The organism is Lentihominibacter sp., from assembly GCF_046951855.1.
Taxonomy (GTDB): Bacteria; Bacillota; Clostridia; order Peptostreptococcales; family Anaerovoracaceae; genus Lentihominibacter; species Lentihominibacter hominis.
The window spans coordinates 1-57,671 of the sequence record NZ_JBKTXS010000010.1 but is presented as its reverse complement, the minus strand read 5'-3'; the positions used below and the strand labels follow the sequence as shown (position 1 = coordinate 57,671).

The 57,671-nt window shown below is 40.2% G+C and carries 52 protein-coding genes, 1 tRNA gene, 1 pseudogene and 1 riboswitch (1 of these 55 running past the window's edge); of the genes and pseudogenes, 40 read left to right on the top strand and 14 right to left on the bottom strand.

Annotation, left to right across the window (positions count from 1 at the left end):
• From ACLR96_RS04415 to ACLR96_RS04400, 4 genes are all read left to right on the top strand, one after another.
• A protein-coding gene (locus ACLR96_RS04415; RefSeq protein ID WP_177267805.1) for a cupin domain-containing protein crosses the window boundary here: on the top strand, positions 1–260 show its 3' portion. The gene continues 172 nt to the left of window position 1, outside the view; 260 of the gene's 432 nt are visible here — the last part of the coding sequence; its start codon lies beyond the left edge, outside the window; the stop codon is at positions 258–260.
• Positions 261–280: 20 nt separating this feature from the next.
• Entirely contained in the window at positions 281–607 is a 327-nt protein-coding gene (locus ACLR96_RS04410; protein WP_177267804.1) for a carboxymuconolactone decarboxylase family protein, read from the top strand.
• 16 nt (positions 608–623) lie between these two features.
• Positions 624–1,760 (top strand): aldo/keto reductase, encoded by a 1,137-nt coding sequence (locus ACLR96_RS04405; protein WP_177267803.1) that lies wholly within the window; start codon positions 624–626, stop codon positions 1,758–1,760.
• 189 nt (positions 1,761–1,949) lie between these two features.
• Positions 1,950–2,861 carry an EamA family transporter gene (locus tag ACLR96_RS04400; protein WP_177267762.1) on the top strand — a complete coding sequence of 304 codons (912 nt, stop codon included), beginning with the start codon at positions 1,950–1,952 and terminating at the stop codon, positions 2,859–2,861.
• A 5-nt stretch (positions 2,862–2,866) separates the two neighbouring features.
• Here ACLR96_RS04400 and ACLR96_RS04395 read toward each other — a convergent pair whose 3' ends face one another.
• Positions 2,867–4,609 (bottom strand): helix-turn-helix domain-containing protein, encoded by a 1,743-nt coding sequence (locus tag ACLR96_RS04395; RefSeq protein WP_177267761.1) that lies wholly within the window; start codon positions 4,607–4,609, stop codon positions 2,867–2,869.
• 190 nt (positions 4,610–4,799) lie between these two features.
• Here ACLR96_RS04395 and ACLR96_RS04390 point away from each other — a divergent pair, with 190 nt between their 5' ends.
• Complete coding sequence (locus ACLR96_RS04390; protein WP_177267760.1) at positions 4,800–6,023, top strand: saccharopine dehydrogenase NADP-binding domain-containing protein; 1,224 nt, start codon at positions 4,800–4,802, stop codon at positions 6,021–6,023.
• A 16-nt stretch (positions 6,024–6,039) separates the two neighbouring features.
• Complete coding sequence (locus tag ACLR96_RS04385; protein WP_177267759.1) at positions 6,040–7,674, top strand: APC family permease; 1,635 nt, start codon at positions 6,040–6,042, stop codon at positions 7,672–7,674.
• 182 nt (positions 7,675–7,856) lie between these two features.
• On the opposite strand, the gene ACLR96_RS04380 is transcribed toward ACLR96_RS04385, so the two are convergent.
• From ACLR96_RS04380 to ACLR96_RS04370, 3 genes are all read right to left on the bottom strand, one after another.
• Positions 7,857–8,192 carry a sporulation initiation factor Spo0A C-terminal domain-containing protein gene (locus ACLR96_RS04380; RefSeq protein ID WP_177267758.1) on the bottom strand — a complete coding sequence of 112 codons (336 nt, stop codon included), beginning with the start codon at positions 8,190–8,192 and terminating at the stop codon, positions 7,857–7,859.
• Positions 8,189–8,533 carry a helix-turn-helix domain-containing protein gene (locus ACLR96_RS04375; protein ID WP_177267757.1) on the bottom strand — a complete coding sequence of 115 codons (345 nt, stop codon included), beginning with the start codon at positions 8,531–8,533 and terminating at the stop codon, positions 8,189–8,191. Before ACLR96_RS04375 ends, ACLR96_RS04380 begins: the two co-directional genes overlap by 4 nt.
• Before the next feature lie 413 nt (positions 8,534–8,946).
• A tRNA-Lys gene (locus ACLR96_RS04370) sits at positions 8,947–9,022 on the bottom strand.
• A gap of 135 nt (positions 9,023–9,157) precedes the next feature.
• Here ACLR96_RS04370 and ACLR96_RS04365 point away from each other — a divergent pair.
• The 11 genes from ACLR96_RS04365 (at position 9,158) to ACLR96_RS04315 (ending at position 25,011) form a co-directional block, all read left to right on the top strand.
• Complete coding sequence (locus tag ACLR96_RS04365; RefSeq protein WP_177267756.1) at positions 9,158–9,301, top strand: hypothetical protein; 144 nt, start codon at positions 9,158–9,160, stop codon at positions 9,299–9,301.
• Positions 9,302–9,501: 200 nt separating this feature from the next.
• Positions 9,502–10,224 (top strand): hypothetical protein, encoded by a 723-nt coding sequence (locus tag ACLR96_RS04360; RefSeq protein ID WP_177267755.1) that lies wholly within the window; start codon positions 9,502–9,504, stop codon positions 10,222–10,224.
• 19 nt (positions 10,225–10,243) lie between these two features.
• Positions 10,244–13,408, top strand: a complete 3,165-nt coding sequence (locus ACLR96_RS04355; protein WP_177267754.1) for a zinc-ribbon domain-containing protein — start codon at positions 10,244–10,246, stop codon at positions 13,406–13,408.
• Positions 13,409–13,421: 13 nt separating this feature from the next.
• Positions 13,422–16,295 carry a UPF0182 family protein gene (locus ACLR96_RS04350; RefSeq protein ID WP_412265250.1) on the top strand — a complete coding sequence of 958 codons (2,874 nt, stop codon included), beginning with the start codon at positions 13,422–13,424 and terminating at the stop codon, positions 16,293–16,295.
• A 105-nt stretch (positions 16,296–16,400) separates the two neighbouring features.
• A complete protein-coding gene (locus ACLR96_RS04345; protein WP_177267753.1) occupies positions 16,401–18,317 on the top strand; it encodes a glutamine synthetase in 1,917 nt (638 codons plus the stop codon).
• Between the two features lie 21 nt (positions 18,318–18,338).
• On the top strand, positions 18,339–19,616 hold the full coding sequence (gene serS, locus ACLR96_RS04340) for a serine--tRNA ligase (RefSeq protein ID WP_177267752.1): 1,278 nt from the start codon (positions 18,339–18,341) through the stop codon (positions 19,614–19,616).
• 33 nt (positions 19,617–19,649) lie between these two features.
• On the top strand, positions 19,650–20,744 hold the full coding sequence (locus tag ACLR96_RS04335; protein WP_177267751.1) for a hypothetical protein: 1,095 nt from the start codon (positions 19,650–19,652) through the stop codon (positions 20,742–20,744).
• A 27-nt stretch (positions 20,745–20,771) separates the two neighbouring features.
• A complete protein-coding gene (locus tag ACLR96_RS04330) occupies positions 20,772–21,962 on the top strand; it encodes a pyridoxal phosphate-dependent aminotransferase (RefSeq protein WP_177267750.1) in 1,191 nt (396 codons plus the stop codon).
• Positions 21,963–22,106: 144 nt separating this feature from the next.
• Positions 22,107–23,132, top strand: a complete 1,026-nt coding sequence (locus tag ACLR96_RS04325; RefSeq protein WP_177267749.1) for an NlpC/P60 family protein — start codon at positions 22,107–22,109, stop codon at positions 23,130–23,132.
• A 133-nt stretch (positions 23,133–23,265) separates the two neighbouring features.
• Positions 23,266–24,504, top strand: coding sequence for an iron-containing alcohol dehydrogenase (locus ACLR96_RS04320; protein WP_177267748.1), 1,239 nt, complete (start codon positions 23,266–23,268; stop codon positions 24,502–24,504).
• A 210-nt stretch (positions 24,505–24,714) separates the two neighbouring features.
• Entirely contained in the window at positions 24,715–25,011 is a 297-nt protein-coding gene (locus tag ACLR96_RS04315) for a DUF2325 domain-containing protein (RefSeq protein ID WP_177267747.1), read from the top strand.
• 91 nt (positions 25,012–25,102) lie between these two features.
• Here the strand turns inward: ACLR96_RS04315 and ACLR96_RS04310 are convergent, their stop codons facing one another.
• The 5 genes from ACLR96_RS04310 to ACLR96_RS04290 form a co-directional block, all read right to left on the bottom strand.
• A complete protein-coding gene (locus ACLR96_RS04310; RefSeq protein ID WP_177267746.1) occupies positions 25,103–26,122 on the bottom strand; it encodes a molybdopterin-binding protein in 1,020 nt (339 codons plus the stop codon).
• Complete coding sequence (locus ACLR96_RS04305) at positions 26,122–26,781, bottom strand: ATP-binding cassette domain-containing protein (protein WP_177267745.1); 660 nt, start codon at positions 26,779–26,781, stop codon at positions 26,122–26,124. The genes ACLR96_RS04310 and ACLR96_RS04305 overlap by 1 nt, the downstream gene beginning before the upstream one ends.
• Positions 26,782–26,783: 2 nt before the next feature.
• The gene (gene modB / locus ACLR96_RS04300; RefSeq protein WP_177267768.1) at positions 26,784–27,455 is read right to left on the bottom strand and encodes a molybdate ABC transporter permease subunit; all 672 of its coding nucleotides are present in this window, start codon (positions 27,453–27,455) and stop codon (positions 26,784–26,786) included.
• Positions 27,456–27,499: 44 nt separating this feature from the next.
• On the bottom strand, positions 27,500–28,285 hold the full coding sequence (gene modA / locus ACLR96_RS04295; protein WP_177267744.1) for a molybdate ABC transporter substrate-binding protein: 786 nt from the start codon (positions 28,283–28,285) through the stop codon (positions 27,500–27,502).
• Positions 28,286–28,464: 179 nt separating this feature from the next.
• Positions 28,465–29,274 carry a hypothetical protein gene (locus ACLR96_RS04290; protein WP_177267743.1) on the bottom strand — a complete coding sequence of 270 codons (810 nt, stop codon included), beginning with the start codon at positions 29,272–29,274 and terminating at the stop codon, positions 28,465–28,467.
• A 396-nt stretch (positions 29,275–29,670) separates the two neighbouring features.
• Here ACLR96_RS04290 and ACLR96_RS04285 point away from each other — a divergent pair, with 396 nt between their 5' ends.
• The 9 genes from ACLR96_RS04285 to ACLR96_RS04245 all read left to right on the top strand — a co-directional run bounded on the left by ACLR96_RS04285 (position 29,671) and on the right by ACLR96_RS04245 (position 37,675).
• On the top strand, positions 29,671–30,330 hold the full coding sequence (locus ACLR96_RS04285) for a class I SAM-dependent methyltransferase (protein WP_177267742.1): 660 nt from the start codon (positions 29,671–29,673) through the stop codon (positions 30,328–30,330).
• 78 nt (positions 30,331–30,408) lie between these two features.
• Positions 30,409–31,236: an XdhC family protein gene (locus tag ACLR96_RS04280; protein WP_177267741.1), complete on the top strand. Its 828-nt coding sequence runs from the start codon at positions 30,409–30,411 to the stop codon at positions 31,234–31,236.
• A 2-nt stretch (positions 31,237–31,238) separates the two neighbouring features.
• Positions 31,239–32,480: a histidine phosphatase family protein gene (locus ACLR96_RS04275; protein WP_177267740.1), complete on the top strand. Its 1,242-nt coding sequence runs from the start codon at positions 31,239–31,241 to the stop codon at positions 32,478–32,480.
• Between the two features lie 257 nt (positions 32,481–32,737).
• The gene (gene rsxC, locus ACLR96_RS04270; protein ID WP_177267739.1) at positions 32,738–34,063 is read left to right on the top strand and encodes an electron transport complex subunit RsxC; all 1,326 of its coding nucleotides are present in this window, start codon (positions 32,738–32,740) and stop codon (positions 34,061–34,063) included.
• A complete protein-coding gene (locus ACLR96_RS04265; protein ID WP_177267738.1) occupies positions 34,056–35,042 on the top strand; it encodes an RnfABCDGE type electron transport complex subunit D in 987 nt (328 codons plus the stop codon). The genes rsxC and ACLR96_RS04265 overlap by 8 nt, the downstream gene beginning before the upstream one ends.
• Positions 35,032–35,583 carry an RnfABCDGE type electron transport complex subunit G gene (locus tag ACLR96_RS04260; RefSeq protein WP_177267737.1) on the top strand — a complete coding sequence of 184 codons (552 nt, stop codon included), beginning with the start codon at positions 35,032–35,034 and terminating at the stop codon, positions 35,581–35,583. Before ACLR96_RS04265 ends, ACLR96_RS04260 begins: the two co-directional genes overlap by 11 nt.
• Positions 35,583–36,263, top strand: coding sequence for an electron transport complex subunit RsxE (rsxE, locus tag ACLR96_RS04255; protein WP_177267736.1), 681 nt, complete (start codon positions 35,583–35,585; stop codon positions 36,261–36,263). Before ACLR96_RS04260 ends, rsxE begins: the two co-directional genes overlap by 1 nt.
• A complete protein-coding gene (locus ACLR96_RS04250; RefSeq protein WP_177267735.1) occupies positions 36,263–36,856 on the top strand; it encodes an electron transport complex protein RnfA in 594 nt (197 codons plus the stop codon). Before rsxE ends, ACLR96_RS04250 begins: the two co-directional genes overlap by 1 nt.
• A 12-nt stretch (positions 36,857–36,868) precedes the next feature.
• Entirely contained in the window at positions 36,869–37,675 is an 807-nt protein-coding gene (locus tag ACLR96_RS04245) for an RnfABCDGE type electron transport complex subunit B (protein WP_346727727.1), read from the top strand.
• 102 nt (positions 37,676–37,777) lie between these two features.
• Here the strand turns inward: ACLR96_RS04245 and ACLR96_RS04240 are convergent, their stop codons facing one another.
• Together ACLR96_RS04240 and ACLR96_RS04235 are read right to left on the bottom strand one after the other, a co-directional pair.
• Entirely contained in the window at positions 37,778–38,284 is a 507-nt protein-coding gene (locus ACLR96_RS04240) for a Gx transporter family protein (RefSeq protein ID WP_243206877.1), read from the bottom strand.
• Positions 38,285–38,329: 45 nt separating this feature from the next.
• Positions 38,330–38,692, bottom strand: a complete 363-nt coding sequence (locus tag ACLR96_RS04235) for a NusG domain II-containing protein (RefSeq protein WP_177267733.1) — start codon at positions 38,690–38,692, stop codon at positions 38,330–38,332.
• A 21-nt stretch (positions 38,693–38,713) separates the two neighbouring features.
• On the opposite strand from ACLR96_RS04235, the gene ACLR96_RS04230 reads away from it, so the two are divergent.
• The 3 genes from ACLR96_RS04230 to ACLR96_RS04220 are packed head-to-tail and all read left to right on the top strand — an operon-like array spanning position 38,714 to position 43,388.
• On the top strand, positions 38,714–39,784 hold the full coding sequence (locus ACLR96_RS04230; protein ID WP_177267732.1) for an FAD:protein FMN transferase: 1,071 nt from the start codon (positions 38,714–38,716) through the stop codon (positions 39,782–39,784).
• A 3-nt stretch (positions 39,785–39,787) separates the two neighbouring features.
• Entirely contained in the window at positions 39,788–40,738 is a 951-nt protein-coding gene (locus ACLR96_RS04225) for a glycosyltransferase family 2 protein (RefSeq protein ID WP_412265238.1), read from the top strand.
• Positions 40,728–43,388, top strand: coding sequence for a YfhO family protein (locus tag ACLR96_RS04220; protein WP_177267731.1), 2,661 nt, complete (start codon positions 40,728–40,730; stop codon positions 43,386–43,388). The genes ACLR96_RS04225 and ACLR96_RS04220 overlap by 11 nt, the downstream gene beginning before the upstream one ends.
• Here the strand turns inward: ACLR96_RS04220 and ACLR96_RS04215 are convergent.
• On the bottom strand, positions 43,300–44,688 hold the full coding sequence (locus tag ACLR96_RS04215; RefSeq protein ID WP_177267730.1) for a PLP-dependent aminotransferase family protein: 1,389 nt from the start codon (positions 44,686–44,688) through the stop codon (positions 43,300–43,302). The two genes, ACLR96_RS04220 and ACLR96_RS04215, sit on opposite strands and share 89 nt — an antisense overlap.
• Positions 44,689–44,801: 113 nt before the next feature.
• Here ACLR96_RS04215 and ACLR96_RS04210 point away from each other — a divergent pair, with 113 nt between their 5' ends.
• The 6 genes from ACLR96_RS04210 to trmB all read left to right on the top strand — a co-directional run bounded on the left by ACLR96_RS04210 (position 44,802) and on the right by trmB (position 49,523).
• Complete coding sequence (locus ACLR96_RS04210; RefSeq protein ID WP_177267729.1) at positions 44,802–45,365, top strand: ECF transporter S component; 564 nt, start codon at positions 44,802–44,804, stop codon at positions 45,363–45,365.
• A gap of 229 nt (positions 45,366–45,594) precedes the next feature.
• Positions 45,595–46,407, top strand: coding sequence for a type I 3-dehydroquinate dehydratase (aroD, locus tag ACLR96_RS04205; protein ID WP_177267728.1), 813 nt, complete (start codon positions 45,595–45,597; stop codon positions 46,405–46,407).
• Positions 46,408–47,241 (top strand): energy-coupling factor transporter ATPase, encoded by an 834-nt coding sequence (locus ACLR96_RS04200; RefSeq protein WP_177267727.1) that lies wholly within the window; start codon positions 46,408–46,410, stop codon positions 47,239–47,241. It begins immediately after the preceding gene.
• On the top strand, positions 47,232–48,083 hold the full coding sequence (locus ACLR96_RS04195; RefSeq protein ID WP_177267726.1) for an energy-coupling factor transporter ATPase: 852 nt from the start codon (positions 47,232–47,234) through the stop codon (positions 48,081–48,083). Before ACLR96_RS04200 ends, ACLR96_RS04195 begins: the two co-directional genes overlap by 10 nt.
• Positions 48,080–48,880, top strand: coding sequence for an energy-coupling factor transporter transmembrane component T family protein (locus ACLR96_RS04190; protein ID WP_177267725.1), 801 nt, complete (start codon positions 48,080–48,082; stop codon positions 48,878–48,880). Before ACLR96_RS04195 ends, ACLR96_RS04190 begins: the two co-directional genes overlap by 4 nt.
• 10 nt (positions 48,881–48,890) lie before the next feature.
• On the top strand, positions 48,891–49,523 hold the full coding sequence (gene trmB, locus ACLR96_RS04185; protein WP_177267724.1) for a tRNA (guanosine(46)-N7)-methyltransferase TrmB: 633 nt from the start codon (positions 48,891–48,893) through the stop codon (positions 49,521–49,523).
• A 99-nt stretch (positions 49,524–49,622) separates the two neighbouring features.
• On the opposite strand, the pseudogene thiC reads toward trmB, so the two are convergent.
• Positions 49,623–50,929: pseudogene (gene thiC, locus ACLR96_RS04180) on the bottom strand (phosphomethylpyrimidine synthase ThiC).
• 83 nt (positions 50,930–51,012) lie between these two features.
• Positions 51,013–51,118, bottom strand: a riboswitch (TPP riboswitch).
• A 101-nt stretch (positions 51,119–51,219) separates the two neighbouring features.
• Positions 51,220–51,882, bottom strand: coding sequence for a M23 family metallopeptidase (locus tag ACLR96_RS04175; protein WP_187524944.1), 663 nt, complete (start codon positions 51,880–51,882; stop codon positions 51,220–51,222).
• Positions 51,883–52,035: 153 nt separating this feature from the next.
• Between ACLR96_RS04175 and ACLR96_RS04170 the strand changes: the two genes are divergently transcribed.
• The 5 genes from ACLR96_RS04170 (at position 52,036) to ACLR96_RS04150 (ending at position 56,966) form a co-directional block, all read left to right on the top strand.
• Positions 52,036–53,268, top strand: a complete 1,233-nt coding sequence (locus ACLR96_RS04170; protein WP_177267721.1) for an aminotransferase class I/II-fold pyridoxal phosphate-dependent enzyme — start codon at positions 52,036–52,038, stop codon at positions 53,266–53,268.
• Between the two features lie 218 nt (positions 53,269–53,486).
• Positions 53,487–53,762: a YdbC family protein gene (locus ACLR96_RS04165; protein WP_177267720.1), complete on the top strand. Its 276-nt coding sequence runs from the start codon at positions 53,487–53,489 to the stop codon at positions 53,760–53,762.
• A gap of 135 nt (positions 53,763–53,897) precedes the next feature.
• Positions 53,898–55,562, top strand: coding sequence for a nucleoside kinase (locus ACLR96_RS04160; protein WP_177267719.1), 1,665 nt, complete (start codon positions 53,898–53,900; stop codon positions 55,560–55,562).
• A 12-nt stretch (positions 55,563–55,574) separates the two neighbouring features.
• Complete coding sequence (locus ACLR96_RS04155) at positions 55,575–56,504, top strand: PfkB family carbohydrate kinase (RefSeq protein ID WP_177267718.1); 930 nt, start codon at positions 55,575–55,577, stop codon at positions 56,502–56,504.
• 45 nt (positions 56,505–56,549) lie between these two features.
• A complete protein-coding gene (locus ACLR96_RS04150; protein ID WP_177267717.1) occupies positions 56,550–56,966 on the top strand; it encodes a GNAT family N-acetyltransferase in 417 nt (138 codons plus the stop codon).
• Positions 56,967–57,671 lie beyond the last annotated feature (705 nt).

Genomic DNA, 57,671 nt, shown 5'->3' with positions numbered 1-57,671 from the left:
GGCATATACATAAAGCCTCTGAGGGAGGCGGTCAGATATTGCTTGTCACAGCCGGAAGGGGCTGGTATCAGGAATGGGGAAAAGAAGCAAGAAAATTGTGTGCAGGGGACACAGTGAACATTCCGCCGAATGTGAAACACTGGCATGGAGCTGCAAAAGACAGCTGGTTTCAGCATATTGCCATTGAAGTGCCGGCGGAAGGAGCTGTCAATGAATGGATGGAAGCAGTAGACAGAGACGATTATGATAAGTTAAAGTAAATATGTCAGGAGGCAAAAAAATGAAAAAACAGACGGCAGGCAGAGAGGCTCTCGGAGAATTCGCCCCTAAATTTGCGCAGCTTAATGATGATATATTATTCGGTCAGGTGTGGAGCCGTGAAGATGAACTGTCTCTAAGAGACAGGAGCCTTGTAACAGTAGTGGCGCTTATGTCCCAGGGACTTGTGGATTCTTCTTTCAGATATCATCTGAAATCTGCTAAAGATAATGGAATTACAGAAACGGAAATAGCGGAAATTTTGACACATGCGGCTTTTTATGCCGGGTGGCCTAAGGCTTGGGCGGCATTCCGCATGGCTATGGAAGTATGGTCAGATAAGGAATGAGTGTAGGAGGATAACCATGATATATAAAGATTTTAAAGATAAAAAATTATCAGCTCTTGGAATGGGAGCCATGAGGCTTCCGGTAGAAAAAGGTGATGATTCAAAAATTGATACTGATAAGACCAGAGAAATGGTAGCCTATGCTATGGAAAAGGGTATAAATTATTATGATACAGCATGGGGCTACCATGCAGGAAATTCTGAGCTGGTAATGGGGGAAGTTCTCAGTGAATACCCTAGGGAATCATTTTATTTGGCAGATAAATTTCCGGGGTATGATCTTTCGAATATGGATAAGGTAGAAAGTATATTTGAAAAACAGCTGGAAAAATGTCGTGTGGAGTATTTTGATTTTTACCTTTTTCATAATGTCTGCGAAATGAATATAGAGCAGTATTTGGACGAAAAATACGGTATTATGGATTACTTATGGCAACAGAAGCGCAATGGCAGGATAAAACACCTGGGCTTCTCTGTACATGGAAGTTTTGATGTAACTGAGAGATTCCTTGAAAAATACGGAGATAGAATGGAATTTTGTCAGGTACAGCTTAATTATCTGGATTTGACTTTTCAGAAAGCTGATGAGAAACTGGATTTGCTGGAGGAATATGGAATACCTGTATGGGTGATGGAGCCTTTGCGCGGAGGACGCCTTGCAAGGCTTACTGAAGAGCAGGAGAAAAAACTGAAAGATCTTAGGCCTGATGAGGCGATTCCCGCTTGGGCGTTTAGATTTCTTCAGTCTATTCCATCTGTGAAAGTAATTTTGTCGGGAATGTCAGATTTTCACCAGTTAAAAAGCAATATAGAAACCTTTGAAGCGGACAGACCTTTAAATGATAAGGAGATGGAGGAACTTCAGAAGATCGCAGAGGAAATGCTGGGTGAAAAAGTATTGCCTTGCACAGCATGTCATTACTGTACCAGTCATTGCCCTAAAGGACTTAATATTCCGGATCTTTTGAAGCTGTATAATGAGCATACTTTTACAGAAGGGGGCTTTCTGGCGCCTATGGCTCTCAGTGCTCTTCCTGATGATAAGAAACCGAATGCATGTATAGGATGCAGACAATGTGAGGCAGTCTGTCCGCAACAGATAAAGATCTCCGAGGCAATGTCGGATTTTACTCAGAAGCTGGCGGATAAGTAGCGTGATTTCTTGTTTCACCGGTATCTATTGCAGTGCAGTCAATGTATAGCGTTTTATCATTTATCATGACGGCGTTCCACTTATGGGGAACGCCGTTCATTTTCTTCAGGCTGATTTAAAATTTCCTTGACTGTACACATACAGTATACTGTAATATATAATAGATAAAATATGGAGAGGGTGAATAATTTGCTGGAGAAGATGGTACATAAGTACGGAGCTTCCGTGGGTGTGATAAGTTTGATAGTATCTGCATTCCTGTGGGGCGGAGAATATGTGGTGGCGAAAGATGTTCTGAATATTGTTGAACCTAACTGGTGTAATGCGATTAGATCGTTTTTTACTGCTGTATTTGCAGTCATAATTTGGAGAAAACATTTTAAGAAGGCTACACTTAAGGACTGGAAAAGAGGCGCTATATGCGGAGGGTTTTTCGGTATGGCTACAGCACTGCAGATAATGGGGCTTGAGCTTATAAATGCAGGTATAAATGCTTTTATATCGTCGGCATATGTCGTTCTTGTTCCTTTTATGGTTTGGGCTATAGATAAAAAACGTCCCGCAGGCAAGGTATTTGTGAGCGCTCTTGTGGGAATAATCGGTGTCAGCATAATGTCGGTGACAGGACTGTCCAGCGGAAAGTTATCTATAGGACCGGGAGAAATATTGACGTTGCTTAGTGCTATAGGATACGGCGGAGCTATAGTATCGGCTGATTATTTTACTGAGAAGTCCGGGGTTGAGTTTATTACAGGATGTCAATTTATATTTACATTTGTTATAGCTATAATATTTGCTTTTGCTATAGAATCACCTCCGAATATCACTGTGACAGCACCGATATTCTTTGAATTTATATATCTGATATTTTTCGGTACGTTTATTACTCAGTTGCTGTTTACTTTTGGAGTCAATCACGCTTCAGCAAATCAAGCGGGAGTTATCTTTCCTCTTGAGTCGGTTTCTGCTACAATATTAGGATGTGTTTTTCTGCATGAACAGCTTAAGGCGGTACAGGTGATCGGCGGTCTGTTGATAATAGCAGCGATAGTCATCAGCAATATTTCTTTGAAAAAAAACAAAAGTTCTGAAGTGCTGTAGATATATTATATGGAAAGTTCAATTATCATCAGTGCTCCCGGGTTTATGATGAGATCAAGCTTTGGATTTGTTTTAGGGTGTATACAGGAAAAATGAGTTTCGCCCATTGTGGCTCTGTATATATGATTCTTCAGGCGTGATGTTATTTCACAAGCAGATATCATATTATTCAGAGTTGTCGATGCAGCGTGGTCTTTCGAAAATATTCTTGAGATCATGAGAAGATCATTTGCCAGGTCTTGAAGGTGAAGGTGTACGTTTAATGATTGAGTGTCAGTTTTCTGATATAGTATTATAAAAATAGCTGAATCACTTTTTATAAGAACGTATTGATCTCGTATTTCTGATACATTGCCGCTGATTTCCGCAAGCAATGTATATAGATTGTATTGTGGGGTCGGAAGACCGTCGGGTGTAAAAACAGCTGAATTATTTCCGAATAATTTAAGGCATGAGCCGGGATCTTCCATGCAGTCGGAAAAAGCTTCTGCTGTATGGCGGGGGGATGATTTTCGAAGTTTGGGCATTTTGTATATTATCTCAGCAGGAAGCCCTAAAGCTGCCAGATCTCCCAGGATCTGTTTACTTTCGGGCAGGGCATTGAGAGCGGAGATGGATATTTTGATAGATGTGGGTTTAAGTTTTTTCAGTTGCTCTTTATAGTATCCCATGCGGAGAATATCTGAGGGAGAATCAAGTAAAATGTGAAGTGGAAAAACATCCTTTAGTTTTCTGCCGTCAGGATATTCTGTTTTCACAGGTATAAAAATATGGTGAGAAGCGCGAAGTTTCTCTTCTTTTTTATAGTCTAAATGACTTACATTTAGGTAGGTTTCCAGCAAAGACATAGCTGTTTTCTGGCAGATTTCACCATGATATTTTCTTTCTGACGGAGCAAGCTGTTTTTTATACTGGGCAGGTGTCATATTATGCCATGAGCTGAAACATTTATTAAAATATGAGGATGATGAAAATCCGCAGAATTCACTTATCTGAGTCAGTGTATACTTATTTTCTGCCAGGAATTTCTCTGCATATTCAATACGTACATAGTTTAAGAAATTCTGAAAGCTGAGGCCGGAGGTGTTTTTTATCAGATGCGACACATAGTAGGGGCTGAGATGTTCCAGATCTGCCAGATCATCTAAAGTGATTTTTCGGTCGTAATTGACATAGATATATTTTACTATTCGATATAGCCTGTCAAGATCAAGAGAATTTATTTGATCGCTGTTGGCGCGAAATTGATTATCTTCTATAAAGAATCCCTGAAATTGATTTACCATTATGAATATGAATTCTTTTAGCTTTTCCATCAGCAGAGAATGGTTATTTTCTTTGGTTGTCTTTATCATCATAATCTCTGCAAGATGATGTTTGAGAAAGGACAGTTTGTTTTGAAGAGCCTGCTGGCGTGATTTTGACTGACCTCCGCATTCTTCGCATGCAAAAATCATAAAGTCTATATTGGGATAGAGATCATTGAAGAACTCAAGATCTATATATATTGTAAGCATAAGGACATCTTTTGAAGAATCATATATATGATGAAGATCTTCTGTATCCACCACAAGAAGATCTCCGGACTTAAGATGGTAATTTTGATGATGTACTTTATAGCTGACGGTTCCCTGAAGAACCAAAACCATTTCCATTTCTTTATGATAATGAGGGCCTTCCTGTTTTATGTTGGTAAATGAAATGGAAAAAGGAAGGTTGTCGTAATAATCTACGTGTTCGGGAAGCATAGGTCGTCTCCTTTGGGTTACTTTATAAATATACTGATCTTGTTAAAATAATATGTGGAAATTGCGAAAATAAGAAAAAATAGACGAAATTTTCAAAATATTATATAGTTTAAAACAACAAATCTATAGTAACCTATCTTTTTTAACTTTACAATGTTTTTAAAGTAAATGACAGAAAAGGTGGGGAATTATGAAAAAGATATTGATATTAGGAGTAGGAGCACAGGGCTCCACAGTGGCGCAGCGTATGGATGAAGAAGAAAATGTATCTGAGATTATCTGTGCAGATGCGGATCCGGCAGCAGTGGATAATCTGGTAAAAATACTTAAGAAAGGAAAAGGAAAGTTTGTAGATGCTTCTGATATAGACAGTATCAAAGAAGCGGCAGAAGGTGTAGACCTGATAGTAAATGGACTCCCGCTTAAATTCGGGAAGAATGTATTAGAAGCAGCACTTGAGGTAAAATGTGATTATCAGGATTTTGCCGCTACAGAATCTATCCATAAAAACTGGGTGGAAGGCATAAAGATAATGTATGATGTTTATGGGAAGCGTTTCAGTGATATAGGAAAGACCGCAGTCATTGCTACAGGATCGGCTCCCGGACTTATATGCGTGGCGGCAAGGCATACCATGAAATACCTTGATACATGCGATACTATTTATACTATAGTCTATGAGGGTGTAGAAGCTAAACGCTTTCTTCCTTTCTGGTGGTCGCCGGTAACGGCTTTAAGTGATATGGCGGGCACTCCTATAGCGTACGAAAACGGAGAGCTTATTGAAGGAGAACCTTTCAGCAGACCTATTTACCGCAAATATGATTATCTGGACAAGGAAATCCGTTTTGTTGAACATGATCATGATGAACCGGTTCATATGGGACTCAATGCAAAAGAATTTTTTAAAGGAGCTAAAAATATTTATTTTAAATATGCCGGTGCAGGAGTGGCTTTTGCAGAACCGCTTTACCGGGCAGGACTTCTCTCGAAGGATACCGAGACAATAGACGGAAAAGAAATAAGTCCTTTTAATCTTGTTTTAAAACATATACCGCCTGCTCCTAAATATCATGATGAAATAAAAGAAATTATAGAAGAAGGGCTGGTTTCGGATACTGGCGTAATGGTAGTTGAGGCCACAGGGACAAAAGACGGAAAGCCTGTACGCGTGGAGACTCATGTTTTTGCTCCGGGTTTAGCTGAATCATTTAACAGGGCGGGGCTTACCGCTGAAATGTATCTGACAGGTCAGGGCGGAGCGTTGTTTACAAAAATGTTCGTTGAGGATAAATACACTCAAAAAGGCTTGATATCTTCAGATATGCTGACCTTTGATCAAGTTGATTATTATCGTCAGTGCGCAGAGGAATTGGATATCACTATGGATACAAAGGTTATAGATCTGAACTGAAAAAGGAGGATACAGCATGAAAGACATACAGCAACAGGGCGCCAGAAGCGGTGTAAAAGATGTGATGAAATCAAAAGTCAGCGTACTGTCTGTAGTAGGGATGTTTTACGCTATCTGCTGCGCAGGAGCATACGGAATAGAAGAAATGGTTCCTGAATGCGGGCCGGGATTGACAATAGTTATGTTGCTTGTCCTTCCGATAGTCTGGGCTTATCCATATGGTATGATATGTGCTGAGATGGGTGCTATAAGACCTGTAGAAGGTGGTTCGATGATCTGGGTCAAAGAAGCTCTTGGTGAATTCTGGTTCGCTATCATGGCATTCAGTAATGTGATATGGGGGTTAGTGTGTAATACGGTATACGTGGTACTGTCCATAAGTTATCTGGGCAGCTTCGTAGAGCTGACAGAACTGGAAGCCTATCTTCTGAAGCTTCTGCTGATCGTTATATTCTTTATTATAAACGTTCTCGGACTGAAAGAAGTAAGCGTAGTAAGTACTGTACTTTCTATCATAATCCTTATTGCATTTGCTGCCTGTGCGGCAGTTGGTTTTCTGAACTGGAATCAGAACCCTATGGATCCGTTTATACCTGATGATGTAGGTATTTTTGAAGGTATCGGAGCAGGTCTTGCGATAGGTATATGGATGTATTCGGGATTTGATGAATTGTCATTGTTTGGCGGAGAGATAAAAGATTCCAGCAGAGTTATTCCGAAAGCTCTCATGATAGTTATACCTCTTATCACATTGACGTATGTTCTTCCTACCCTGGCCGGTCTGGCATCGGTAGGACAGTGGGAATCATGGACTACAGAATCCGGAGGAATAGGATATTCGACGATCCTGACAGATAATCTGGGAGCGGTGTTTGGCGTAATATTCATGATTGTGGCAATAATAGGGCAGTGTTCTATATTTAATGTATGTCTGGCTACAGGATCAAGGTGTATACTTATACTTTCTGATGAACATCTGGGACCTCAGTTCTTTTCTAAGCTTACAAAGAAAAAGGGCAGTCCTTATGTAGGCCTTATTATCGTAGCTGCAGTAAGTGCTGTATTGATTCCTTTCAGCTTTGATTTTCTTGTGGTCATAGATGTGTTTTTCATGGTAATTGTAACTGCTTTGACGGTAATAGCCGCATTTATATTGAGAAAGTCTACGCCAAAGGATGAAATATCATTTAAGATACCGGGAGGGACTCCTATGCATACCTTGATGTGTGCATCAGTACTGATTATATGTATTCTTTCCACACTGCTTAACGGCACTGACTGGTTTCTGGGAGGTCTTCTATGGATACTGGTTGTTCCTATACTGTATATAATCTGCAAGAGAATATATGGAGGTTTGACGGTAAAAGATCCTGACAAATATCCTGTAAATCCCAAGACTAAACTTGGTCGCAATGACCTTTTTAAACTGGGCGGATTCTATATGGGAATGGGAGTTTTCGCTCTTCTGGCAAGATGGTTTCTTCAGTGGTATGAAGGCGACTGGGCTGAGGAATATTATATAGAAGAATGGGAAACGGGATTGTTCAGTGATTTCGAGATGATGCTTACGGTCATAACAGTTACGGGAATTATTACTTTTGCAGTAGGGATTATCTTCTGGATGGCCGGCAAGAAATTCGAGAAATTTTAGATATTAAATATGGGGAAATAAAAGAAGAAGACTGAAAAAAGGATGCCGTACGGCACCCTTTTTTCTCTGATGTACCAGACTGGGTCTGTTTTTTCATTTTGTGGTATGAAGTTCTCTTCGTTCAAACTTATATCTATACTATTTTTGAATCGCTGCCGGTAAATATGAGCATGCAAAAAACGCTACGCGCTTTCGGAATGTAATAATGAAATTGTTAGAATGGCTATAAATTCCGAAGGTGTCGGTTTACAGGGAAGTGGATTCTGAGCCAGATCTACAAGCAGCTGAGGATTGTTTTCCCAGGCAACATTTATAATAGTTCTTATGTTGCGTTCGACATTCTTGGCTGAAGTATTATATCGTTTGGCTATTTGAGGATAAAGCCGTTTTGTTACCAGCAACAGGTTCCCTGTATCGGAGAAAGCCATAGAAACAGCGTCTGCCACATAGAAAAAACCGGCATAATTTGCAGTTATGCCCAGACTGGACAGTAATCCGTATATTTTATTGGTCATCATTCATTTTCCTCCATCATAAGGATTAAGTCATGAAATAAAAAAGAAGCGTCTTTTTGTTTTTCCTTGGGAAGTCTTGAAAATGCATCGAGCGTGCGAAGTAAGAGCAAGGCAAACTCTTGCTGTGATTCAGTATAGGAAGGAAAGAGCATTGCTTCCGGATCTACATCCAAATTATCGGCAATGTATTTAACTGTGTCAATGCGGAGATTACAGGTTCCTTTCAAAATTTGCTGCATTTCAGATCTCGAGACGCCCACTTCTTCAGCGAATTCGGTAATAGATTGTTTTTTGCTTGAACGAACAGCGTTCATGAAATTCGACAAGTTCCGCTGTAAAGTCACAAAAATCCCTCCTTTCTTAAGAGCATAAAGCAATAATGAGAGGGAGAAAAGATTTATATAAAGGCTTAACAAACCATTATATCGGTATGCCTGCGGAATATATCTACCGATATACTTTACACCGCGCCGTTTATGCTTCATTGGTATTGAATGACGGCTTTAACGCTTATATAAAGCTGTTTCCATACAGACCCTCGTCTTTAATGATCCCTGCCTACTAAAAATATATATTTTAAATATAGCATAACAGAAAATTAATTAAAATAATTTTTTGTGAGGAATTACGAGCTGTTGTTATGAGAGAAAAATACAGTGATGTGTAATGAGAATGTTTATTTTTTAGAAAGAATGGTTGAACTGTGTGAAAAATTTATAAAAATAAAACCTCAGAATCATTGAAATTCTGAGGTTATTGGTACACCATCACGGGTTCGAACCGTGGACACCCTGATTAAGAGTCAGGTGCTCTGCCAGCTGAGCTAATGGTGCATATTATTATGTTTATTACTGTCAAGCAAAATAGATGATATCATTTTATAAAAAACTTGTCAACAAAAAAATCAATTTATTTCCTCACATACAGAAAATAAATAAGCGCAAAATAAAATTGAGGAGGGATATGATATGAAAAATAATAAAATGAACAATAAGTTCAACAATGAAAAGAGTGAAAGAAACGAGAAAAGTCAAAGACGTGAAAGAAGTGAGAGAAGCCAGAGAAACAGGGCTGAAGAATCCAACCGATCTGAACAGTCAAGCTGCAGATAAAACTTTTTTCACCAAAAAAGGCGAGGTTTTTTCTTACATTGACAATAAGAAAAAGGCTCTGCCTTTTTTGTATACACTTTTTTACAGATGTGTTTGAAATTATCTCCTATATATAGTATAATACAGGAGACTGTATAATTGTATAACTATACATTAGACCGATGTTTTGAAGTTAAACCATACTAATAGGAGAAGATCACATGACGACAATTATAGTTATAGTTGTTGTGGCCTTAGTTTTTTTTGTTGCGGTATGTGTCGTTTCTTTTATGATCTGGAAACGAGAGTCTGAAATGAGGACAGACAGTATCAGAGCTATAGAAGAAAATTTAGAAAAGCTTACATACGGGCTCTCCTCCGATTTACCTACGGATGATCGGGGCAATACTGCAAACGCAGGAAGAAAGCGTGACATTGGATATATGGAGCCTGTCACAGCTGAAAGCACATCAGCGAAGCCAAAAAGGAACAGAAACTGGGATCCTTTTGGATGGGTGAGAGAGACGGACTGTTCGGACTCAGATGAGAGTGAATACAAACGTATGACGAACAGAAAAGAAGAACAACGAAAAAAAGCGGAAAACAATGATATAGAAGATATAGAAGTCGCAGAATTCATAGAAGAACAAGAAGGCGACAGTCTTTTCGACAATGAGGAAAAGACAGAAATATATCGAGAGATGGTTCATGACGAACCCGAGAAAACGGAGCAACGGATCGAAACAAATGAAACAAACGCTGTCAATGATATAGATGAATCGTATGATAAAGAGTATGACGGCGAAATCGATTTGGATTTTATAGAAACAGCAAACGTGGACAATAATTCAGAGGCTGCGTCTAAAGGCGCTATAGGCTACGATATAGGAAGAAGCGGCAGGAAGTATACGGCAGCGGAATTAGAAACATTGATCAAAGAATAATACCCAGGAGGAGGAACATATGTATTGTAAGAATTGCGGAAATGAGATTGCAGATGGTTCGAAATTTTGCAGCCACTGCGGAAGCCCTGTAACGACAGAGGCTCCTCAACAGCATAGTGCTTCTGCAGCTATTACATCTGAAGAAACGGTACCGGTAAAATCACAGGTGCCTTCTGCAGAACCGGAAACTGATGTAACGGCTGATGATGCTCCCAGAAAGCCGGTGTTCGAAGAATTCCAGTGGAATGTTGAAGACTATCCGGCAAGAGCAGTGGAAAAAACAGAAGATATTGACTTTGACTGGAGTGCAGATCCTCGGGAGATTCCTGATACTATAGACAGATCTGTGGTATCGGAACCTGTATCAAATACTGCTGAATCTGATGACGGAAAAGCGCAGCAGATGTACAGCCAATCTGCGGTATCCGGACAGCAGAAAATTTCTTCTGACGCAAGGATTACAGAGGATGATAATAAACCTTTAAGTGCAGCAGACAGAATAGATAAATTTTATACATTTAACAGAAAGAATGAAGAGTTTCAACAGCTTCTCAACAAAGAATATGAGAAGGTAAAATCCGGAAACTCTATTAAGCATGAGCTTTCTAAAGCGGAAGAGCTGGCTAATCAGAAATTCGAGTCAATACCGGAAGATTCTTCAATGGAAGCCTTCCTTGAAAGAGAGGGAATAGTAAAGCCTTATCAGCCTAAAGCTTTTGAATCCGATGTGCTTCAGAGAATAGAAGCACAAGAGGCTGAGAAAGAAGCTAAGCGGCTTGAGGAAGAAGCCCGCCTTGCTGCGATAGAGGAAGCAAGGAAAGAAGCTGAAGCAGAGGCACAGAAAAAAGCTGCAGAAGAGGCTCGTATAGCTGCAGAAGAAGAGGCTAAAAAGAAAATTGAGGAAGAAGCCAGAGTTAGGGCAGAGGAAGCCAGAATAGCTGCCGAGCAGGAAGCTGCTCGAAAAGCACAAGAGGCAGCACGCCTTAAAGCCGAAGAAGAAGCTAAAATAGCTGCTGAGGCAGAAGCTAAAAAGAAGGCAGAAGAAGAGGCTGCCCGACTTCAGGAAATAGCAAGGCGAAAGGCAGAAGAAGAGGCCAAACTTGCGGAGGAAGCAAGAATAAAGGCGGAAGCAGAAGCTAAGCTTAAGGCTGAAGAAGAGGCACGCCTTAAAGCTGAAGAAGAAGCCAAGATGAAAGCTGAGGCAGAAGCAAAGGTTAAAGCTGCAGAAGAAGCCAGATTGAAGGCTGAAGCTGATCTCAAGGCGGCTCAGGAAGCTGCCAAAATCAGAGCTCAGCAGGAAGCTCGCTTAGCTGCTGAAGCAGAAGCGAAGTTTAAGGCCGAGCAGGAAAGAAAGCAGCTTGAGGCTATAGAAGCACAGAAACGTCTTGAAGAGCAGCGTAGAAAGATTGCTGAGGAAGCTAACCAGGCAGTGGCTCAGGAAGAAGTAAGAAAGGTGATAGAGCAGACAGCCAGAATGAGGGATGAAGAAGCTGCCAAAATCAGAGCTACGGTAGCTGCTATGAGAGACGGTATCGATAATATAAGAGAAAGTTCTGTAAGCCGTGAGGTAGAAGAAGCTCATCAGGCTACAAAAAATCAGATAAACGAAATGGCTAATGCCAGACATACATTTTTTGCTGAACTGGAAGCTGATGATATCAAAGCAGCGGCGGAAGCAGAAATAAAAGATGCAAAGACTGTTACGGGAAGAGAGACAATGCTTTCCGATAAAGATCTTGTACATACGAGAACAGTAGATAAAGCTGCTATTATGGCAGGCCTCAGCGATGATACAATAGTTGCGTCGAAAAAAGCAAATCCTGCTCCTGAAAGTGATGAGGAATTTTTTGACAGTTTAGATAATGCGGCGGGCGAAGTGGAGGAACTTCAAACTATAGATGTCATAGAAAATGAGAATCCTGCACATGAGCCTGAAGAAATTTCACAGTCTTCAGATCCACAGCCTATAGATTTCAAAAAAGAAACTGACGCAGAGACAGTTGAAGATAATGTGGATGATTTGCTTTTACAATTTGAAAGTGTGAACCATCTTGAAAATCCTCAGTCTTCTGAGACAGAAGAATTTAAGATGAGCGATACCATCCAGGCCGGAAATCTGGGAGAAACTTTTAAAACTGAAGAGAAGCCCGGGTTGAATGAAACTGTTGTCATGCCTCGAGATGAGGAGTTTAGTAAAGCGGCATCAACTAATGATTTTGACAATTATGGTAATGAAGAGGCTGCTGATTACATAAAGAAACATGGCAAGAACAGCATGGATGATTTTTATGGCGATGGCTTCTACGGAGAAGAAGATGATTCTCAGCTTTCTAAGAAGGAGTTGAGAAGGAGAGAGAAGGAGCAGAAGCGACTTGAAAAAGAAAAGGCTAAAGAAGCTAAAATCTTAGCTAAAAGAGATGCTGATTTTGATAATGTTTCCTCAGAAGATGCTGATGATGAGCGTGAGCATAGAGGAGGAAAAGGCCGGCTTGCTCTTAAAATCGTACTTGTAATTCTGATTGTAATTTTAGCGGTTGAAGTGGTGGGAATGGGTGTCAGATTCATTGCACCTCAGAGTAAGGCTGCTGAGTTTATTGACAATCAGCTTAACAAAGTAATTCATCTTATAACCGGAGATGATACTGAATACAGTGTAATAGCTGCTCAGGTCAGGACCGAGCCTATGGAGGATAAAACTGATCTTATAAATTCTCAGAAAGATAAAAATACAGATAAGAATATAAAGAGTATTGTGTACAGTTCGGATCTGGGATATGACGATGAAAGGGACGGTAAGGTGTCGGACCTGGTCCTATCACAGCCTATGACTCAAGTCGAATGGGGTAAAGACGAGGATAATTACCCTGTTTATTATGACGAACAGGTCATAGGCGAGATAATAGCCTTTGAGTCAAATAAAGTAAATCTTATGAACAAAGGCGATGAAAAAGTTTTGGATATGATAAAATCTGATACGAAGTTTTATACGGAAGTGGCTGCTCTTAAAGACAAGAAGACGTCAGGAACTTTTGAAGAGCTGGAGATCGGAGAAATAAGACAGGCAGGCAAAAACTATTATGTATGGGTGAGAGAAACCATAGGAGGAAGTACCGAAGAAAAGGTATATGTGATATATCCTGAAAAGGAATTTGTCATGAAAATATCGGCCTGTTATGTTGTTTAAAAGGAGGTAAATTTTGGCGAAGGAGAAGAAAAAGAGAAGACCTGTGTTATGGGTTGTTATCGCAGTTGTTATTATTTTAATGTTGTTTTTAAGCCTTATAGGGTTTATCACTGATTTTCTTTGGTTTAAAGAACTGGATTATGTATCAGTGTTTTTTACAAAGCTTTTTACACAGCTGAAGATAGGTGTGCCTACTTTTGTGGTGGTGACCTTTCTTGCTTATGTATATCTTAAGTTTCTCAAAAGAGGATATTTTAAAAAGATATCTTCTGATGAGCCTGTAAATCACGGAAGGCTGAATTTAATTTCATGGGGACTTGCAGCGGTTTACGGAGCTATAACTACTTTTTTTGCTGTTACGAAATTGTGGTTTGATTTTCTGCAGTTTACTAATAGTACGGATTTTGATATAAAAGATCCGTTATATAATATGGATATATCTTTCTATGTTTTCAGACTGGATTTTATAGAAGAGATAAATCAGATCGTCCTTGTATTATTGATAGCCTTTGCAGTTTTGACAGTTATATATTATTCTGTCCTGTTGTCTATGAGAACCCCGAAAATATTTGAGGAGAATGGGCGGGAATCTAATGATACAGATGATAGATCATCGGCAGGTTCCGGATTCGACAGTATAAACGGTGTGTTTGGAAAATTTGCTGAATCTTTCACCGGAAAAACAGCAGGCGGAGGTTTTAAAAAGCCTTCCGGAAGAAACAGAGCTTTGGATAATAAGAATCTGAAGATGTTGGTTTCCATTGCAGAAAAACAGCTTATAATAGTAGGCGTTCTGTTTTTTATAATGGTAGGCGTAAACTTTTTTCTGAAACAGTATAATTTGTTGTTCGGGAGTACCGGTGCCGTATACGGAGCAGGATTTACTGATGTTAATATAACGCTGTGGATCTACAGAGTGATTATGGTACTGTCAATATTGGCGGCTATTGGTTTTGCGGTGGGAATAAAAAAGAAACAGGTAAAGCCTGCAGTAACTGTTCCGGTGATCATGATAGCAGTGGGCCTTCTGGGAACAGGAGCATCGCTGGTGGTTCAGAATCTTATTGTTACTCCGGATGAAATAGATAAGGAAAGCAAATATCTTGAGAGAAATATAGAATTTACACAGTCGGCATACGGGTTGAATGATGTTAATCTGAAAGCTTTTGAGGCCAGCAATGATCTGACGGGAGAAGATATCAGCAATAATGAAGAGACCATTTCCAATATCAGAATCAACGATTACACACCTGCCAATACTTTCTACAATCAGACACAGAGTATTAAGCAATACTACTCATTTAATGATGTAGATGTAGACAGATATATGATAAATGGAGACTATACACAGACATTCCTCTCTGCCAGAGAAATTGATGAAAGTGCCATAAAAGATACATGGCTTAATAAACATCTTAAATATACTCACGGATATGGTATAACTCTTTCGAGGGTCGATAAGATAACTGCCAGCGGTCAGCCTGACATGCTCATAGGGGGCATTCCTCCTGTATCTGATGTAGAAGAGATCAGTGTGACAAGGCCTGAGATATATTATGGAGAACTTACAAACAATTATGTTCTTGTGAATACATCAGAAGATGAATTTGATTATCCTGACGGAAACGAAAATAAATATACTAAATATGAAGGCGATGCAGGCATAAAGCTGAATCCTTTAAACAGATTTATGTTTGCTTTAAAAGAACGCAGCCTTAAAATGCTGGTATCCGGAAATATTAAAAATGATTCAAAGATATTGATAAACCGTAATATTAAGGAAAGAGTACAGGATATAATGCCATATCTGCAGTACGATAAGGAACCTTATATGGTGGTAGTGGAAGGTAGACTTTTCTGGATAATTGATGCTTATACTTATACGGATAAATATCCTTATTCAGAACCGTTTAGCGAGACTTCGGCTACAAATTATATAAGAAATTCAGTAAAAGTGGTTATAGATGCTTATAATGGGACGACTGATTATTATATCGTAGATGACACTGATCCTATTGCTCAGAATTTTAAGAAGATATTCCCGGATCTGTTTAAAGATTTGGAAGATATGCCGGAAGGTATACGCGCTCACATCAGATATCCGAGTACACTTTTGGATATTCAGGCACAGGTATATCAGAGATATCACATGAATGATGTGAAAGTGTTCTATCAAAATGAGGACCTCTGGCAAATATCCAGTGAAATATACGGTACGGAAGAGCAGGCAATGACTCCGAACTATTATATAATGAAGCTTCCTGGAGAGGAAAAGGCTGAATTTGTTAATTCTATACCGTTTACTCCTAAGGATAAGAAAAATCTCATGGGCCTTTTGGTAGCGAGAAATGACGGTGAGAATTACGGAGAGTTGGTATTGTACCAGATGCCGAAGAGCAAGACTGTATATGGTCCTATGCAGGTAGAGGCGCAAATAGACCAGAATACTGAGATTTCAAAAGAATTCTCTCTTTGGAATTCGTCAGGATCTAAATACAGCAGAGGAAATATGTTCGTTGTTCCTATTGAAGATTCACTGCTCTATATAGAACCGGTTTATCTGGAAGCTACGAATTCCAGCATTCCGGAGGTAAAGAGAGTTATAGTTGCTTACGGGGACAGGATTGCTTACGAACCTACATTGGCTGAAGCTCTCAATTCTCTGTTTGGAGAAGGCAGTGCGCATGAGAGTCCGGACAGCGGCAGTGCGGCAGGAGGAACAAGCGAAGATAAAAACAGCAGTGAACAGCTGAGTCAGACTGAAATAATAGCCAATGCCCAAGAAGCCTTTGATAATGCACAGAAGGCACAGCAAGACGGTGACTGGGCAAAATACGGCGAATATCTTAATGAACTGGATAAGTATCTAACTATGTTAAGTGAATAAGATAAGACTATCGTTCAGGACATTCCCTTTACTCCGATTAGGTTTGACGGGAATGTTCTGTCGTATTTCAGGAAGGAAACAATAATTTGTAAAGGAGATAGATCTATGTTATCGTACGACTTGAATAAGATGCTCTATATTATTCCGGCTGATAAACACAGTCCGGGGGATGTCAGCAGTATACTCAACGCTCATCCCGAAGTAAAATTTGTGTCGCTTGTGGGGATTGATATAGGTGGACATGATACCGATGAAAAGATACCGGTGGAAGAATTCTTAGCAGATATGGAAAAATTTCTTAAAAATGGAGTTCAGACAGACGGCTCCAGTGTAGTTCTTCCCAAAATAGCCAAATTGAATAATGCCAAGGTTGATATTATTCCCGATACAACGGTAAACTGGTTCGTTGATCATAATTTCAACTACCCTGATCCGATGACGGGGCTGCCTGTGGGGACTTTAAGAATACCGTCGTCTCTCATACATAATGATTCAGAAAGAGTTGGATCCAGAGTCATACTGAGAGATGCAATAAAAAATTTCAAGGAAGACCTCATGGATCTTTTGAGAGAAAATCCATATGTATTCGAATATCTCGATATAAACAGTGTAGATGATATAGAAAAGCTGGTGATAACAGCAGCTACAGAGCTGGAATTTTGGGTGAAGACGCCTGACGATGATGCCGACAGAGAACAGCTTTCAACAGCGCAAATGTTAAAAGAGCAATATTGGAAAAGGACTACGGGACCTGTTAGAACAGCATTGGAAGAAGTAATGCTTGTGCTTCAGAAATATGGCTTTAATATGGAGATGGGGCATAAGGAAGTCGGAGGAGTAAAGGCAAAGCTGGGGAATTCAGGTAATTATGATCATGTTATGGAGCAGCTCGAGATAGACTGGAAATATTCTTCTGCTATACAGGCAGCTGATAATGAGAATCAGGTTAAATATGTTGTAAGAGATATATTCAGAACATATGGTTTGGAAGTGACTTTCATGGCAAAACCGGTAGAAGGTGTCGCCGGAAACGGAGAACATACTCATATGGGAGTTGCGGCTAAATTAAAAGACGGAAGAATGGTAAACCTTTTTTCGCCTGCAGATCTTGAAAATGAGTTTCTGAGCCCGGTGGGCTTTGGAGCCTTAATGGGGCTGCTGAAAAATTACGATGTGATAAATCCGTTTGTAAGCTCAACAAATGATTCTCTCAATAGATTAAAACCGGGGTATGAAGCTCCGGTCTGCACTGTGACATCACTGGGGCACAGTGCTAAGATGCCGTCAAGAAACAGAACAGTATTGGTGGGATTGGTCAGAGAGATAGGCAATACTATGGCTACAAGATTTGAGTTGAGATCACCTAATCCGAAAAGTAACACATATCTGGTGCTCGCTGCGTCATATATGGCGATGCTGGATGGGATTAAGGAGGCTCTTGAGCATAGCAAAACACCTGCTGACCTTGAGAAGTCCATTTCTAAGGCTTATGGTGAGAAGGACTTTTACCTTGATACAGACAGGATATACAGAAGCGAAAAAGATGTGTTCGACGAATACACTGAGAAAGAAAGAGATGAATTTTTCGGAAAAGCTCCAAGAACTGTATGGGAAAATATCAAAGCTTTTGATGAGAATCCTGAGAAGCTTGATATATTCAAAAGAGATGATGTGATGACAGACATAACGCTGGACTCATACAGAGAAGCTATAAGAGCGCAATGGGCTACGGAACTTCATGATAGAATAATTCCCGATACCATGGATTTTGTCAGAGCCTGCAGTAAAGCCCATGATGATATGGATTGTGTGGATTATGACAGACATTATTGGGAGAAGATACAGAGACTGAGAAATCAGCTGGGCAGAGATACCTTGGATGAAATGTGTCTCCTCACAAGGATTAAGAAAGCTCTTGACCGAGGGGATTATGATCAGGCATCTGATATGCAGATCGAAATGCAGGCAAAGGTTGAAGAGCTAATGAATCTGTATATAATATACAAGAAAAACTTGTTTTAATTTTTGACGGAGGAAGAGAATATGTTGGATATCAAGCGAATAAGAGAAGATTTTGAGAACGTCAAAAAGGCTGTTGAATCCAGAGGGCAAGGGGATTTCGGCATTGACGATGTAGTGGCATATGATAAGAAAAGAAGAGCGCTGCTTGCAGAAGTGGAACAAATGAAAAACAGGCAGAGTGTATCTTCAAAGCAGATTCCGGTAATGAAGAAAGAGGGCAGAGACACTGCTGAACTAATGGCGGAGATGAAAAAGCTCTCTGAGGAGATCAAAGTTCTTGATGCTGAGGTGAGTCAGGTTGAAGCAGATCTTAAAGATGCGCTCCTTAACATCCCCAACACACCTCATAAAGATGTGCAGGTGGGAGCAGATGACAGTGATAACGTAGAGTTGAGAAAATGGGGAGAACCAAGGGAATTTGATTTTGAACAGAAAGCTCACTGGGATGTGGGAGCTGATTTGGATATATTGGATTTTGAAAGAGCGGCCAAGATTTCCGGGACAAGATTTACTGTATACAAAGGTTTAGGCGCCAGATTGGAAAGATCAGTAATAAACTTTATGCTTAATCTTCATACAGAAGAACATGGATTTACGGAAATATTGCCACCTTTTATGGTTAATAGAGATGCGATGACAGGAACAGGGCAGCTTCCTAAATTTGAAGATGATATGTTTCATGTGCCGGCAAAGGATTTCTTCCTTATACCTACTGCCGAAGTCCCTGTTACTAATCTCAGAGCAAACGAGATAATGAGTGAGTCAGAGCTGCCTGTATATTATACAGCTTATACTCCATGTTTCAGGAAAGAAGCAGGTTCTGCCGGAAGAGATACAAGAGGACTCATAAGGCAGCACCAGTTTAACAAGGTGGAACTTGTGAAGTTCGTTAAGCCGGAAACTTCGTATGATGAGCTTGAGTCGTTGACAAATGCGGCGGAGACAGTTCTTCAGAAACTGGATATACCTTACAGAGTAGTACGTCTTTCGACGGGGGATTTGGGATTTTCTTCTGCAATGACTTATGATATTGAAGTGTGGATGCCAAGCTACGGAAGGTATGTGGAGATATCTTCCTGTAGCAATTTTGAAGGTTTTCAGGCAAGAAGAGCCAATATAAGATTCAGACCTGAGGAAAAGGGAAAACCTGAATTTGTGCATACTCTTAACGGTTCAGGTCTTGCAGTGGGAAGAACTGTGGCCGCAATATTAGAGAATTATCAGCAGGCCGACGGATCAGTAATCATCCCGGAAGCTCTCAGAACATATATGGGTATAGATAAGATTGAGAAAAAATAGGAGTTATTTCAGGCAGAAAGGGATACAAAAACAATGACATTTAAACTTGGTCAGTATATAGAGCCGGACTTTTCACAGGATATATTTAAAAATGCTCCGGAGGCTGAACTTAAAGCAGCGCCTAAAGACATGACAGCTCCGGAAGGATTTCATGCAACATCTATTTATCCCGAATATTTTAAGGTAGGGAATAAGTGGATACTTCCCGAAGACTCACGTATGGACTGTGTCGCTATATATGAAGAAGGGAAAATATATATACGCGAGTTCAGAAATATAAAAAAGGGTGATATGATTTTTCTGGGAAGAACTGAAAAATGTGAAGATGGAATTTATGTTAATGAAAACAGTTTTTTATTCCATGATCAGGATGAGGATGAACGCACTACGTTTTCTTTCAGACAGGGAAGAAGTAGGGAAACTGCTTTTTCTCACGATTACAGCAGCCTTTATGAGCTTTTGAAATATGAAAAACAATATGGACATATTACATGGGTGCTGGGTCCTGCGTGTGCTTTTGATGCCGAAGCCAGAGATGCTTTTTCAAAGCTTATAGAGCGCGGATATGTCCATTCTTTGCTGGCGGGAAATGCTCTGGCTACACATGATCTTGAGGCGGGGTATCTGGAAACTGCGCTGGGACAGAATATCAGGAATCAAAAACCGCATTTTAACGGTCATTACAATCATATAGATACCATAAACAAAGTAAATTTGTACGGCTCTATACCTGAATTTATAAAAAGAGAGAATATAGCAGATGGCATTATGTACAGTTGTGTAAAAAATGATGTACCTTTTGTGCTCAATGGTTCTATAAGGGATGATGGCCCTCTTCCCGAGGTATACGAACATACATATATAGGACAGGATGCTATAAGAAGCCACATAAGGAAAACTACGACGGTGATAGGCATGGCTACAGTGCTTCACACCATAGCGGCAGGAAACATGACTCCAAGTTACAGGGTTCTTGAAGATGGAACAGTACGTCCTGTATATTTTTATGCAGTAGATACATCTGAGTTTGCGGTGAATAAATTGTCGGATAGGGGTAGCTTATCGGCAAAGGGGATTGTCACTAATGTTCAGGATTTTGTATGTAATCTGGCAAAAAATCTGAAATAAATTTTATAAGGAAAGGAATCGTTAATTATGATAGCAGAAAAGATGAAACCTCTTATGGCCAATAATTCAGCTATAAGGACTATGTTTGAAGAAGGCGATAAGATGAGAGCTGAGCATGGAGCAGAAAACGTATATGACTTCAGTCTGGGGAATCCTGACGCGCCTGTTCCTTCAGAGATAAAACAGGCTATTATTGATATACTGAATGAGGAAGATCCTGTAACACTTCATGGTTATATGAGCAACGCAGGTTTTGAAGATGTGAGAGAGTCTATAGCGCAGTCACTTAACAGACGGTTTGGAACATCATTTGGAAGCGGCAATATTCTTATGACTGTCGGAGCTGCCAGTGGGCTCAATGTAGCTCTTAAAACTATACTGAATCCGGGAGAAGAAGTAATAATTTTTGCTCCGTATTTTCTGGAATACAATTGGTATGTAGATAATTATGACGGGAAAGTGGTGCAGGCTCCTACGGATAAAAATACATTCTACCCTGATCTTGAAAGCTTTGAGAAACTCATAACAGATAAGACGAGAGTAGTGCTTCTGAATACCCCTAACAATCCTACAGGAGTAATCTATAAAGAGGATACGATAAAGAAGATTGCAGAAATCCTGGAAAGAAAGCAGAAAGAACTGGGAAGGACGATATTTATAATTTCTGATGAGCCTTACAGAGAGTTAGCATATGGCGGTATTGAAGTACCGTATGTTACAAAGTATTATAATAATACTATCGTAGCATATTCCTACAGTAAGTCTCTGTCGCTTCCGGGGGAAAGAATAGGCTATCTGGTAATTCCTTCAGAGCTTGAAGACAGTGAATTTGTGTTTGATACAGCTTCTAACGCTAACAGGATAATAGGATGTGTAAATGCACCATCTCTGCAGCAGAAGGTTATAGGAAGATGTGTGGATGTACAGGTAGATCTTGACTATTATGACAGAAATCGAACATCTCTGTATGAAGGCTTGAAAGCGTGTGGCTTTGATTGTGTAAAACCGGAGGGAGCTTTCTATATGTTCCTTAAATCACCGGTAGAGGACGAAAATGATTTTTGCGCTGCCGCCAAGAAGTATAATATTCTTATGGTACCGGGAACTGCTTTTGCCTGCCCTGGATATGTTCGTCTGGCATATTGTGTGTCCCATGAAACGATAGTAAATTCAATGGATGGCTTTAGAAATTTGGCGAAAGAATATGGTTTGCTTTGATGAACTGAACATATATTCCGCAGAGAACATAAATTGAAGTTTATGTGAAGATGCCTGCATCCGGGTTTAAAGCAAGCCTCTGTTAAGGTATAATAAACCAGTGTTATGTTGTAGTAAGATGATGATATTAACAAAGGCGGAACTATGATTACAAGTTTGAAGAATTACAAAAAAGTTCTTATTGGAGCGGCAGTTGTAATTCTGGCGATTGCATCGGTGGTCGTTCTGAATTTTACTAAACCTTATGCTGTTTATGCGGACGGAACAAAGGTAGAAGACCCATATGTTGTGAAGGCCGGAGATGAAGAACTGTTTCTGGTTGAGGATTCTGAGACAGCGGAACGGGTTATAGAAATTGTTCTTAAAGAATATACTCCTGACGGCGCACAGGTCAATTCGGTTACAGTCGATAAGAAGCTGAGTACCGATGATAAGAATCTTAAGCGTGGAGAAGAGTCGCCAATGGTTCTTACAGAGGAAGAAGCTGTGGATTATATCCTTGAACAGAATAATACAGACGAACCTCTTTTTTCGGTTACTATAAATGCTGAAATAGGTTCTGTTCAGTCAGTTGAGTCGGAAACGACATATGAGGACAGTGAAGATCTTTATAAAGGTCAGAGTAAAGTCAAGAGTGAAGGATCAGACGGTGATCAGATCGTTACCAATCAGGTTACCAGTGTCAATGGTGCGGTTCTCACATCACAAGTAGTTGACACAGCTCTTATCAATGAATCGGTAGATACTGTAGTTTATAAGGGAATAAAAGAACGGCCTAAAGATACTGTAAGAGCTGATTACGGCGGAAAGGTTATGGGAAGCGGAAATGGCGTAACAGTAGCAAATTTTGCTTTGCAATTCGTTGGAAATCCTTATAAATACGGAGGAACGAGCCTTACTAACGGGGCCGATTGTTCCGGATTCGTGCAGAGTGTATATGCAAAGTTCGGCATATCGCTGCCCAGAACGGTAGGTCCTCAGTCACATTGCGGAAAAGGTGTTTCTTATAGCGAAGCACAGCCGGGAGATCTCATCTGTTATTCAGGGCATATAGGTATTTATATAGGAGGAGGAAACATAGTGCATGCGGCCAATTCCAGAAAAGGAATAATTGTTTCCACAGCTAAGAGTTATGGCGCAATTACTGCGGTAAGAAGGATTATTGAATAGTAATCTGAATAGATAGCAATAGTGAGGCTGTTGTATTAAGGAAAATAACTTAATGCAGAGCCTCTTTTTGATTATCATATAATGAAATAATGACTTTTTGATATTTAGAAAACCGGATAAAGAGGAAAATGACATGTATAAGATATTATGCAGAGTGTTTCAGGTATTTATGAAGGTCGCTATGTATATGCTGCCGTGGTATACTCCTGAAATCATAGAAGGCAGTGTGAGCGGTAGTGAATTGATTTCAGATATGAAGAAAAGGGATATAAATAGGGTTTTGGTAGTAATGGGGCCACATATGCTAAAAAGAGGCCTTCCTTTGTCTATGCTGGAAAATATGGCTCATATGGGTATAATGTATCAGGTCTTTGATAGAATTACTCCTGACCCTACTGACGCACAGGTTGAAGATGGTGTGAAGTTGTATAATCAGATAGACGGCCAGGGAATAGTTTTGTTTGGGGGCGGTTCTCCTATGGATTGCGGTAAAGCTATTGCAGCTCGCATAGCAAGACCTTCAAAACCAGTAAAAAAGCTGCAAGGGATACTGAGAGTGCATTCCAGAAAACGTGTTCCTATAATGTGGGCTGTACCAACTACTGCAGGTACCGGATCGGAAACCACAATGGCGGCTGTGATCACTGACAGAAAAACAAATCGAAAAAAGTCGATAAACGATGTTTCTATAATACCACATATATGTGTTTTTGATGCATCATTAACCATAGGTCTGCCCCCGGACATAACAGCTTATACAGGTATGGATGCGTTATGTCATGCAGTGGAGGCTTATACAAACAGCAGTTATAATACTGATTTGGAGAACCATATGGCGCAGCGGTCTGTAAAATTGATACATGACAATATTCTCGGGGCTTACTCAGACGGGACAAATTTATTTTACAGAAAAAATATGCAGACAGCGGCTTTTTACGCCGGAAGGGCTTTCACAAGGGGCTGTGTTGGATATGTGCATGCTATTGGTCATGCTATTGGAGGATTGTATAAAATCCCTCATGGAAAAACAATGGCTATATTACTTCCGCATGTAATGAGGGCATATGGAAAAAACGCTGAGAAAAAGCTTGCTGATTTGTCGGATATCTGTGGGCTTTCAACGGACTGTGAGATTCCGGTAAGTGAAAAATCACAGCTTTTTATAAATTGGATTGAGTCTGTGAATCGGAAGATGTCAATTCCTTCCGGTTTTGACTGTATTAAGGAAAAGGATATACAAATCATCGTGCGATGGGCTCTTGAAGAGGCTAATCCGCTCTATCCTGTACCAAAGGTATTTGGTAAAAATCAGATCATTGCGGTTATAAGGAAGGTCATGTTAGATAATAGTATTCATGCAGATTTCATATAACTTTTATTGCCAAATTTATTGACAAAATTTTAAACTTATAGTATTATAATAAACAAGTTAGTTAATAATAACTTAAAACCCCTAAATAATTTAATAACAAAAGGCGTATATATGGGTATATTAAAATCATACCCATATATTTAAAAAAATAGGTTAGTAAAAACTAACTAAATGACATAAAAAACAAGAGGTTAAGGATGGGAGGATACAATGAGCGTTGTAATTATAGGCGGACATGAAAGGATGGTCCGTCAGTATGAAGAAATATGTGAGAAGCATGGGTGTAATGCCAAAGTTTTTGTCAAAGAACGGAGCGGATTCAAAAAAAATCTCGGTACGCCTGATCTTATGATATTGTTGACCAATACAGTGTCGCATAAGATGGTTAAGAGTGCCGTGAACGAGGCTAAAAGAAATAAGATTCAGATAGCCAGAGCGCATAGCAGCAGCGCTTCGGCACTGACAAATATACTTCAGCAACATGGAGCCGAACCTGTCAGTATGTAGATAATAAAAAACATCTATCATAAAAGAGCACACATAAAAGAAGCTATCGAATTGGCGCAGATTTTCGCCATTTCGATAGCTTCTTTAATTATTAAACTTTACCAAATCCACATACAGGGAATGTACATACTTTACAGTTAAGGCACAGACCGCCGTGAGCCAGTTTGTTTATATCCTGCTTGGTTATGCGCTCGCCTGCCAAAAGTCTGGGCACGATCAGATCAAAGATGCTGGTACAGCTGTACATTACACATCCCGGAAGACCCACAACAGGTATATCGTTTATATATGAAAGCATAAACATGGCTCCGGGGAGAACAGGGGCTCCATAACTGATAACTTCCCCACCTGCCCGTCTTATTCCCGCAGGTGTTCTGTCATCAGGATCAACTGACATACCGCCTGTTATACCGATGATGTCCATTCCTTCTTTTATAAGCTGATTTATGCAGTCAGCGATCATTTTTTCATCGTCATCAGCAAAAAGCTGCTTTTCCACCTTGCTTCCCAGATGTCCGAATTTTTTTATAAGTACAGGTCCGAAAGCATCTTCTATTATACCATTATATACTTCACTTCCGGTGGTTACAACGCCAACGCGCATTTCTTTGAGAGGTATGATTTTTATAATAGGTTCCCCGGCTAATATAGCTTCGGCTTTGCAGAGAATATCTTTTGATACGAAAAGAGGGATTATTCTTGTCCCAGCCAGTTTTTCTCCTTTTCTTACTACGATGTTCTCATGTATGGTGGCAAACATTATTTCATCTTGAGAGACTAATTGAAAAAGTTTTTCTTTGTCTATTTTCAGAAGACCGTCAACAGCCGCTTTGAGCTCTATTTTTCCTTCCGAAGGTTCCGTAAGATCTATTCCTTCCCCTGCCGCCTTCGAAGCTATTCTGTATGCAGCTTCATTTTCATGTACATCTGTATCGTTTTTTTCAAGAACAAACAGGTGCTTTTTACCCATAGATAAGAGAATAGGTATGTCGTCTTCAGTAATAATATGTCCTTTTTTAAATTTGGGACCTTTATACTGACCGGGGATTATCTGGGTCAAATCATGGGCCAGCACAGTTCCTACAGCCTGATTTACAGCAACTTCTTTCATTAGAGTATCCTGCCTTCCTTTAACGTTATATTCTTATCAGCGAAGAGTTGAGTTTCGCGGTGATTATGAGTTATAAGTATAGTGGGAATATTGAGAGATTCTTTAAAATCTCTGAACTCATCATATATTTTGCTCTTTGTATTTTCGTCCAGTGCAGAAAAAGGTTCGTCAAGAAGAAGCAGCGACGGCCTTGTCACCATAGCTCTGGCAAGAGCAACACGTTGCTTTTCTCCGCCCGATATAGCATTTGAGTTTTTGTCAGCCAGATGTGAAAGACCAAGGGTCTCCATCATATAACCGGCATACTCGAGAAGCTCTTTTCTGGTAGCCTTTTTTTTATATTCGCGTTTATTTTTAAGTCCATACAGTATATTTTGTTTCACGGTCATATTAGGGAACAAAGCGTAGTTCTGAAAAAGATAGCCTATATTTCTTTTTTCTGCAGGGATATTTACTTTATCAGTATGACTGAAAAGAACTTTTTCGTCAATAGTGATCTTTCCTTCGTCGGCAGTGACAATGCCTGCAAGACAATTGAGTATCGTGGTTTTACCGGCACCGGAAGATCCCTCTATTACAAGAAGCTCATTTTCTATAGAAAATTCTACATCCAGATCAAAGTAATTTAGTTTTTTAAACAGTTTGAATGAGACTCCCATGATCACCAGCCTCCTTTATGATTTTTCTTTTTCAGCCACATATTAAGGCCAAAGACAAGAGCAAAACTGAATACTACCATTATGGCCACGAGAGCAGATGCCTTTTCATCTTTTCCTACTACTACAGCATAATATATAGCTGTTGGTATGGTTTGAGTTTTGCCCGGTATATTTCCTGCGAGCATTAGAGTGGCTCCGAATTCACCCAAGGCTCTGGCGAAAGTAAGTACAATACCACTGACGATACCGGGTCCGGACAAAGGAAATGTGACGGTTCTGAATACTTTAAAAGGGCTGCTTCCCAAAGTCTTTGCGGCCAGCTCATAGCTGTGATCCACACTTTGAAAGGCACCCTTGGCATTTTGATACATGAGGGGTAGGGCCACTACTGAAGCGGCTATAACACAAGCTACCCATGTGAATACTACCTGTACTCCGAATGTATCCAGAAGAAAGGCCCCAATAGGGCCTCTCTTTCCGAAAACTTTTAAAAGCAGATAACCTACTATCGATGGGGGAAGAATCATGGGAAGGATAAGTATGGTTTCCCAGATGTTCTTACCCGGAACTTTTCTCTTTGTAAGCAGGTAGGCAAAGAAGACTCCCAGAAAAAAGGCGATTACTGTCGCAATAAGAGCAACTTTTACGGATAAAATAATTGGTTCAAACATAATTGTTATTTACCTTACTACCTTTTAGTTTGTTATATTGATATAAGTTATTTTACTGTGAATCCGTATTTTTCGAATACTTCCTTAGCAAAATCACTCTGCATGAAATCATAGAAATCTGCTGCCGATTCTGACTGAGGAGCATCTTTGAGTATAGCTGCAGGATATACGATAGGGTCATGAAGACTTTCATCAACATCTCCTATAATAGCACCTTTTTCTTTATCTATCATTTCGGCATCGGTTCTGTATACAAAACCGCAGTCTGCATTACCCTCTTCAACGTAGTTGAGTACTGCTCGTACATCTTTTGCTTCAACCAACTTTCCTGATATCTGATCAGTTATTCCCATGTTTTCAAAAACCTGACTTGCATATTTTCCGGCAGGAACAGTATTAGGTTCACCGATAGCTATAGTTTCTACGGCATCAGTTGTCAAACTGTCCATAGTTATGGAATCTTTTTTCTCTATTGTGGAAATAAGGGTAAGAGTATTCAAAAGAAGATCTTTCCTTGTGTCAGTATCAATATAATCCCCTTCTTCCAGCTGATCCATATTGGCTTTTGAAGCTGAAATAAAAATATCGCAAGGAGCTCCGCCTTCGATCTGCTGTACCAGATCTCCCGAGCCTGCATAGCTTGGTGTGATAGTGCAGTCTGCGTCTTTTTCATATTCTTCGATGATTTCATCAAGAGCATCTGTCAGGCTTGCTGCAGCCAATACTGTGACTTCGGGTTTTTCTGCGTCATCATCTTTGCTACCGCATCCTGCCATAAGAAGCATGGACATAATAAGAACAGCAGCTGTCGCAAATGTTAATATCTTTTTCATATTTCCTCCTGTAATAATATAATTATTAAATGATAAAGTATGAATCTTCATAGTAGATTCATACTAATTTTAACATAAAAATAAACAATCAATGTTGTTTAAACAACATTGATTGTTTTTAATTTGCTATTTTTATGAGAATTAATTTGCTGTTATTCACAGCAAGTATGAGATTGCTGTCAATTCCAGAAAAGCTGAAGAAGTATGTCTTTCAGCTCTTTCATATTGGTGAGTCTTTCAGACTCAGAAGGTAAAGGTGAGGGTTCTGATGAAGACCCTCCGCACGGAAGTCCGCATTCAGTACAGTTGCCACTGCATTCTTCCGGCTGGTCTTTGACTTTTTCATGGTCATGATGATGTTCGTGGATCATATGAGTATTGGAATTCCCCATTCCATATATGAGCTCTAATATATGTACTGCGTCTTTTCCCTGATTTTTTAATGAATCTCTGCAGTCAATGCAGTATGTCAGGTAAGGAAAACGTCCGCTATCTTTTTCATGAAGGGTGACTCCCATATTTTCAGCTAATTCAATAACCGCAGATCTCGCATCGCTGCTGCTTTGGCTGGGATCATATATCGTATAATTTTCAGAATTACAGCCTCCGCTTATTTTTAATTCCTGAAGATGCTCGTAAAGAGAAATGACGGTAATAGCCGGATAGTTTTTTTTCAGAGTATCCAGACATGTCATACATGCTGTAACTATAGTGGGGTTTCCCATTTCTTCCCATTTTTCTTTTATGTCAAAGGAACCGCAGTATTGTATGAGAATAGCAGTATCGGGATTTTGGAAACGAAGCGAGTCGTAAGCCTTTACGACTATTTCCGGTTCAGCTGCACAGAGACGGCACCCCGGAAGAAAAGCGTAGCTGCATGCCTCGTATTCTTTTCCTGATAAGAGATTTATAGGTTTTTTGGCCAGTAGAATATCTTCTTTTGTTTTCTTTATATCTTGATTACAGTCATGGAAGAAAAAATTACACATATTTGCACCTCTTGATTTTGTATAGTCTGATTATATCATATGAAAATAAATGTTAGTCAAATAAAATCAAAAAAGAAAAAGTGCGTAGTCAGACTTGGCATATGTGTCTGCTTCGCACAAGTGGTACTTTATAAAGTAATTTTGCTGTTGAACTCACATGGCCGGCGGCTCATGTGAAAAATCGGAGTTTATTGTTTATGATGCAATTTTACGTTGACAGCAGTCCTTTTGTCAATATGAATGTTGTTGGAACAACAAAAATAATCTTAAAAATGAAAGCATGTTTAAATAATGAGACCATGTCTCTTGATTCATAACTTGATGACGGATATAATAATTATCAAGTGAAGCGTATAAAGGAGGGTGTGATGTCTCTGAGACATTGCGGTGAATAAAATGATATCATGGAGACCAGAAAATTTCTGTACTGCCGATAAAGCTTTAGAGCTTGCCGGATTTAAAAAGGGGAGCAGAATCCTGGATATAGGGTGCGGAGACGGAGATATTGTAGCATATCTTGCCAGAAAGTGCGGCATGTTGGCGGAAGGGATAGATATGAATCTTTCTGCTGTCAGCGCTGCTAAGGAAAAATACCCTGAAATAGATGTAAGATTCGGAGATGGGGAGTTCTTAGATGAATATTCGTCATTTACATTTGACGGTGTTTTTATGCAGCGAGTGCTTACTCTTATAAATATACCTGATGAAGCTCTTCATGAAGCGTATTGTGTATTGAAGAGGGGCGGCAAGCTTGTAATCTCGGATGCTTATTACAAAAATCCTGATCCAAAGCAGCTTAAGGCTCTGAGAATAGAGGCGCAGAGGCTTAGCAAAATACCGCGTAAAGAGGGCGACTGTGAAGAGAATCCCGTGAGATTTGTTGATTTCAGGTTGAATAATATCTTGTTTGCGGAACCGCTTAAAAGACAATTAGAAGAGATCGGATACAGGATAAGTAGTTTTGAGGATATAGATGTGGAGCCCGATGAACGTGTCTTGGAAAATGGCAAAAATGGTATAGGGTACTTTATGATGGTTGCTGAAAAGCCATTATAGATTTTATACTGTGTAGTAAGAATAGATATAGAACAGAAGGCAGGTAAACGGCGATGTATAGTTTGAAAGGAAAGGAATATGTCAGAACAGTTATCATATTATGCCAGAGATCTAATTGAACAGGGAGAAGATTTCGTTATTGCCAAAGTAGTCGATACAAAAGGATCAGCCCCGAGGAAAAAAGGGGCAGTACTTTTGATGAAGGAAGACGGAACGACGATAGGTACGGTAGGAGGAGGGCTTCTCGAAGCTGAAACCGAAAAGCTGTGTCGGAATACATTCGCAACAAAGGAAAAGAGCCGTATATATGAATTCACGTTGGATGAAAAACAAAAAGGTGCTCTTGATATGGGATGCGGGGGAGACGCCGTTATACAGGTTCAATATATACAAGCCGCTGATCCGGGAGATTTTATCGAAGAGTTTAAGTTGGCGAGCACTGCTTATATTTTCGGCGGAGGTCATATCGCATATGCTCTTGAACCGGTCCTCAGGCATGTGGACTTCAGGACTGTGGTAATAGATGACAGGGCTGAATATGCTAATAGTGAGAGGTTTCCTTATGCAGACAGAACTATAGTAGTAAAGGATTTTGATGACGCTTTTAATGAAATACAGACTGATGATGACAGTTATATAATAATTGTAACAAGGGGTCACAGAGGTGATCTTAAGGTATTGAGACAGGCGCTGCAAAGACCGTTTGCGTACTTGGGAATGATAGGAAGCAGAAGAAAAAACAGTCTTTTGTATGACGTTCTGAGAGAAGAAGGCGTTACGGAAAAGCAAATTTCCCAGATTCATGCACCTATAGGGCTTTCGATAGGATCGGAGACTCCGGAAGAGATTGCTGTAAGTATAGTTGCTGAAATAATTAGTGAGAGAGCAGGACGGAATAAGGTATAGCTATGAAAAAGGCTCAGAAAGAAAAAAGGCAAAGTTCTTTTGCCGCAATAATATTGGCAGCCGGCTATTCGTCCAGAATGAAAAGCTTTAAACCGTTGCTTCCTATAGGGGAGCTTACAGCAGTGGAGAGGCTGATGAGCAGTGTCAGGGCAGCCGGGATAGATGATATTATTGTTGTTACAGGCTACAGCAGAGAACGGCTGCAGCCTGTTTTAAATATGTCAGGCGCAGAAGAAGCATATAATGAAAGATATGATTCAGGTATGTTTTCTTCTGTTCAGAAAGGGATAAAACGGGCAGATGAGTTGTTCCCTTCTGCATCCGGTTATTTTCTTATGCCTGCAGACTGCCCGCTTATAGACAGTGACGTAATAGCGACAATGTCAGCACAGATAGAAAAACATCATGATTTCTTTTGTGTTCCTACTTTTGAAGGAAAGAAAGGCCATCCTCTGTTTATTCCGCATATATACAGCGATGAGATCTGCAGATATGAGGGAAGTGGAGGACTGAAAGCTATAACTGATAAATATTGGGATAAAATGACGAGGATACCTGTAAGACAGGAAGGCTGTCTGCTGGATATGGATACGCCTGCTGGTTATCATGATATTCTAAGTTTCTGGAATAATGGATGCAAACGTGAAGAACTTAGGGATTTAGCGCAGGGAAGGCGTATATTTCTCATAAGGCATGGTGAAACGAGGCAGCACTGTGAAAAAATGTTGATAGGACAGTATGATGTTCCTCTCAGCCGTGAGGGGAGAAGACAGATCGTTGAGTCGGCGTCTGATCTTTTATTATATCATCCGCAGGTGGAAGCTATATATTCCAGCGATCTCAAACGCGCCGAGGAGTCGGCTGAGATACTGAGACATTATTTATCTCAGGAAACCGGACATATAAGGATAGTGAAGGAAAAAGGCTTCAGAGAGATATCCTTAGGGGATTGGGACGGACAGCCTGTAAGCAGAATAAGGGAACAGTATCCGGATGAATACAGACGGCGTGGAGAAGATATATTTTCTTTCAAAATAGGCAATGCTGCAGAAAACTTTTACGATATGCAATATAGAGCAGTATCAGCCCTGAGAGAGATAATGAAAAAGGATACTTCCGGTGATCTTATGATTGTTGCTCACAGCGGAGTAATAAGAGCTCTGGAAAATAACCTTAAAGGCATGCGTGTGGATGATATGTGGGAGCATGTTCCTAAGGGCAGATTTACCTTGATAAAAATTTGAGACACCCTTATCTGGCAAATTTTCAGAAAAAATTTTTTTATTTTTTGACTAAATCTTTCATATATATATAGTGCTTGGACAACAAAATGACATGCTTATAATTATCTTCATGTCAATAGCTTTTAAATAATGCTTGTGATATAATTCATTTTATACGGGAAATCCAATAGCTATAAAAATCACATTGACACCCATATCATCGACCTGTGGATTAAGATCACAGAAAAGAAGAATGGGAAAGAAAGAGAGGTTTTTAAATGGAAAAAAAGGTGAGGTCTTTGAACAGCATCAAGGTAAGTCATGAAAAAAAGACGGCCAGCTGCATTACCGAAAAGATGTCTGTTCCTGAAACCGTCTGTATTTCCATGGCTCAGCATATAGGAGCTCCATGCAAACCATTGGTTGCTAAAGGAGACTCTGTTAAAGTGGGTCAGATAATAGGGGATACAGATGCGTTTGTGAGTGCTCCGATACATTCCAGCGTATCGGGTACAGTCAAAGAAATTTCATCAATCAGATCTATCACAGGAGGAGAGGATCAGGTCATCATCATAGAGACTGATGGCAGACAGGATTTATGGCAAAGGATTAAGCCGCCTGTCATAAATGATCAGAAAGATTTTGTAAAGGCGATAAGAGCCAGCGGACTTGTGGGGCTGGGCGGAGCATCATTTCCGACTCATATCAAGTTTAATCCGAAAAATCTGGATCAGGTAGATACTCTGATAGTTAACGGAGCAGAATGTGAACCCTTTATAACGTCAGACCACAGATTGATGCTGGAAGATACAGAGTATATCATAAAAGGTATACTGGCAACCATGAAAAATCTGGATCTGAAAAGAGTTTACATAGGCGTAGAGGAAAACAAACCTGACGCTATAAGCAAACTGAAGGAAGCAATAGGAAATTCGGGGCATTCTCAGGATATAGAGGTAAAAGTTTTGAATTCCAGATATCCGCAAGGCGCCGAGAGAGTAATGATATACGAGATAACCGGAAAACCCCTGAATGCCGGAGTATTGCCTGCAGATCTCGGAATACTTCTTTCGAATATAACTACTATAGCATTTATAGGTCAGTATCTGGAGACAGGAAGGCCTCTTACTGCTAAGCGTATAACAGTAGACGGCAATGCAGTGGCAGAGCCTAAGAATATAATAGTTCCTATCGGAACGAGGATCTTCGATGTAGTCAAAGCCTGCGGGGGATATAAGGCAGAGCCGAGAAAAATACTGATGGGAGGTCCTATGATGGGAAGAGCTGTATATTCCGATGCTTTTCCTATAGTAAAAAATAATAATGCCATATTGATATTTGACGGTCCGCAGGCGCTTATCCCTGAGGAGACCGGATGTATAAAATGCGGGATGTGTATTAAAGCATGCCCGTTTGGCCTGTTGCCGGTATCTCTGGCAGAGGCTTACGAAAGAAAAGATATCGAGAGGCTTAAACGATTACAGGTCACCGAATGTATGGAATGCGGAAGCTGTTCATATATTTGTCCTGCGAGACGTCCATTGAGCTTTATGCATAAGATGGCTAAAGGATTGTTGAAGGAGGTGGCAAGTAATAATGGATAACAGATATCACGGGAATTTAGAAGTATCGTCGGCGCCTCATCTGGTTAGCCCTGTAAATACGGCTAAAATAATGGGAATGGTACTCATAGCTCTGGCGCCTGCTTTTGGAGTGGGGATATATCAGTTCGGATACAGAGCTGCAATGCTCACACTTGTATGTGTGGCGGCATGTGTACTGTTTGAGTATCTGATGAATAAAATAATGAAGAAGGAACAGACTGTAAGGGATCTCAGCGCAGTTGTAACAGGTGTGCTGTTGGCATTTAATCTCCCTTCGGGTCTGCCTTATTGGATTGCCATAGTAGGATGTTTCGCTGCTATAGTAGTCATTAAACAGCTTTTTGGAGGCATCGGACAGAATCTGGTGAATCCGGCTGTAACAGCGCGAATATTTTTGTTTATGTCTTTTGCCACGGAGATGACTACGTGGCCCACTGCAAGAGGCACAGGATTCGACACAGTGACATCGGCAACACCGCTCGGGCAGCTTTCGCTGGGAGGAGCAGACAGTGTGTCAGCATCGAATTTAGATTTGTTCCTCGGAAACGTAGGGGGCTGCATAGGAGAAGTCAGTGCCTGTGCACTGCTTATCGGGGGCATTTTTCTTATATTCACAAGGATTATATCTATACATATCCCCTTGAGTTTTCTTGCTACTGTCTTTGTATGCGGATTTATCTGGGGAGGTTTTGACGGAGCTGTATTCCATCTGTGCGCCGGCGGCGTAATGCTGGGAGCGTTTTTCTGCGCCACTGATTATGTGACATCTCCTATGCTTCCTCTGGGGAAAGTGATATTCGGTATCGGCTGTGGTCTGTTTACCATACTTATAAGATTATTTGCATCATATCCTGAGGGTGTGTCTTTTGCTATATTGCTCATGAATATCCTTACTCCTTATATAGACAGAATTACGGAAAAAATCATGTTCAGAGTGCCTAAAAAGGCGGTGGAAGGAGATGCCGGAAATGAAAAATAGCGTTTTTAGAGAAAATGTTTTTCCGGTGATCGTTCTGGTATGCATATGCCTGATCACCACACTGGCTTTAGCAGGTACATATAACGTGGCTAATCCCAAGATAGTTGAGAATCAGCGTAAGGAAGCTGATGAGGCAAGAATGCTGGTGCTTCCTTCCGGTGATAGTTTTACCCAGTATGAGGGTAAGCTGAGCGAGGGTGTTATAGACTGTTATATTGCTGACAATAAATCCGGTATGGCAGTTACAGCGGAGTATAAAGGTTTTGGGGGGAATGTTGAAGTTATGGTGGGTATAGATGCCGGAGGCAATGTAACCGGTGTTACTGTAACTAATCATTCAGAGACTCCCGGTCTTGGGACAAAAGCTATGACTGAAAAATATCTTTCTCAGTACGGAGGATTAAATCAGGTTACCGGCGGTCATATAAAAGATGATCCTGATATAGATGCGATTACAGGAGCGACTATCACGTCCAATGCAGTATATTGCTCAGTGGAAGAAGCCTTGGAGCAATTTGATGAATGTGGAGGTGTTAAGTAATGAGTAAATTGCAGATAATGACAAAGGGTATCATAAAAGAGAACCCCGTATTAGTGCTTTTGCTGGGTACGTGCCCTACATTGGCAACTACAACAAGTGCTGTAAACGGACTTGGTATGGGGGTTTCTACAATGGCTGTGCTTATATGCTCAAACATTGTGATATCGCTTTTGAAAAAAGTTATTCCGGGTAAGGTGAGAATCCCTTGTTATATAGTAGTTATTGCCGGATTTGTAACAATAGTACAGCTGTTGCTGAAAGCATACCTGCCGGCTCTTGATTCAGCGTTGGGATTGTTTATTCCTCTTATAGTAGTAAACTGTATAATTTTAGGAAGAGCAGAGATGTTCGCCTCTAAAAACAGCGTTATAGATTCTGCTCTTGACGGTTTGGGAATGGGCATCGGTTTTACTTTGGCTCTTGGAATTATGGGGCTTATCAGAGAGTTTTTTGGAAGTGGAACTGTTTTTAATATTTCTGTTTATGCCGGGACATCAATAACGCCTGCCGGTATTTTTATGTTAGCTCCCGGCGGTTTCTTTGTCTTTGCCATATTAGTGGCGGCGGTTAATTATTTTACGAAGGATAAGTCTGTACGGAAGAAAGAATTCGGGTGTAAAGGCTGCATGATGGCAGATTCATGTGGTGCTGCATGTGAGAGGAAGGAGGCTGATGAGTAATGACAAGTATTCTTATCATAATGTTTTCAGTTATTCTTACCAATAATTTTGTGTTATCTCAGTTTCTTGGAATATGTCCGTTTCTTGGAGTTTCCAAAAAACTTGATTCTGCTGTCGGAATGGGAGTAGCGGTAACTTTTGTAATGGTGCTGGCTACTGCAGCCACGTGGCCGATAGAAGTTTACATTTTGGACAGATATGATATGGGATATCTGCAGACTGTGGTGTTTATTTTGGTTATAGCCTCACTGGTACAGCTTGTGGAGATGACCTTGAAGAAATATATGCCGCCTCTTTACAAGAGTCTCGGCGTCTTTCTTCCGCTTATTACAACTAACTGTGCTGTATTGGGTGTCACTATAATGAATATCACAGATGGATATAATTATATTGAGTCATTGTTTTGCTCCGTAGGGGCAGGAATAGGATTCCTGCTGGCTATGGTATTGTTCGCAGGACTGAGAGAAAAACTTGAAAACTGCAAAGGCATTCCTGACTGTTTTCAGGGTGTTCCTATCACATTGATAACTGCGTCTGTTCTTTCCATGGCATTCATGGGATTTTCAGGTGTAGTTGAAGGAATATTCGGTTAGGAGGTGTATGGAGTGTCAACAATAATAATACCGGCTGCTATAGTGGCGGTAATAGGTTTAATAGCAGCTATCATTCTTACCATAGCATCTAAACTTATGTATGTAACTGTTGATGAGAGAGTTGCAGCTATCAGGGAGGTGCTTCCGGGAGCAAACTGCGGAGCATGTGGGTTTAAAGGCTGCGATGATTATGCCGCAGCATTTTCAAAAGATCCGGGGCTCAGTACAGCTCTGTGTCCGGTAGGAGGAGCTGAGGTCGCGACACAGATTGCGGGAATTATGGGAGAGGATGCTGCAGAAGCTGAACCTAAAGTGGCGATGGTGATGTGTCAGGGAAGCTATGGTGTTACAAGACAGATCATGGAGGATGATAGGATATATACTTGTAAAGAAGCCAAGATGTTTTACGGGGGACAGTGGGCATGCCCTTATGGCTGTCTGGGCTTGGGTGACTGTTATAATGTATGTAAATTCGAAGCTGTCACTGTATGTAATGGCGTAGCTAAAATAGACCGGGAAAAGTGTGTAGGGTGCGGAGCCTGTGAGGAAGCGTGTCCTAACAATATCATATCTATGGTGAAGAAAAAGAATCTTGTATTCGTAGCCTGCAAATCTCTGGAAAAAGGCGCTAAGACAAGGAAATTATGCTCCATGGGATGTATAGGATGTATGAAATGTCAGAAGATCTGTAAGTTTGATGCTGTAAGAGTAGAGAACAATGTAGCGAAAGTAGACTTGGAAGCTTGTAGGAACTGTGGGATGTGTGAGAAAGAGTGTCCTACGGGAGCTATAGTTAATTACAGAAAGCGAAAGGTTTAAGTTAAGTCTTGTATAGAGGCAGAACAGATCTGCAGAAATGTGAGATCCGGCAGCTAAGCGGATATGAGCTGTCGGATTTTATTCTTTATTTGAAGAAAAACTTTATCGGAAGTCAATTGGGAGTTTTTTTAGTACAAGATACGCAAGTATGCCGATTACAGCTCCGCTAATAACTCCTGATATTATGAGAACAGGGAAATAGACAAAGACTTTAATGTTTGATACGAGAAAAGCTGCAGCAAAGAGCTGACCCAGATTATGTGCTACCCCTCCTGCCATTGAAACTCCGGTTACAGAGAATATACAGGTTTTTTTAAGGAGTATCATTATTAGCATACTGAGGAGTGCTCCTGCCAGAGAATAGAATGTTCCGAATAATCCTGAGAAAAGCAATCCTCCGATAAATATTCTGATAATATTTACCAGCAGGGCATATCCTGCTCCCAGTAAGTACAGAACTACGATTACAGCAAGATTGGCTATACCGAGCTTTATGCCGGGTATTGCCGGAGCAAAAGGGATCAGGACTTCAATATATGAGAATATTAAAGCCAGCGCAGCCAGAAGAGCCGTTGTGGTTATTTTTTTAGTTTTATTTGGTGTTTCCATTTTGTCTCTTTTTCTTTTCATCACGTTGGTTTGATATAGTATAATTTATCGTGCGATAGTATCGTATTGTCGAGTGTTTCCTGATATTTCAAGAAGTATTCTGTTGGGCAGACAGACGATAGTTTCTCCTGTATGTGATATAGCTTCCTGCTGTATGCAGTCCTGCCCTGGGCAGTCAGAAAAACTCATTGAAACAGTCCCCTTATTTATAATGACCTTATTGATATGTTCGCCGCAGTTTATGGTTATTTCTCTGTCTTTTTCAAGGGAATAAGAGCCGAATATTTCTCCGTCGCAGCTTATTTCAAGTGTGTTGCCGGCGGACTGTCCGAAAGAAAATATATATGATATGGCGAGGCCTGCTGCGATAAGTGTAGCAGCTAATATTATATCAGCCTTTTTAAACATAATCACCTCCGGAGGTATCAGATGAAATTAAGTGAAAAGAGTATTAAAACTAAAGGTAGACATACCCTTATCAGAATATTGGCAGCGATATTATCGATAGCTTTTGCAATTATAACACAGACAGGCTGCGGTAATAAAGAATTTTCAAAAAACGATTTTGTTTTGAATACCACATGCAGCATTACAATATCCGGTATGTCAGAAGATGAAGCGGAAGCTGTATTGACAGAGGCTTTTAAAGTATTAAGAGAATATGAGAGACTTTTGAGCAGGACTATAGAGGAAAGTGATATTTATAAAATAAACCACTCGGGCGGAACACCTGTGGAAGTTTCAGATGATACGGCAGAAGTTATACGACAGGGTATGATGATGGGGGATCTGTCAGAAGGAAAGTTTGATATTACAATAGGAAAACTTACTCAATTGTGGGGTTTTACAGGTGAGGATCCGAAGGTCCCTTCTGCAGAAAAGATATTTGAGATGATGGGATCCGTGGATTATAAAAAGGTAAAAATAGAAGGCAATACAGTGACACTCCTTGATCCTGATGCGGCGGTAGATCTGGGTGGTATAGCAAAAGGATATATTGCTGACAGGTTGGATGATCTGCTTCGGGAAAAAGGTGTAAACTCAGCTATGATAAATTTAGGAGGGAATGTGGTACTTATAGGAGAGAAACCTGACGGGAGTTTGTGGAATGTAGGCATACAGCGGCCTTACAGTGACAGAACTGCTGTGATAGGCTCTGTTAAGGCTGCGGATAGTACTCTTGTGACCTCCGGAACTTATGAAAGAAAGTTTGAAGAGGATGGAGTCATATATCATCATGTTCTTGATCCGGATACAGGATATCCTGTTGATACCGATTTAGAGTCTGTAACTATAAAGGCTAAAAGAGGAAATTCGTCGTTTTGTGATGGACTTTCCACCGTATGTCTCATGTTGGGGAAGGAAAAAGCCGAAAATCTTGTAGAAACATTACAGAATAAATATCCCGAAATGGCGTTGGAAGCGGCATTTATTGACAAAAATGACGATATGGTGCAAACTGATGGTATGAACATTCAGTTGGAAGATCAAGAGGAATGATATATGGAGAATATAGGGCTGAAAACAATAGATATAATAGTTCCCTGCTATAATGAAGGTGAGAATATCGACATGTTTTTTAATGAGACGCAGGGTGTGATATCTTCTATAACAGGGTATTCATTTCGATATATCTTTATAGACGACGGAAGCTGTGATGATACACTTGAAAAAATCAAGGGACTTGATAATCATGTGAAAATCAAATATATCTCTTTCAGCCGCAATTTCGGTAAGGAAGCGGCCATGTATGCAGGATTAAGAGCCTCACGAGGGGATTATGCTGTGATAATAGATGCGGATCTGCAGCATCCGCCGGGGCTCATGGCAGAAATGATAGAAACTATAGAAGAAACAGGCTGTGATAGTTGTGCTGCCAGAAGAGTTTCCAGAAAAGGCGAGCCTCGCCTCAGGAGCTTGTTTGCAAGAGCTTTTTACAGGATAATGAACAGATACAGTGATATTGAGATTTTGGATGGAGCTGTAGATTTCAGGATGATGAACAGAAAAATGGTCAGGGCTATCGTAAGTATGCCTGAGAATCAGAGATTTTCAAAGGGTATATTCGCATGGGTAGGCTTTGATACCAGATGGATAGAGTTCGAAAATGTGAAACGTATATCCGGTGAAAGTAAATGGTCTGTATGGAGCCTTACAAAATATGCTATAGACGGTTTCATAGATTTCGCAGCTTCCCCTCTTAAATTTGTCGGGGTTTTCGGGAGCGTGACTGCAATTGGCTCTGTTTTATATCTTGTGATAGAAATATTAAAGACTCTTATAATGGGAAAAGATATTCCGGGTTACGCATCGACTATCTGCCTTATTTTGTTTTTCGGAGGTTTGATAACGACAGTTTTAAGTGTTATGGGTGAATATATCGGCAGAATGTATATGGAAACAAAAGGAAGGCCTATATATATAGAAAAGGAAAGTAATATAGATGAAGATTAAAGGGTTTTTCGGTCGGAATAAATTAATAGTGGCGTCATTTTTTCTTCCTGTGCTACTGGTGGTTTTAGCACTTATAGTTACCGGGATATATCCTTTTGGTGATAATCAGATAGCTGTAATAGATATGTATCACCAGTATGTTCCATTCCTCAGCGAGCTTCAGTACAAGCTGCAGGAAGGCGGAAGTCTGTTTTATACGTGGCATGGCGCGGGAGGCAGTAATTTCTGGAATCTTATATCATATTACGGGGCAAGCCCTCTGAACCTCATATTGATATTTTTTCCTAAGAAAATGATAATGGAAGGGGTAACTGTTATCCTTCTTATAAAGATCGGACTTGCGGGTAGTTTTATGGCAATCTATCTGAGATATCTGAACAGGGTTCAAAGTTGGGCTGTGGTTGCTTTTGCTTCTATGTATGCTCTCTGTTCATATGTTATGGCATATTACTGGTGTATTATGTGGATTGATGCTGTAGTTCTTCTTCCGCTGTGCATATTAGGTCTGAATCGTCTTATTGACGAGGGAAAGGCCGTAATGTATACGCTATCCCTTGCCCTTGTTGTATTCACTAATTATTATATAGCCATTATGGTCTGCATTTTTATTCTGTTTTATTATCCGGTGTTGTATTTTACAAAAGTAAAATGGCAGGGAATAAAGAGCTGTGCAAAGACAACAGGCAAAGCTGTGGGGTTTTCTCTTCTGGCTGTCGCCATGGCTGCTGTCATGCTGCTCCCTACCTATATAAGTATGCAGAGCACTTATTATATTTCTTCTGATATGCCGGAAAATATAACATTTTATAATGATGCGCTCGATGTGATAAATCAGATGCTTCCTTACAGTGAAGTGACCTACAGAGAAGGCCTTCCTAATCTGTACTGCGGAATGCTTGTGGTCATATTAGTTGTATTTTACATCACGGGCAAAACTTTCAGAGTGAAAGAAAAATTGATAAATGTATCTTTTTTGTTATTTTTATTTCTGAGTCTCAATATAAATAAGCTGGACTTCATATGGCATGGTCTGCATTTTCCCAATCAACTGCCGTACAGATATACTTTTGTGATATGTTTTATTCTCATAAGTATGACTTACAAAGCATTTTATAAGCTGGATGAAGTGGCTGACAGGACAATATGGGTAGTGCTTGCCGCAGGAACTGCATACTATCTGATAGCGCAGAAGCTTCTTACAGAAAATATAGAGGATATGAATCTGTTTTTCTATGGCGGGATGGCATGGCTCATACTTTACTGTGCCGTTATGCTGCTGTATAAGAGAAAGCTCATAATGAAGGCGGCTTTTGTTATGCTTATAGTGGTTATCGCAGCATCTGAGATGATATCTTCCGTATGTACATCATTTGATATTGTGGGCAATACACAGAGATCTTCATATTTTGAGAATTATGAAGATGTTACTGATCTTATTGAAGGTAAAAAAAATGAATTCTCCAGAATGGAGATGGATTACAATTATATACTTAACTGCCCGGCTCTGTATCATTATAAAGGTCTTTCACAGTTTTCTTCTTCTATAAACTCTGATACGACAGAACTAATGGAAAAGATAGGTCTCGACGGAGAACCGGGAAAGAATCGTTTTAATTATAATCAGACGAATCCCGTCACTAATGCTATGCTCAATGTGAAATATTTGATAGCCAAAAATCTGCCTTTGGAAGACAATGATTTTACACAAATAGATAAAAAGGGGAATTCCTCTCTTTATCAGAGCAGATATCCGCTTTCGATAGGATATATGACAGGAACAGAGATAAGGACATGGGATACCGAAAGTGATAATCCTTTTGAAGTTTTGAATAGTTATGTGAAGTCAGCTACGTCAAATCAGTATGACACAGTATTTAATTCTGTAGAGCATTCTGAAGTGAAAACCAGTAATGCTGATGTGACTGTGAATGGAGATGGCAAAATAAGTGTTAGCAAACAGGAAAGCGGCAAGCCTGCTCAAGTTGTTATGAAATATAAATCAGAGGAAACACAGAAATATTATGTGTTTGTAGAAGCCACAAATGCAGAAGAGATAACTGTAACTAAAAACGGAGATGTCAATGATATCACAGATATAAGAAATGACTGCGGATCTATAGTAAATATAGGAACTGTTGAAGCAGGAGAGGTCTTTGAGATAACCATAAAATATGAAGAAAACAGGGACCCGGCAGATATAACCAGTTATGTGAATGTGTTAGATTATGATATATGGAATAAAGCCTATAGTGTTCTTTCTGAGAGTACTTTTGATGTGACCTCAAGTGGAGATACTTATATAAAGGGTACTGTGGATGCAGGAAAAGGCGGTGTATTTGTAACGTCAGTACCTTATGAACAAGGATGGTCTTTAAAAGTAGACGGCGTGAAACAGGAAATAAGGGATCTGACTGGCGGTGTATTTATCTCTGCTTCACTTGAACATGGAATCCATGAGATAGAGCTGAGCTTTAGACCGCCGGGGCTCATTGCGGGTGCAGTGATAAGTGTAGTATCCATGTTGTTCTTGATGTTTTTTGCTGTCATCAGAAGACAGAAGATCAAGAATCTGCACGCCACACTTTTATCAGATCAGTCAGAAGATGAGGAATTTCTTTTAACGGGATCTGATTGTAATAAAAAATTATAAGATCATCTTCGAGACTTGTTAATGGGATGCCGAATTTTTCGGCATCTTTTTTTAATTTTTCTATGTTTTTTTTCGAATTTATTTTCAGTATCACATTTATTCCTGATGAAGTATTTCCTACTTTAATAAAATCAGAGGCCTCTCTTTCGAATACATTAATAACTTCATCCAGTTTCTGAGAATATAATTTTCTCAGTTTTTTGATATGAGTCTGATAATTGCCTGTTTCCATGAAAAGAGCCAGTGTAAGCTGCTCAAGTTTGGAACATGTCTGGGAATAGTCCTTAGCCATTGAAGAAAACAGAGAGGCAAGCCGATCCGGAAGTACCATATAACTGATTTTTACAGCTGCAAATAATGTACTTGAGAATGATCCCAGATAAATTACATGCTGATTATTTTTCAGGCTTTTAAGTGCCGGTATAGGCTTTCCAAAATAGCGCAGTTCACTGTCATAATCATCTTCTATTATGTAGCTGTCGTTTTCCACTGACCAGTTAAGCAGCTCATATCTTCTGCCTATAGGCATAACAGCGCCTGTGAAAACATTGTTTGAAGGGCTTACATAAGCCGCAGTTCTTATATTTGTCGGAAGTTTTTCTATTATCAGACCTTTATCAGAGACGTTTACAGATGTTATTGCAAATCCCCGGTCTCTGAAAATATTTCGTACCGGTATGTATCCGGGATTTTCCAGAGCCACGTTTTCTATGTTTATTTTTCTGAGTAAAGTAGAAAGATGGTTGGTAATCTGTTGAGTGCCGGCTCCGATGATTATCTGATCCGGAGTGCAGGATACACCTCTGGAAATATAAAGATACTTTGATATTTCGGTGCGAAGAAACAGTTCCCCCTGAGGATCGCTTTCAAAGAAAAGGGTAGGAGAATATTCTGTTATGACTTTATTCATACATTTTTTCCATTTGTTAAAGTCAAAACAGTGTGGATCATATTTCAGGTTCTCGGGAAGTGGAATCGATGTCTTTCCGCACATAGAGGAATATGATGTCAATATTTTACTTTCAGCAGGAGCAGCTTTTTTTGAGTGAGGGAAAACGTTGGTCACATAGTAACCTGACTGAGCTTTACTGTAAATATAGCCTTCTACCAGAAGCTGGTTATAACATTGTTCGATGGTGGTTACGCTCAGACCGGTTGATCTTGACAGAGAGCGGAGGGACGGAAGCTTCTCACCTTCCATGATATTCCCCGTTAGGATGGCCTCTTTTATGTAATCATAGACTTGGAGATAGTAAGGTCTTTTTCTGCTTTCATCAAGCAGGGGAAGTATAGCTTTCATATAAAACTCCTAACTGTTACTATAAAAATAATTATTTTTGTATATTAATTTATATACAATTATCATGTATTATAGTATATGACAAACGAAATTATTTGAAAAGAGGTTTTATCATGGAAACAAAGTCCAATACATTCAGGATCGTACTCACAGCTCTCATGATGTGTCTTATCATGGTGGCAATATTGTTTATAAGAGTTCCTATCCCTTTCACTCAAGGGTATGTTCATCTTGGCGATGCCATGGTTTTTTTATCGGTACTTATACTGGGATGGAAATACGGAGCTTTGGCGTCAGCTCTTGGAGGCATGTTGGGTGATATTATAGGAGGCTTTGCGGCATGGGCGCCGTGGACATTTGCCATAAAGGGAATTATGGCGCTGATATTAGGTCTTATAGTAATGAAAGCTTTTGAGAATAATGATGTGAACGGGAAAAAGTTCATTGTTTTAGAGGTTATTGGCATGGTGATCGCCGGTCTATTCATGGCCGCCGCATATTATTTTGCTGAGGGAATAATGTATGGAAACTGGGTGAGCCCTTTGCTGGGAATCCCATGGAATATAGGACAGTTTGCCGTAGGAATGATATTGTCTGTAGTTATAGCTACTGCACTTTGTAAAACTCCTGCCAGGACATATTTTACATATTCACAAAAAACCGTCACAAAGAAATAGTATAATCAAAAAAAGTAAATAAGTACGAGTTGGAAAAACTCGTACTTTTTCTTATCATGTAGCAAACATCACATTATCAAGATAATGTGATAAAGAATAGGCTGAACTGGCTTTGTACCTTGCAGTGAATAAGTTTTTAGTCTTGTATTATTATGTCGCAAAGGCTTTTCAATGATTGTCAAAAATGATAAAATTAAAAGCAATTTGGGAAACTGAAAGGGAGATGGTTATGAATATACTGAAAATCAGAGAAATGGTATTAGAAGCAGGAAGACCTAAAATCGCGGTTCCCATAGTTTCCGCAGATCCTAAGGAAATAATCGCTGAATGTGAAAGCATCAGGCAGATGCCATGTCAGATTCTGGAATGGAGAGCGGACAAATATCTCGGAGCTATAGAGAACCTTGAAGCTGCCATGGAGCAGAAAGAGTTTTATCTTGACATAATAAAGATCCTTGATGATATTAATTTTATAGCGGCGGGAATGCCTATAATATTTACCGTTCGAAGCAAATCACAGGGCGGCGATGTGCAGATGGGTCAGGAACATATAGCGGAGATAAGAAGTCTGGCGGCTCAGTCGGGTCTGGTGGATTTTATAGATATAGAGTTTTTTACTGTCGGCAGCACTGTAGATGAAGTTCTTTTGAGAAAACAGATAGACGAGGTACATAAACATAGCTGTAAAGTCATTTTGTCCCATCATGATTTTCTGGAGATGCCTAATCCTTCAGAACTTGTGGGAATAGTAAAGAGAATGGCAAATATGGGTGCAGATATCTGTAAAGTAGCGGCCATGGCATCTTCAAAAGAAGATTCGAAAAATCTGCTGAAAGCTACAGCTTTTTTAAATAAAAACGATGTGGGACCTATGATTATGATAGCTATGGGAGAGCACGGAAAACCAGCTAGGGTATCGGCAGGAAAATATGGTTCATGTATTACTTTTGCTTCCGGGAAGCAGGAATCAGCCCCCGGACAAGTAGATGTATATACTATGAAAAAATGGCTGGATGATTACTACGGAGGAGAGGAAGGCTGAATGCAGGATTTTATCAGAATAGAAAATCTGGTATTTGAATATGTAAAAGGTGAAGACAACACATCGGTAAGAGCGATAGATGATGTCAGTTTTGTGGTAGAAAAAGGAAGCTTTACTGCTGTGATTGGACAGAATGGGTCAGGAAAATCAACTCTTGCCAAGAATATAAACGGACTTCTTACACCTACGTCCGGTAAAGTTGTGGTAGATGGACTCGATACTTCTGATCATGATAATATATGGAATATACGTCAGAGGGTTGCTATGGTATTCCAGAATCCGGATAATCAGATAGTCTCTTCCATAGTTGAAGATGATGTGGCTTTTGGTCCGGAAAACTTAGGAGTGGATCCGGTGGAGATAAGAAGGCGTGTTGATGAAGCTCTTGTCGGTGTGGAGATGTATGATTTCAGAAAAAAAGCTCCTCATATGCTGTCGGGAGGGCAGAAACAGCGTATAGCTATTGCGGGTGCTGTAGCTATGGAGCCTGAATGTATAGTCTTTGATGAGCCGACGGCAATGTTGGACCCGAGAGGACGCAGTGAGGTTCTTTCGGTGATCAGAAAACTGAACAGAAGAGGCATTACAGTGTTGCTGATAACTCATTTCATGGACGAAGCGGCCCAGGCCGATAAAATCATAGTTATGGATAAAGGCCTGAAAAAAATAGAAGGAGCCCCAGCGGAGGTATTCAGAAAAGCAGATGAACTTAAAGCTTTGAGTCTTGACGTTCCTCCGGCGGTGGATTTGGCGCTGAAACTCAGAGAGAGAAATATAGATATTCCGGAAGGCATCTTGACGATAGATGATATGGTGGACTGCTTATGTCGATAGAAGTAAAAGGATTGACTCATATATACAGTGAGGGGCTGCCGCATGAATCGGTGGCGCTGGAAGATGTGAATTTCAAAGCGGAGGATGGGCAGCTTGTTGGAATAATAGGTCATACCGGATCTGGGAAGTCTACTCTGGTGCAGCATTTAAACGGTCTTTTAAAGCCGAAGACGGGATCGATCATAATTGGAGATACTGATATCACAGCAGACGGCGTTATTATGAGAGATATACGACGTAAAATAGGTCTGGTATTTCAGTATCCCGAATATCAGCTTTTTGAAGAAACAGTGGCCAAAGATGTGGCTTTTGGGCCTAATAATCTGGGACTGTCCCAGGAAGAGACTGATGAGAGAGTGAAAGAAGCTATCGAACTGGTGGGACTGGATTATGATAAAGTGAAAAATGTATCCCCTTTTGATTTATCCGGAGGCCAAAAGAGGCGTGTGGCAATAGCAGGAGTTATAGCAATGAAGCCCGAGATATTGATACTGGATGAACCTACAGCAGGTCTGAATCCGAGGGCTCATGCGGATATACTTAATATGGTGAAAAATATACATGAGACGGAACGAAATATAATATTTCTTGTTTCACATAACATGAATGATATAGCCAGAATGTCCGATAAAGTAATCGTAATGGATTGCGGGAAGGTCGCTATGGAAGGACCCCCGGCGGAAGTTTTCCTGCGGGAAAACGAGCTTAGGAATATGGGGCTGGCGCTTCCTGATTCTATGGAAATCACCATGAGGCTGAAAAGAGCCGGAATGGATATAAATTCGGTATGCCTTACTATGGACGAGGCTGCAGATGAAATAGCAAAGGTTTTAAAAAAATGATAAGAGATATAACCCTTGGACAATATTATCCCGGAAACTCGTATGTACATAAACTGGATCCGAGAGTAAAGATAATGGCGACACTTCTTTATATCGTATCCCTTTTTGTAGTAGATGATTTTCTGGGATTTGCAGTTGCTTTCGTGGGACTTGCTGTGGTGATTGCAGTATCAAAAGTTCCTCTGAAATTTATTTTGCGGGGTCTCAAACCCGTATTTTTGATAATATCTTTTACTTTTATCATCAATATGTTTATGATAAAAGGCGAGGTGTTGGTTTCCTTAGGGTTTCTGACTATAACGCGGGAGGGATTGAGGACTGCTGTATTTATGGCTGTCAGGCTGGTGCTTCTGATAATAGGATCTTCTCTTCTCACCCTTACAACTAAGCCCATAAGTCTTACTGATGGTATAGAAGCACTTCTTTCACCCTTCAAAAAAATAGGACTTCCTGCTCATGAGTTGGCGATGATGATGACTATAGCGCTTAGGTTTATACCTACTCTGCTGGAAGAGACCGATAAAATAATGAAGGCGCAGCAGGCGAGGGGAGCTGACTTTGAAAGCGGCAATATAATAAGAAGGGCCAAGGCTCTTGTGCCTATACTGGTACCGTTATTCATAAGTGCTTTCAGGATAGCTCAGGATCTGGCAATGGCTATGGAGGCAAGATGTTACGGCGGAGATATCAAAAGAACACGTATGAACGGCATGAAGCTGAGAAGCGGAGACTTTGTCGCATCGGCAATATTTATCGTGTTTATCGGACTTATAATTTTGGAAAGGATAATGCTTTAAAGGAACGGCAATGAGACAGAGAAAAGCCAAAGATCTTGATAAAAGACTGCAAGAGTGCAGTATGTATATGATAGAAAAACCGAGTGGCGGCAGTAAGAATTATTTTGCAGGCGACAGACCGCTTTTTCTGGAAATCGGCTGCGGCAAAGGTCAGTTTATATTGAAGAAAGCCATGGAACATCCCGATTCGGATTTTATTGCCATAGAAGGACAGGAAACGGTGATATTGCGGGCGCTTGAAAAAGCGGCCGGGCAGGAAAATGTATCAAATCTTAAATTCATGTTGACATTCGTTCACAGTATGGATGAGTTTTTTGATGAAGGACAACTGTCGGGAATATATCTGAATTTCAGTGATCCGTGGCCAAAGGCGAGGCATGCTAAAAGAAGGCTTACTCACAGAGATCGTCTTAAAGATTACGGATGGGCTCTTAAAAAAGGAGGTTTCATAGAGTTTAAGACGGACAATGATGATTTATACGACTTTACCCTTGAGGAAATAGACTCTGCAGGGTATGAAATAGCGGAACAGACCCGTGATCTCCACAGCAGTGAATACCCATCAAAAGATATTACCACGGAATATGAGGACAAGTTTAGCGGCAGAGGAAAGAATATAAATTACGTAAAAATAATAGTATAATTTAGGGATTATGAATTGAAGATTTTTTATCCCCTTTAAAGATTGAAAGACAGTGGATTCGGTAAAGAATTCACTGTCTTTTCAATTTTAGAATAATACTTAAAGAATATCTATGTATTCTCCTGACAGTGCTTTATTCATACTTCGTACAGCGCAGAATTTGCCGCACATACTACATGTATCACTGTGATCTTCTTCAGGGCTTCTGCTGTCACGTATTGCTTTGGCCTTTTCAGGATCCAGCGCACATCTAAACTGCTCGTCCCAGTCAAGGTTTCTTCTGGCATCACTCATGCGGTCATCTATATCTCTTGCTCCCTGGATTCCCTTTGCGATGTCAGCTGCATGAGCGGCTATCTTTGAGGCTATGATTCCTTCTCTTACATCATCAACATCAGGCAGAGCCAGATGTTCTGCAGGAGTAACATAACATAAAAATGCTGCCCCGTTCATTGCTGCGACAGCGCCTCCTATGGCAGCTGTTATATGATCATGTCCCATTGCTATATCGGTAACTAATGGTCCCAGAACATAGAAAGGTGCTCCCATGCAGATGGTTTGCTGGATTTTCATATTGGCGGCAATCTGGTCGAGCGGAACATGACCCGGGCCTTCCACCATTACCTGCACGTTATGATCCCATGCACGTTTTGTAAGCTCTCCGAGACGGACAAGCTCTTCTATCTGGCATACGTCAGTGGCATCGGCAAGACATCCGGGACGGCAGGCATCTCCCAGAGAAATGGTCATGTACTTTTCCACATATATCAAGTTTCATCGTAGTATTTGTAGAATGGATTTTCTTCACCCGTCATAGACATCCATGCAAATACCAGACTTCCGCCTCTGCTTACAATGTTTGTTTTTCTTTTGTGTGTTCTGATCTGATCAATGGTTTTTCTGGTGATGCCGCAGTGAAGAGTAACAAAGTCCACACCATCTTCTGCGTGAAGCCGAATGACATCTATAAAATCCTTTGCTGTAAGAGTGGAAAGATCCCTCTGATAGTGGATAACGCTGTCATATACCGGGACAGTTCCTATCATCACCGGGCATTCAGAAGTAAGTCTTTGTCTAAATGGCTGAGTATTTCCGTGGCTTGACAGATCCATGATGGCTTCAGCTCCCATATCTACAGCTTTCATAACTTTTTGCATTTCTATGTCATAATCCTTACAGTCACGTGAGACGCCGAGGTTTACATTTATTTTTGTTCTCAGCATGCTGCCTATTCCTTCAGGATCAAGGCATTTATGATTTTTGTTGGCACATATTACTGCTTTTCCCTCGGAAACCAGTCCACGAAGTTTATCTACCGGCATGTTTTCCTTTTTTGCAACTGTCTCCATCTGCGGAGTCAATATTCCTTTTCTTGCGGCATCCATTTGCGTTGTATAATTCATCACTACCTCCTATTGGCTCTGTGGATAGAAAAAAAGTGTATATACCTGAGGTACATACACTTTTGTAATAAACATATCTAAATATGCAAAATACATATCAATATTCCTACGTTGGCATTATCCACATCAGGTTCATGGGTCGAAGCTTTTGCTTCCTCTCAGCCTGTCTCACAAGCTCCCCATATTAAGTTTATGTGTTAATTATAGCCTTATTACAGTGTTTGTCAAGGTTCTGGTGAAAACAAAACCCGGCAGAGTATTTTCCTCGGGCCGGGTTATGATCTGTAGTCCGGTTACAGTCCTTTTATATAATCTCTGGGATCTGTGGGTTCTCCGCCTTTGCGCATTTCAAAATGAAGATGTTCCTCCTCTTCAAATTCGAATAGTGATGTCTGTCCCACCTGACCGATGGGATCTCCTTTGGAAACTATTTCGCCCAGCTCTATAAGGCCTTTTTTGGCCAGATTTCCGTATACGGACAAAGTATCGTTTCCGTGATTTATCTCAACTATGATACCCAGCTTGTCATCTTCTTCTATTCTTGTGACTGTTCCGCCGGCGCAGGCGTTTACGGCGGTTCCCACAGGGGCCGCAATATCAAGTCCGCTGTGGGTCATGTATTGGTCAAGGGTTTTTTGATATATAGGCATATCCATGGAAAAGTCCATGATAATATCGCCTGTAATGGGAACAATATATTCTGTGTCTGTTGAAGAGTCGCTGTTGTTGCCGTCGGCTGCGGAATTATCCCGACTGTCTACGATATTGGTATTCGTTTCCTCATTTTCATCAACGGCTTTTTCTTTTACAACGTCTGCCGCTTTATTACTCTGCATATTGTCTTTTATCTTGTCGATGTTTGCCTTTACGACGAAAACGGAAACGAGTGCCATCAGACAAAAGCACAGAACTAAAGCTATGGCCGGTTTGTCTTTTTGCTTTCTATCCTGTCTCATGTACGTCTCACCTCCTATAAACGTAGTATCGACAGATAAAGGAAAATTAATACTGCTAATTACTTGTAATTATGATATAATGAGCCCATATGTTTTTAGCGGCTCCGCAAGGGCAAACAGTTTGAAATTTTGGAATAACAGAGGTGATTTAACGTGTCAGAATATATTTTGGCCAGAAAGAACGAAAGGAATATACCGTTAGAGGATAAAATTTTCGGTATAAGTAACAGAGCAAAAAAAATGATTGCCGAAAAAGGCGCAGATAAAGTTATAAATGCTACTATAGGATCTCTTCTTGACGATGAGGGCAATCTGATAGTGCTGTCATCGGTAGATAAAGTGTTTAGAGATATGGATCCTGCCGATTATGCTGATTATGCGCCTATAGGCGGAATTCCTGCATTCAGGGAAGCGGTTAAAAAGGCAGCGTTTGGATCTTTTCAGCCAAAGAGTTTTACTGAGGCGGTGGCAACTCCGGGGGGTACAGGAGCGCTTAGAAACGTTATGGCCAATTATTCAGAACCGGGAGATAAAATAATAACTTCGGACTGGCATTGGGCTCCGTATAATACTATTGCCGGAGAAATAGGAAGAAGTATCGAGACTTTTTCACTTTTTACAGATGACAGGAAGTTCAATTATGAGTCTTTGAAAGAGACTGCTGTAAGACTTCTTGAGGATCAGGAAAGCCTTGTAATTATACTTAATACGCCGGCACATAATCCGACGGGTTATTCTCTTACCCCTGAAGACTGGGATAAGGTGGTGGGAGTTTTGACCGAGACCGCTCAGAGGGGCAAAGCTATAGCGCTTGTGATAGATGCCGCATATATAGATTTTGCAGGCGATGAAGAGGAATACAGAAAATTTTTGCCTAAGCTGGAAAAGCTTCCGGAAAATGTTCTTCCGATAATAGCATACAGTCTTTCCAAGACATACACTCTTTATGGTACCAGATGCGGAGCGATGATCTGCATGGCAGCAACCAAGGATATCTCTGATGAATTCAGGCGTGTCTGTGAGTATTCTTCAAGAGGTTCATGGTCCAACAGTGCTAAAGTGGCTCAGGTGATACTTTCCAGAATATACAGCGATGAAAGTCTTCTGCGGAAAGTAAACGAAGAAAGAGCTTATTACAGAAATATGCTTTTGGACAGAGGGAGAGCTTTTGAGGAGGAGGCTGCAAAAGTTGATTTGGAAACAGTGCCTTTTGATGCGGGTTTTTTCGTATCCATTCCGTGTGATAATCCTGACGAGATAAGTGCTAAGCTGGAAAAACAAGGGCTGTTTATAGTTCCTTTGGCAAAGGGGCTAAGGGTTTCTGTTGCATCTATTTCAGAAGAAAAGTGCAGAAGGATACCGGCCATGATAAAAGCGGCAATGTAAAAATATAATTATATGGCGGCAGGAAAGTTTTTAAACATTTTCCTGCCATATTTTATTGGATGTTATTGACATAAATTTACATTTATGTTATATTTTATAACATAAATATTGTTTTACATAATATAAGTCTGCTAATGAAAAAACATTTAAGCTGACTTAGCTGAAAAACAAAAGGGAAGTCTTAAGTATTGGGTTTTTTAAACAAAAGGAGAATGGTAATGAGTGGGAATGATTTTAACAGGGAGATATTTTTTGATATCGTTGAGAAGATAGGGGTGATTGCATCGTATTCAACCGGATGGAATAAGGAGTTGAATCTGGTAAGTTGGAATGGCTCAGCTCCCAAATATGATATAAGAGACTGGGCCCCTGATCACAGTCATATGTCCAGAGGTGTGACTCTTCACGAAAAAGAAATGAGATTGATGTTTGATTTGCTCCGTCATCGCGGGAAAGCAAATGATGTCGGAAACGAAGAATCTTCTGAAGATTAATCTGAGTTGCTGTAAATAACAGAAACAGGTCGGATAAAAGCAGTGTACAGTCCTGTGGTTTTTCTTTGGTGCATATGATATACTACTAGATATATTTTGTGTCACAAATGATGTCGGGCATCAAAGGGGTAATATATGAGAATTATGTTAAAGACGATATCCAGTGAGGGCTATCGGGAGATAACAAAGGCAGAACCTGTTGTATTGGAAGATCTGGTTCGTGAATTCAAATCTGTGCTGCCGTACACGGTTCTTTTAGCCAGAGTAAACGGTAAATATGAAGAACTTACATTTAATGTACAAAAAGATTCTTATATTGAATTTTTGGATATAAGGAATCACAGTGCTGATCTGGCATATCAGAACAGCCTGTCTCTTATGTATCTTAAAGCGGTGAGGGATGTGATGGGAGATGTTCCTGTAAAGATTGAGAACTCTTTGAATAAGGGCCTGTATACGGAGATCGAAGTTAAACCGTCCATAACAGAAGAACAGGTAAAAGATATTGAAAAGAGAATGAGACAGCTTGCAGAAGAGGATATCCCCATAATAAGAGAAGTATACGACCGCAAGCAGGCTATAGAACTGTGGGAAAAATATAATTATCTTGAGAAAGCCAGACTTCTTAGGGAATCTACAGATATCAGAAAAGCTAAATTTTATAGTATACAGGGGTATAGAAACTTTTTTTACGGACTTATGGTGCCATCTACAAGATATATCAGTATTTTTCAACTGATAAAGTATGGAAGAGGTGTGCTGCTTAGATTTCCGCAGCCTTCAGAGCCTGACAAAGTACCTGCTTTTGTGGATGACAAAAACATATACAGGGCTTTTGCCGAATCAAAAAAGTGGCATCGGCTTCTGGGACTGTCTTATGTGCCGGATCTCAATGACAGTATAAAGGGCGGTAAGGCTAAGGATCTGATATTATTGTCAGAAGCTCTTCATGAAAAAAAGATTGCCGAGATAGCAGATATGATTACAAAAGAGAAAAAACGTATGATTCTGATAGCAGGGCCATCTTCTTCGGGCAAAACCACTTTTGCTAAGCGTCTTTGTGTGCAGCTCAGGGTTAATGGATTGGATCCGCTGTACATGGGGACTGATGATTATTATCTGGAGAGGCATGATTCTCCGGTAGATGATGATGGGCAATATAATTTTGAGAATCTTGATGCGCTTGATATAAACTTGTTCAATGACAATATGAACAGATTGCTGTCCGGAGAGACGGTGGATCTTCCTGAATTTGATTTTATGACAGGCACTAAGGTTTTCGGAAGAAGGATAACTTCCATCGGTCGCCATCAGCCTATCATAATAGAGGGAATACACGGACTGAATGACAAACTTACAGAACGTATAGCTGACAGAGAAAAATTTAAGATATATATAAGTCCATTTACTCAGCTCAATATAGACAGGCATAACAGAGTTACAACGACGGATGGCAGGATGATAAGGAGAATAGTCAGAGATTATGAATTCAGAAACAGCTCTGCGGCGGAAACCATCGCTCAATGGCCAAAGGTAAGAGCAGGCGAGGATAAGAATATATTTCCTTACAGTATAAAAGCAGATGTTACCTTTAATTCTGCTCTGGCATATGAGCTGTCAGTTCTGAGGAAATATGCGGTACCTATTTTGAAAGAAGTAAGAAGAGAACAGCATGAATATGCAGAAGCTGTGAGACTGCTTAAATTTATTGAGTTTTTTGATGCTGTAGAAGATGAGCGGGCGATACCAAATAATTCGATTATAAGAGAGTTTATAGGCGGCAGTATTTTTGTAGAGTAAAGGAGTTTTAGAATGATTGCAGTAATAGGATGTGCCAAGGAAACGGTAAGGGTAAAAATGAGAATGCCAAGAGAAGGAAGCAGCCATATAGGTATGGGAGAGTCAGGATTTGGATCTAAGGCCAGCTGGGATGAAGAAGATGATGATATAAAAGCAAAGAACAGCGGCAGTGCTTTTAATATTGCCGTGAATTTGGCTTCATGGGGATATGATACGGAATTTATTTCGGCCGTGGGGGATGATACAGTTGGTATGGCAGTGAAAGCTGAGCTGGAATCGGCGGGAGTAGGTACCGATGGCCTCAAGATTTTTCCCGGCAGTACAGCTATAGATGTAGAATTTTTTAATATATTGGGAGATATAGAGATGTTTAGGAGTAATCGGGCTGTGCTTAAAAACATCACTCCTGAATTGTTGAAGGAAAAGGAAGAGATACTTGAAAGTGCTGAGATAATAGTAATAGATGGAACTATTCCGCAGGAATCCATTGAGTATATGTCGAAAAAATATGGAAACGACAGTGGGAAGAAGTTGTTTTTCGATCCTTCGGATCTGCCGGGCAGTATAAAGGCGGCAGAGGCTGTTTCCGGATTTTACTGCGTAATGCCTGGGAGAATGGAAGCAGAGGCTATGACCGGCGAAACTGTTCTCAGCGAGGAACAGCTTTCGGAGGCAGGAGAATTTTTCAGTAAAGCCGGGGTTCATAAAGTTATTATAACGATAAAGGGTGGAGGTCTTTATTATAAAGAGGGCTCTTGTGAAGGAATATTGAGACCGGAGCGTATGATAACTTTTGGAAGCACTTCGGGAGCCGGAGATATAGTTTCGGCGGCGGTGGCAGCAGGAACGGTTGATGGAGAAAGTATAGATAAAATAGCTGGACGTGCTATGGATAAAGCGGCTGAGTTTCTTGCTGATGTGAAAGATGAGAAACTGAGTTAACAATATACAGACTTGAATATTTTGCAGAAAGACAGGTAGACAGAGATGATAAGATATATAAACTTTATATCGGTGAGTGAATACAATAAATTAAGAGAATCGGTAGGATGGAGGCAGATTGACCGTCAAAGGGCGGAAAAGGGTCTTGATAATTCTTATTATACTATTGCTGCCTATGACGAAGAACGAGCCGTGGGATTTGCAAGAGTTATAGGTGACGGAGGATATATGTATTTGATTGCAGATGTTATGGTGGATCCTCAGTATCAGGGGCAGGGAATCGGAAAAGCGATTTTGGGATATATTAATGAATGGCTTGACAGTCTGGCTCAGGGTGATCTTTTTGTTATGGTAAATCTAATGTCAACAAAAGGAAATGAGGGTTTTTATGAGAAATCCGGATTTGTGAGAAGACCTAATGATGAAATGGGAGCCGGAATGGTGAGGTGGATAAATACTTGAATTTTGGCGTTCCGAATAAATCTATGTAAGGGAGATCTTTTTTATTGTCATTAAAAGTAATAGGGAAGCGCCTGATGTAGAAGAGCATGATGGTAAGCTGACGAGGACTGCAAAATGGAGTATTCGTCTTCTTTTGATGGTCTAAGTGGATTACCTGCACAAATAGGATCATAGATGTGGGAAATGGCATATGGTGTGTTAGATACAAGGGAACAGAAACAAAAAAGCTGGGGCTGCAGTAAAAGTTGAAGTCAGAGGCCCTTTATATAAAGGCGGGAATTGTACTTATGCGGAGCGGCGGAGAAAAAGGACGGAAACGCCGAAAGGGGAGATATCGGCAATATGTTTTTCTGGGCGGTATGGCTTATGCGGCGGGAATGACCGATACAGCGGGCTATAATAAAAAAGAATGTTTAATTGAAGTTATTTTATTAAACGGAAAATACTAAAAGAATCGAAATTGCTTGTAAAAGCCGGTTTCGGTTCTTTTTGTTTTGAAATTATCATAATCATTTTGCAATGGTTTGGTTTCAGATGAAAGCTGTTTTCAGTTTTTTAGCAGTGAATTACTGGTATTGGGGGGGCAATATCGGGATATTGTACAGAAAAAATTCTACGCAGTATTTATTGATATAGAATTTTAAAAAAATATTGCAAAATATATAAGGGGGGGGGTATACTTCTTAAAGAGACTATCTTTTTGGG

Coding starts and splice junctions, on each gene's coding strand:
- ACLR96_RS04410 (WP_177267804.1), top strand. CDS start 281: ATGAAAAAACAGACGGCAGGCAGAGAGGCTCTCGGAGAATTCGCCCCT.
- ACLR96_RS04405 (WP_177267803.1), top strand. CDS start 624: ATGATATATAAAGATTTTAAAGATAAAAAATTATCAGCTCTTGGAATG.
- ACLR96_RS04395 (WP_177267761.1), bottom strand. CDS start 4,609: ATGCTTCCCGAACACGTAGATTATTACGACAACCTTCCTTTTTCCATT.
- ACLR96_RS04390 (WP_177267760.1), top strand. CDS start 4,800: ATGAAAAAGATATTGATATTAGGAGTAGGAGCACAGGGCTCCACAGTG.
- ACLR96_RS04385 (WP_177267759.1), top strand. CDS start 6,040: ATGAAAGACATACAGCAACAGGGCGCCAGAAGCGGTGTAAAAGATGTG.
- ACLR96_RS04380 (WP_177267758.1), bottom strand. CDS start 8,192: ATGATGACCAATAAAATATACGGATTACTGTCCAGTCTGGGCATAACT.
- ACLR96_RS04365 (WP_177267756.1), top strand. CDS start 9,158: ATGAAAAATAATAAAATGAACAATAAGTTCAACAATGAAAAGAGTGAA.
- ACLR96_RS04360 (WP_177267755.1), top strand. CDS start 9,502: ATGACGACAATTATAGTTATAGTTGTTGTGGCCTTAGTTTTTTTTGTT.
- ACLR96_RS04355 (WP_177267754.1), top strand. CDS start 10,244: ATGTATTGTAAGAATTGCGGAAATGAGATTGCAGATGGTTCGAAATTT.
- ACLR96_RS04345 (WP_177267753.1), top strand. CDS start 16,401: ATGTTATCGTACGACTTGAATAAGATGCTCTATATTATTCCGGCTGAT.
- serS (WP_177267752.1), top strand. CDS start 18,339: ATGTTGGATATCAAGCGAATAAGAGAAGATTTTGAGAACGTCAAAAAG.
- ACLR96_RS04335 (WP_177267751.1), top strand. CDS start 19,650: ATGACATTTAAACTTGGTCAGTATATAGAGCCGGACTTTTCACAGGAT.
- ACLR96_RS04330 (WP_177267750.1), top strand. CDS start 20,772: ATGATAGCAGAAAAGATGAAACCTCTTATGGCCAATAATTCAGCTATA.
- ACLR96_RS04325 (WP_177267749.1), top strand. CDS start 22,107: ATGATTACAAGTTTGAAGAATTACAAAAAAGTTCTTATTGGAGCGGCA.
- ACLR96_RS04320 (WP_177267748.1), top strand. CDS start 23,266: ATGTATAAGATATTATGCAGAGTGTTTCAGGTATTTATGAAGGTCGCT.
- ACLR96_RS04315 (WP_177267747.1), top strand. CDS start 24,715: ATGAGCGTTGTAATTATAGGCGGACATGAAAGGATGGTCCGTCAGTAT.
- ACLR96_RS04310 (WP_177267746.1), bottom strand. CDS start 26,122: ATGAAAGAAGTTGCTGTAAATCAGGCTGTAGGAACTGTGCTGGCCCAT.
- ACLR96_RS04305 (WP_177267745.1), bottom strand. CDS start 26,781: ATGGGAGTCTCATTCAAACTGTTTAAAAAACTAAATTACTTTGATCTG.
- modA (WP_177267744.1), bottom strand. CDS start 28,285: ATGAAAAAGATATTAACATTTGCGACAGCTGCTGTTCTTATTATGTCC.
- ACLR96_RS04290 (WP_177267743.1), bottom strand. CDS start 29,274: ATGTGTAATTTTTTCTTCCATGACTGTAATCAAGATATAAAGAAAACA.
- ACLR96_RS04285 (WP_177267742.1), top strand. CDS start 29,671: ATGATATCATGGAGACCAGAAAATTTCTGTACTGCCGATAAAGCTTTA.
- ACLR96_RS04280 (WP_177267741.1), top strand. CDS start 30,409: ATGTCAGAACAGTTATCATATTATGCCAGAGATCTAATTGAACAGGGA.
- ACLR96_RS04275 (WP_177267740.1), top strand. CDS start 31,239: ATGAAAAAGGCTCAGAAAGAAAAAAGGCAAAGTTCTTTTGCCGCAATA.
- rsxC (WP_177267739.1), top strand. CDS start 32,738: ATGGAAAAAAAGGTGAGGTCTTTGAACAGCATCAAGGTAAGTCATGAA.
- ACLR96_RS04265 (WP_177267738.1), top strand. CDS start 34,056: ATGGATAACAGATATCACGGGAATTTAGAAGTATCGTCGGCGCCTCAT.
- ACLR96_RS04260 (WP_177267737.1), top strand. CDS start 35,032: ATGAAAAATAGCGTTTTTAGAGAAAATGTTTTTCCGGTGATCGTTCTG.
- rsxE (WP_177267736.1), top strand. CDS start 35,583: ATGAGTAAATTGCAGATAATGACAAAGGGTATCATAAAAGAGAACCCC.
- ACLR96_RS04250 (WP_177267735.1), top strand. CDS start 36,263: ATGACAAGTATTCTTATCATAATGTTTTCAGTTATTCTTACCAATAAT.
- ACLR96_RS04240 (WP_243206877.1), bottom strand. CDS start 38,284: ATGGAAACACCAAATAAAACTAAAAAAATAACCACAACGGCTCTTCTG.
- ACLR96_RS04235 (WP_177267733.1), bottom strand. CDS start 38,692: ATGTTTAAAAAGGCTGATATAATATTAGCTGCTACACTTATCGCAGCA.
- ACLR96_RS04230 (WP_177267732.1), top strand. CDS start 38,714: ATGAAATTAAGTGAAAAGAGTATTAAAACTAAAGGTAGACATACCCTT.
- ACLR96_RS04225 (WP_412265238.1), top strand. CDS start 39,788: ATGGAGAATATAGGGCTGAAAACAATAGATATAATAGTTCCCTGCTAT.
- ACLR96_RS04220 (WP_177267731.1), top strand. CDS start 40,728: ATGAAGATTAAAGGGTTTTTCGGTCGGAATAAATTAATAGTGGCGTCA.
- ACLR96_RS04215 (WP_177267730.1), bottom strand. CDS start 44,688: ATGAAAGCTATACTTCCCCTGCTTGATGAAAGCAGAAAAAGACCTTAC.
- ACLR96_RS04210 (WP_177267729.1), top strand. CDS start 44,802: ATGGAAACAAAGTCCAATACATTCAGGATCGTACTCACAGCTCTCATG.
- aroD (WP_177267728.1), top strand. CDS start 45,595: ATGAATATACTGAAAATCAGAGAAATGGTATTAGAAGCAGGAAGACCT.
- ACLR96_RS04200 (WP_177267727.1), top strand. CDS start 46,408: ATGCAGGATTTTATCAGAATAGAAAATCTGGTATTTGAATATGTAAAA.
- ACLR96_RS04195 (WP_177267726.1), top strand. CDS start 47,232: ATGTCGATAGAAGTAAAAGGATTGACTCATATATACAGTGAGGGGCTG.
- ACLR96_RS04190 (WP_177267725.1), top strand. CDS start 48,080: ATGATAAGAGATATAACCCTTGGACAATATTATCCCGGAAACTCGTAT.
- trmB (WP_177267724.1), top strand. CDS start 48,891: ATGAGACAGAGAAAAGCCAAAGATCTTGATAAAAGACTGCAAGAGTGC.
- ACLR96_RS04175 (WP_187524944.1), bottom strand. CDS start 51,882: ATGAGACAGGATAGAAAGCAAAAAGACAAACCGGCCATAGCTTTAGTT.
- ACLR96_RS04165 (WP_177267720.1), top strand. CDS start 53,487: ATGAGTGGGAATGATTTTAACAGGGAGATATTTTTTGATATCGTTGAG.
- ACLR96_RS04160 (WP_177267719.1), top strand. CDS start 53,898: ATGAGAATTATGTTAAAGACGATATCCAGTGAGGGCTATCGGGAGATA.
- ACLR96_RS04155 (WP_177267718.1), top strand. CDS start 55,575: ATGATTGCAGTAATAGGATGTGCCAAGGAAACGGTAAGGGTAAAAATG.
- ACLR96_RS04150 (WP_177267717.1), top strand. CDS start 56,550: ATGATAAGATATATAAACTTTATATCGGTGAGTGAATACAATAAATTA.